Below are 45,583 nucleotides of genomic sequence, written 5' to 3'. Positions count from 1 at the left end.
AGTGCGCGAGATGCAAGGTGCCCCTCGAAGGGCCGAAGGACTCTCGCCCCGACAGCCTAGTCGCCTGCCCAAGCTGCGGCGCCGGCGACACGCGCGAGAATGTCGAGCGCGAGGTCGCCGAGTTCGCGGCGAGCCGCGTCTCGCAGGCCCTCGACGCGATGGTCGAGGGCTTCGCCCTGGGCCTTGGCAAATCGTCCACTCTCGAAGGACCGCGCCCGCAGCGAATCTACCGCTTCATCATCGACGAGGAATCCTGAAGCACCTAGGGCGAACCGGGCGGCGGCTGCCAGCGGTTCAAAGCACCGACTTGAGCGTGCTCCTGCTGATATTGGCTCCACAGATCACGATCATCGAACGACCGGCGGTCCACGCGTCGCCCGCGCCGAGAGCGCCGGCGATCGCCACTCCCCCTGCGCCCTCGAGCAACATGTGGTGGGCATCGATGAAGAGTCGCATTGCCTCGGCGATCTGTTCCTCGGAGACCTCGATCCAATGGTCGACGTAGTCGCGGCAGAGCGCGAAAGTGATCGTATCCGCCTCGATCCCCCCGGCCGTGCCATCGGACAGGGTTGGCGACGACGGCAGGTCGAGGATCCTGCCGGCCCGCACCGACTGCGCCATCACGCAGGACGCGGCAGGCGAGCAACCGACGATGCGGACATCAGGCTTCATCGACTTCAGATAGAGCGCTATGCCGCCTATGAGACCACCACCGCCGACCGGGACGAAAACGTTGTCGATGCGTCCGGCCGCCTGCCGCCATGCTTCCAGGCCAAGCGTGCCCTGGCCTGCCACGATTGCCGCGTCGTTGTAGGGCGAGACGAACGTCAAGCCGCGCTCCGCCGCCCACGTGCGGGCGTGGATCTCGGTCACAGCCATATCCTCGCCGAAGAACACCACCTCGGCGCCCAGGCTGCGGATGTTCCGGACCTTGTTCGCCGAAGCGTTGGTCGGCACGAAAACGATACCCTTGCGACCGACGTTGCGGAGCACGTAGGCGACCGCCGCGCCGTGATTGCCGGACGAGGCAGCGACAACCGGTGCATTCCGATCCTCATCGAGACCAAGGATCTTGTTGCTGGCGCCGCGCACCTTGAAAGAGCCGGTGTGCTGGAGGTTCTCGAGCTTGAGCAGGCCCTCGCTGCCGATGCGTGCCGACAACATCGCCGACCGCTCCAGCGGAGTCTCGCGCACCAGGGCGCGGATCCGGTGCTCCGCGGCGACAACATCATCGATTCCAACGACGGGCATTGCTTCAGATCGGCATTCGTGCCGGAAATCCTAGCCGTGGGCCGTGAGCGGCTTGCCATCGTGCAGGTAGGGCTCGGCGTCGATCAGCACGAAGGCGACGACGCACGGTGCGGTCGAGCGGTTCACCCAGTTGTGGATGGTGCCGCGCTGCACCAGCACGTCGCCGGCGCGCAGGGTGACGACGCGACCGTCGTCGAGCTCCATGTCGATCTCGCCCGAAAGCACCACGGCGTAGTCGATCGAATCGGTGCGATGGTTGCGCGGCGCCACACCGGGCGCGTACTCGATGACGCGGAACACCGTGCCGCCGGCGCGCGTGGTCGCCGTGATCTCCTTGGCGCCGTCGGTCGTCGTCGTGTTGTCGACCGGAAACTTCGCCGTCGACCAGATGTTGTGAATGGTGGCGCCCGGCCGGTAGGAGACGACGTCGCGCGTCACCTCGTCGATCGCCACCATGGCCTTGCCGTTGCCGTCATGCCCCGTCACCACGCGCCGAATGTTCATGTCGCCTTCCTTGGTCCCAGCATGCTCGCGGCCTTGAGTGCCGCGATCGCGGCGGCATCATAGCCGATCTCCGCCAGCACCTGGTCGTTGTGCTGGCCGACGGTCGGCGGATCGGAGACCAGCGGCGGACGCCAGCCCAGCATCTGGAAGGGCAGCAGCGGCAGCCGCGTCTTCACGCCGCCGGGCAGCGTGGTCGGCGCCAGCGAGCCGTTGGCCAGCAGGTGCGGATGGTCGAAAAGGTCCTGCGGCCGGGCCACCGGCGCAAAAGAGATGTCGGCCTCGAGCGCCAGCGCCTCGACCTGGTCCTTGGCGAGGCGCTTGAAGATCTCGGCCACCTTGGGCACCAGCCACGGCCTGGCCTCGATGCGCTGGTTGTTGGTGGCGAGCCGGGGATCGGCCGCCAGCTCGGGCTGGCGAAAAATATCGCAGAAGCGCTTCCACTGGCCGTCACTGGTGATGCCGATGAAGACCTGCTGGCCGTCCGCCGTGGCGAAGATCTCGTAGACCGCCCACGAGCTCACGCGCTCGGGCATCGGCGGCGGCGGCGCGCCGTTCATTGCCGTGATGGCGAGATGCTGGCCCATCAGGAACACCACCGATTCGAACAGTGCGCTCTCGACCAGCCCGCCCCTGCCGGTACGTTCGCGCGTCTTCAGCGCCAGCACGGTGCCGAAGGCGCCGAACAGCCCGCCCAGGATGTCGACCACGGATGTGCCGGCGCGCAACGGCCGGCCAGAGGGACCGGTCATGTAGGCGAGCCCGCCCATCATCTGCACCACCTCGTCGAGTGCCGGCCGCTTCTCGTAGGGGCCGGGCAGGAAGCCCTTGAGGGCGCAATAGACCAATCGCGGGTTGATCTTCTCGAGATGCTCGGGGCCGAGGCCGCGCTTGCGCATCGAGCCCGGGGCGAAATTCTCGATCATGACGTCGGCCGACTGCAGCAGCTTCACAAGCACTGCACGCCCCTGCGGCGCGTCGGCATCGAGCGCCAGGCTCTTCTTGTTGCGGTTGAAGTAGCCGAAGAAGCCCTCGCCGAAGCCCTTCAGCTTGCGGGTTCGATCGCCATCCACCGGCTCGACCTTGATCACCTCGGCGCCGAGGTCGGCCAGGATCATGCCGCACGAGGGCCCCAGGATGGTGTGGGTGAGCTCGACGACGCGGATGCCGGCAAGCGGCGGGGTGAAGGCTTCGGTCATGCCGGCATGCATACCTCAGCCGTCCGGCACGTCCAGCGCCAACAAGCCCATTGCCGTTTCGACGATCAGTGGCATTCTTGCCGTCGAAACATGCGTTCTTGCGCCTGAAGCAGGGCGCCGTTCGATCGGGCGTACTCTTCGATTCCTGTCGCACTCGAGAGGGGGGAAATCGGTGGCCGCAGCGTTTCTCATCGTTCGTGCCCGGCTGACCTACACGTCGGATCGGGAAAAATTCGACGAGTGGTACCGGACCGAGCATTTTCCAGATGCCGTGAAGAGCTTTGCCGCGCGGCGCGGTTGGCGCTGCTGGAGCAGGACCAATCCGCTGGTTCATATCGCGCTCTACGAATTCTCGAGCGTCGAGGAGGCGGAAGCCGCCCTCGATTCGGATGCGCTCACCCGCCTCAGCGCCGATTTCGACCGTGCCTGGGGACCGCGCCACACGCGCACCCGCGAGATCGTCGAGCTGACCGAGGAGTTGGTGCCACGGTGATTCTTTTTCCTCCCCAGCGAAGCTGGGGAGGTGTCGCCGTCATACGCGACGGAGGGGTCATGGTTCATGCGGGCCGCGGGCGTCCCGCCCCCTCATAGCTTCATGAGCGGGCGGGACGCCCGCGGTCCGGAAGAGCATGACCCTTCCGTCGCGTATGACGCGACACCTCCCTAAGCGTAGCTTGGGGAGGATTATGAGAACCAGTCCTCGATGTCCTTGACCAGGGGCAGGCCGGCGGCCTCGCCGAGTACGCGGTGGGCCATGCCGGCGCCGACCAGGAAGGCCTCCTGGCGGGGCACGGCGTTGCCCTTCAGCATGTTGCGCACGGACGGTCCGTCGTGGCCCCAGCCGATCGCCTCGACCTTGCCGTCGAAGGCCCGATTGAGGATGGCGAGAAAGTCGGCGCGCTCGCTCTCGCTCAGCGCCGGGACGGCGTCGATGTCGCCCAGCACCAGCAGGCGGCCACGGAACTTCGCTACCAGGGCGGCAACCGAATTGCGCGGCTCGACGATGATTTCGCCGCCCGGCCCGCGGCGCACCCGGGCTGCCAACGACAGCGGCAGCACGGCGGCGCCGAGATGGACGCCGCTGTCCATTATCACCGAGGCGAGTTCCTTGTAGGTGATGCCGAGCCGCTCAGCCCGCTTCAGCCGCATCATCGCCACTTCCGGCTTGGGGGTCTTCCAGGCCTTGGCGGTGGCGCGGCGCCACACCCAGGCCTCCCACGACATGTCGAAGGTCGGGCCATTGTTGTGGCCGATGCCGGGTCTGCGCAGCAGGGCCTCGACATTGGCATGCCGGACCCCTAGACGGTCGAAACGATCACCCATGATATTATTGTAACGTCGATTTATCGTAGGCGACTCAAATAAACGTATGGGTAGGCAAGAGGGGTGCCAAAGTGGACGATTTCCAGGTCGATGTACTCGTAATCGGTGCCGGCAATGCCGCGGCCTGCGCGGCGCTGGCGGCGCGCGACCAGGGGGCTGCGGTCGCCATGCTCGAGGCCGCGCCGGAGCCCGAGCGGGGCGGCAACAGCACCTACACGGCAGGCGCCATGCGGGTGGTGTTCCACGGCGTCGACGACCTCGCCCAGCTCTATGACCTCACGGACGACGAAAAGCGCGACGTCGATTTCGGCAGTTATTCCGCCGATCAGTTCCTCGACGACATGGGCCGGGTGACCAACTACCGCTGCGATCCCGAGCTGACCGACATCCTGATCGGCCGCAGCTTCGAAACCCTGAAGTGGATGCGCAGCAAGGGCGTGCGCTTCCAGCCGAGCTACGGCCGGCAGGCCTTCAAGGTGAACGGCAAGTACAAGTTCTGGGGCGGCCTGGCGGTCGAGGCCTGGGGCGGCGGGCCGGGCCTGGTCGACCTCGAGCACAAGGCCGCGGTCAAGGCCGGCATCCCGATCCACTACGAGACGCCGGCCGTCTCGCTGATCGAGGAGGATGGTGTTGTGCGCGGCGCCATCGCCCGCCACAAGGGTCGTCGCGTGCGCATCGGCGCCAAGGCGGTAGTGCTGGCGTGCGGCGGCTTCGAGAGCAATGCCGAGATGCGCACGCGCTACCTCGGCCCGACCTGGGATCTCGCCAAGGTGCGCGGCACGCGCTTCAACACCGGCGCCGGCATCAACATGGCGCTGGCGATCGGCGCCAAGCCGCACGGCAACTGGTCAGGCGGCCACGCGGTCGGCTGGGACATGAACGCGCCGGAGTTCGGCGACCTCGAGGTCGGCGACAATTTCCAGAAGCACTCCTATCCGCTCGGCATCATGGTGAACGCCAATGGGGTGCGCTTCGTCGACGAGGGTGCCGATTTCCGCAACTACACCTACGCCAAGTACGGCGCGGTTATCCTGGCCCAGCCGCAGCAGTTCGCCTGGCAGATCTTCGATTCCAAGGTGCTCGACCGGTTGCGCGACGAATATCGCATCAAGCGCATGACCAAAGTCCGGGCCGACACGATCGAGGAGCTGGCCGGCAAGCTGGAAGGCGTCGACGCCGCGCAGTTCCTCAAGACGATTCAGGAATGGAACTCGGCGGTGATGACCGAGGTGCCGTTCAATCCGGCGATTAAGGACGGCCGCGGTACGCGCGGTCTCGCCGTGCCGAAGAGCAACTGGGCCCTTACGATCGACGAGCCGCCGTTCGAGGCCTACGCCGTGACCTGCGGCCTCACCTTCACCTTCGGCGGCCTCAAGATCACCAGCCAGGGGGAAGTCGAGAGCACCGACGGCAGCGTCATTCCCGGCCTCTATGCGGCGGGCGAGCTGGTCGGCGGCCTGTTCTATCACAACTACCCCGGCGGCACCGGCCTGGTCTCGGGTGCCGTGCTGGGCAAGCTCGCCGGCGAAAGCGCCGGACGGTATGTCTCGGGCAAGAACTGAAGGTGTCGTTGCGTTGCGTGTCCTGCGGTCGTCAAGCCTGTCATTCCGAGGCCGCCGGCCGAGGGACCATTGGGCCACAGGAAAGATCCCTCGCACGTTCGGGATGACAGGATAATTCCAAAGAGGACTTCATGATCAAGATCACACGACGCGGCGCTCTGGCTCTCGGCTCCAGCACCCTCCTCCTGCCCTCCGCCGTTCGCGCGCAAGCCTGGCCGAGCGGCCCGGTCAGCTTCGTGGTCGGCTATGCCGCGGGCGGCGGTGCCGACATCATTGCACGCGAGCTGGCGCACATCATGTCGCCGGCGATCGGCCAGCAGATCGTGGTCGACAACAAGGGTGGTGCGGCAGGATCGATCGGCCTGCGCGCCGTCGCCAACGCCAAGCCGGACGGCCAGACGCTGTTCTACGCCGTCAGCACCAACGTGATCATCAATCAGTGGGTCCAGAAGGGCATGATCGACACGCTGGCCGCGCTGGCGCCGATCTGCCAGACGACCGACTACCAGTACGTGCTGGCGGTCAACCCCAAGGTCGCCGCCAAGAGCGCGGCCGAGCTGGTCGCCTTGGCGAAGAAGGAGCCCGACAAGCTCACCTTTTCCTCGTCTGGCGTCGGCGGCAACAACCATCTGGCAGGGGCGCTGTTCGCCGAGGCGGCCGGCATCAAGATCACCCACGTGCCCTACAAGGGCACCGGACCGGCGCTGGCCGACGTGATCAGCGGCGTCATCACCATGAACTTCTCGTCGTTGCCGCCCGCGGTCGGCCAGATCAAGGCCGGCAACCTCAAGGCGCTCGCCGTCACCGGCGAGAAGCGCGTCAAGTCGCTGCCCGACGTGCCTACCCTCAAAGAGCAGGGCATCGATGTCGTGGTCAACGGCTGGCATGGCCTGTTCGCGCCGGCCAAGACACCCGCCGCCATCCTCGACAAGATCGACAAGGACACCAAGCAGGCGATGAAGGATCCGAAGTGGGAGAAGGCGCTCGCCAAGGACGGCCTCGAGCCGGCACCTGACCGCACCCGTGCCCAGTTCGCCAAGTTCGTCGCCGACGAGCACGCCTTCTGGGGCAAGAAGCTCAAGGAGCTGAAGGTCGAGATGCAGTAGCGGCTGCCACGCCCGGCCGGCCTGCCGGGCCGGTCGGGCGTGCGTCGCCCGAGGCCAGGTCGGCCGCCCTCGTGACATCAAGCCGCACGCGGCGCGGCGCGATGCTGCAGCCCCGTGGGTTCGGCGATGGTGCAAGCTTCAACCACGCAGCGCGGAGCAAATTGATGCGACCGGAACAGGTGCGTGCATCGCCGTGGGCAGGCGTCCTTGTCGCGTTCTTTGAGCCCGAGATGCGCGCCTGGTACGGCACGGAGTCCCTGCGGAAGGTATTCTGGGGTTACGGAGTCGGCGTCAGCACCTTGCTCGCGCTGCTCTACGCCTCGGCCTTCTACGAGGATCGCCCGCTGTCGCAGCAGTTCATGCTGCTTTGCTTTGCCGCCTATACCGTCTGGATTCTCGTCTCCGTGTGGCGATGCGCAACGAACAGCAGCCCGTTCTGGGGGCTGCTCGCCCGATGGCTTACCGTGGCCTGGGCAGCAAATACTGCCCTGGTTCTCGTGGCGCTCCAGGCCGACCTTGTGGTGCGCTACCTGGGACGCTGACAGATGAGCGCACTGACCACCCACAAACGACGGCTTGCCACGATCCAGCAGCTGGTTCTCGGCGCTGCGGAGAGCTTGTTCCCCGGCTATTTCGCCCTGGTGATGGCGACCGGCGTGGTGTCGATCGCCTGCCGGCTCCTGGGGTATCCGAGGCTGTCGCTCGTGCTGCTTGGTCTCAATTGGGTCGCCTATACGGCGCTTTGGTTCCTGACGGCGCTGCGTCTGGCGTTCTACCGCCGCCGGATGGTGGAGGACATGTTCAACCACCAGCGCGCACCCGGGTTCTTCACCGTGGTCGCCGGAACCTGCGTCCTGGGGACCCAGAGCAGCATCGTCGCGGGCGCCCAGACGATTGCCGAAATGCTCTGGTATGTCGGCCTCGGCCTGTGGCTGGTCGTCATGTACGCCTTCTTCACCGCTGTCACGGTACGGGAGAGAAAGCCATCGCTGGCGGCCGGCATTAATGGCGCATGGCTGATCGCCGCGGTGGCGACTCAGTCGATCGTCGTGCTGCGTGGCGCCATCGACAGCCAGGGGGCGCCGGCCGTCGAGATCCAGTTCCTGTGCCTCGTGATGTTCATGGTTGGCTGCATGCTCTACCTGGCGATCATCACGCTGATCTTCTATCGCCTCACCTTCGTGCCGCTCGCCACCCGCGATTTCGGTCCGCCCTATTGGATCAACATGGGGGCCGTGGCGATAACCACCCTTGCGGGGTCGACGCTCATCCTGGCCGCCGGCCGGTGGACGCTGCTGGCCGACTACCTGCCTTTCCTGAAGGGATTCACGCTGTTCTTCTGGTCCGCCGCGACATGGTGGATTCCCTTCCTTCTCGCCCTGATGGTCTGGCGCTACCTCGTGCGGGGTGACCGGGTCGCCTACGAGCCGGCGCTGTGGGGCATGGTGTTTCCGCTCGGCATGTATGCGACCGGAACCTATCAGCTCTCCCGCGCGCTCGACCTGCCGTTCCTCGCCGCCATCCCGAAGGGGATGGTCGTCGTTGCGATCCTGGCATGGCTGGCCACCTTCGTCGGATTGCTGACCCACCTCTCGCGGATCACCTGGGCCGGCGTGCGATCCGCGGCCAAAGGCGGCTAACGGCAGGTCAGCTTCCTGGCACCGGCGACCGGTGAGAGCACTGGCGATCACGACCCACCAGTTCACGACGTTCCAGGCGATGCGGCGCAAAGCTCGTGGCCGCCGCCGAGCGCGTGCGGTCGCGGCGCTCTTCCTCTTCGTTGCGGCCATCCCATGAGCGCCATCGGAGTGGCGCGCTCCCAGCCATGACTTGACCCCTCCGTCGCCGAAGACGGCGACACCTCCCCAAGCGAGGCTTGGGGAGGAGCACGGAGCCCCCTACTTCCGCGCCGGCACCATGCAGAAGCCCTGTGCCGCGATGCCGAGCGGCGGATTGAACTTGCTGCGGAAATTCTCCATCGCGATCGCCGCGGTGAGCTCGACGATCTGGGCCTCGGTGAAGTGCCGCTTGACCTCGGCGAACAAGGCGTCGTCGACCTGCTGGTCGGTGTGGGTGATGCGTTCGGCGTACTCCAGCGCCACCCGCTCGCTGGCGCTGAACAGCTTGCTGTCGCGCCAGTTCAAGACTTCCGCGACCTTGTCCAGGCCGCCTTCGGTTTCCGTCACACGGACGGAATTGATGTCAATTCAAAACGGGCATCCGTTGATCGAGGCCACCCTGAGATAGATCAGCGGCGGCAGCGACTTGGGCAGTTGACCGGACTGCTCGATCGACTGCCCGAGCAGCTTGGCGGCGCGCAGGATCGGCGGGCAATGCGCCAGCACCTTGGTGGGATTGAGCAGGTCACCGAAGATCTCGCGCTCCTTGCTGAAGGTGGCGGCGAGCGTGGGATCGCCGCCGTCGTTCTCGATCTCACTGACACGGGGCATCGGGTCGGTCCTCTGACAGAGGGTGGGAAGGAAGAATCGCAAGGATCCCCGGCGCGCTCGGGATGTCCGGACGGTAGCGTCCCACCACAGACCGCGACCATGGACCTTTTCTCATGCGCACTATAGATCGGACAGGGACTTCGTGGCGCGTGTCGGTCTGCAAGGCTACGATCGGCCCGCGGCGATCCCCGCCGAGGGCAAGACGGCATAGACCGGCCGCAGAGGAGACGTGCATGAGTCGTTCCCACGGCCGGGTGCCCTATGGCTGGGTAATCGTCGGTGCCGGCATGCTGATCTCCTGCGTCGCCATGGGCTCGGTATTCTCGCTGGCGGTGTTCCTGCAGCCGCTGACCGCCGATACCGGCTGGTCGCGCACCGGTGTCTCCACGGCCATGACCATCGACTTCCTGGCAATGGGCGTGTCGGCTTTCGGCTGGGGCATCCTTACCGACCGCTGGGGAACGCGCGGCGTCGTGCTGGCAGGCAGCGTGATGATGGGCGCCGGGCTGATCCTGGCGAGCCGCGCGACCAGCCTGCTCGAGTTCCAGCTCCTCTACGGGCTGATCGTCGGCGCCGCCGCCGGCGCCTTCTATGCGCCGCTGATGACGGTGGTCACCTTGTGGTTCGAGAAGAACCGCAGCCTCGCGGTTGCCCTCGTGTCGGCCGGCATGGGCATGGCGCCGCTCACCGTGGCGCCGTTCGCGCGTTGGCTGATCACGACCTACGAATGGCGGCCGGCGATGATGACGGTCGGGATCGTCGCCTGGATCCTGATGATCCCGGCTGCCCTGCTGATCCGGCGGGCGCCAGTAATCATCCCCGCGCCGACGCCGTTGCGCGGCGTGGCGACGCCGATGGCCGCGCCTCGGCGCGAGCCCCTGATGACGGCCGGCCAAGCGCTGCGCACGCCGCAGTTCGCCGCACTCGCCCTCGCCCACTTCGCCTGCTGCGCGGCTCACTCCGGCCCGATCTTCCATATGGTGACCTACGCCATCGGCTGCGGCATCGCGCCGATGACAGCCGTCACCGTCTACAGCGTGGCCGGCCTGGCCGGGCTGGGTGGCCGCCTGCTGCTCGGTGTCTCGGCCGACCGGCTCGGCGCCAAGCCGGTGCTGGTCGCCGGCCTCGCGGTGCAGGCGCTCGCCGCCGGCACTTACATCTTCGTCGGCCAGCTCGACGAGTTTTATGCCCTGGCCGTGGTGTTCGGCATCGCCTACGGCGGCGTGATGCCGCTCTACGCCATCCTGGCGCGCGACTATTTTGGCGGCCACATCATGGGCACGACCTTCGGCGCAATCTCGATGGCGGCGAGCATCGGCATGGCGTTCGGCCCGTGGGCTGGCGGCTACGTGTTCGACGCCTACGCCAGTTACGCGCTGCTCTACATCGGCTCCTTCAGCGTCGGGCTCGCCGCGGTCGCCGTGGCGCTGACCTTCAAGCCGCTGCCCGCGGCCGCCAGGCTGCGGGCGGCGGCGAAGGCGTAAGGGGACGGCTCATTGCTGGGAGCGCACCACTCCGATGGCGCTCTTCTTAGTGATTGCACGTCCCATGAGCGCCATCGGAGTGGCGCGCTCCCAGCAATGAGACTTCAAAAGCTCAGCAGCCTGGCCTGCACGACGCCCTCGAGCGCGGCGATGCGGGCGAGCAGCTCGGGTGAGATCGGCTGGTCGACCTGGACCAGGGCGATCGCCGAGCCTCCGGGCGCGTCGCGGCCGAGATGGAAGGTGGCGATGTTCACCTTGCTCTCGCCCAGGATGGTGCCGAGGCGGCCGATGAAGCCCGGCTTGTCGTCGTTGGTGATGTAGAGCATGTGCGGGGCGAACTCGGCCTCGATCTCGATGCCCTTGATGTCGACGATGCGCGGGTGCCTGCCGCCGAACAGCGTGCCGCTGACGGCGCGCGTGTACTTCTCGGTGGTGACGGTGAGCCGGATCATGGCGTGATAGTCGCTGTCGCGCTCGTGCTTGACTTCAGCGACCTCGACGCCGCGCTCGCGGGCGATCACCGGCGCATTCACCATGTTGACCGTCTCGAGCTGCGGGCGCAGCACGCCCATCAGCGCGATCTGGCTCAGCGGCTTGACGTTGAGCGCCGCCACGACGCCTTCGTACTCGATCGACACGGCCTTGATGTCGGTGTCGGTGAGCTGGCCGGCGAACGATCCCAGCTTCTCGGCGAGGTCGAGATAGGGCGCGAGCTTGGGCGCGTCCTCGGCCGAGACGTTGGGCATGTTGAGCGAGTTCACCACCGCGCCGGTCAGCAGGTAATCCGACATCTGCTCGGCGACCTGCAGGGCGACGTTCTCCTGCGCCTCGACCGTCGCGGCGCCGAGATGCGGCGTACAGACGAGGTTGGGCGCGCCGAACAACACGTTCTGCTTCGCCGGCTCCTCGGTGAAGACGTCGAAGCCCGCGCCGGCGATGTGGCCCGACACCAGCAGGTCGCGCACCGCCAGCTCGTCGACCAGGCCGCCACGTGCGCAGTTGATGATGCGCACGCCTTTCCTGGTCTTCATCAGGTTGGCGCGGCTCAGGATGTTCTTCGTCTGCTCGGTGAGCGGGGTGTGCACGCTGATGAAGTCGGCGCGCGCCAGCAGCTGGTCGAGGGTCACCTTCTCGACACCGAGCTCCTGGGCGCGCGGGTCGGACAGGAATGGATCGTAGGCCATCACGCGCATCTTGAGGCCGAGGGCGCGCTCGGCGACGATTGAGCCGATATTGCCGCAGCCGATCAGGCCCAGCGTCTTGAAGCTGAGCTCGGTGCCCATGAAGCGGTTCTTCTCCCACTTGCCGAGCTGGGTGCTGGCGTTGGCGTCGGGCACCTGGCGGGCGACGGCGAACATCAGGGCAATGGCGTGCTCGGCCGTGGTGATGGCGTTGCCGAACGGCGTGTTCATCACCACGACGCCGTGCGCCGTCGCCGATTTCATGTCGACGTTGTCGACGCCGATGCCGGCGCGCCCGACGACCCGCAGCTTCTTCGCCTCGGCCAGCACCTCGGCCGTCACCTTGGTCGCCGAACGGATGGCGAGGCCTTCGTAGTTGCCGACGATGGCGCGCAGCTCGGCCGGCTTCAGGCCGGGCTTGAAATCGACGTCGCAACCGCGCTCGGCGAAGATCTCGACGGCACGGGGCGAAAGCTCATCTGAGATGAGCACCTTGGGTTTTGCCATGAACGTTGCTCCTCAATTCGCCTCCCCGGCTTCGCCGGGGGAGGTGTCGCCGTCTTCGGCGACGGAGGGGTCATGGTCTTCCGGACCGCGGGCGTGGCGCCCGCACTTCCCATGAGCGGGCGGGACGCCCGCGGTCCGGAAGAAATCTCGACCCCTCCGTCCGCGAAGACGCGGACACCTCCCCAGCAGAGCTGGGGAGGCAATGACCTAAGCCGCTGCCTTGCCGAATTCGCGCTCGATCTCGCCGTAGGCCCAGTCGAGCCAGGGCAGCAGCGCTTCGAGATCGACTGTCTCGACGGTGGCGCCGCACCAGATGCGCAGGCCCGGCGGCGCGTCGCGGTAGGAGCCGGCGTCGTAGCCGGCTTTCTCCGCCTCCAGCAGGTCGGCCATCCTCTTCGCCGCGGCAGCCTGCCTGTCGGCCGGCAGTGCCGTGAACCAGGGCGCCGAAATGACGAGACACACCGAGGTGTTGGAACGGATCGCCTTGTCGGCGGCGAGGAATGAAATCCACGGCCGCGCCGCGACAAACGCCTCGAGCACGCCGAGATTGGCTTCCGAACGGGCCTTGAGGGCAGGCAGGCCGCCGATGCTCTCACCCCAGCGCAGGCCGTCGATCGCGTCCTCGATGCAGAGCAGCGACGGCGTGTTGATGGTGTCGCCCTTGAAGATCGCCTCGGAGAACTTGCCGCCCGAGGTCAGGCGGAAGATTTTGGGCAGCGGCCACGGCGGGCTGTAACTCTCGAGCCGCTGGATGGCGCGCGGCGACAGCACCAGCATGCCGTGCGCGCCCTCCCCGCCCATCACCTTCTGCCACGACCACGTAATCACATCGAGCTTGGCCCACGGCAGGTCCATGGCGAAGACCGCCGAGGTGGCGTCGCAGATCGCCAGGCCCTCGCGGTCGGACGCGATCCAGTTTCCGTCCGGCACCTTCACGCCCGAGGTCGTGCCGTTCCAGGTGAAGACCACGTCGTGCGTCCAGTCGACCTTGGCGAGGTCGGCGATCTGGCCGTACGGCGCCTTCAGCACGCGGGCGTCCTTGAGCTTCAGCTGCTTGACCACGTCGGTGACCCAGCCCTCGCCGAAGCTTTCCCAGGTCAGCATGTCGACCGGCCGGGCGCCGAGCAGCGACCACAGCGCCATCTCGACGGCGCCGGTGTCGGAGGCGGGCACGATGGCAATCCGGTAGTCGGCCGGGATGCCCAGCAGCGCACGCGTGCGATCGACCGCCTCGACGATCTTCTTCTTGCCGAGCTTGGATCGGTGGGACCGCCCCGTGGCGGCATCTTTGAGGACTTCGGGCGTCCATCCCGGACGCTTGGCGCAAGGTCCGGACGAAAAGTCGGGACGCGCCGGACGCATGTTCGGCTTCATCAAACCTCTCCCTTACAGAAGAGCTGCACTCCGGTGGGGGAGCGTGGCCCGCCGCTCAGATGCCCCAAGCCGCCTTTGAAATCAACCGCCCGTTTGACGCAGGGAATGCCCTTCGGCTTCGATCATTGACGAGCCGTCATTTCCTGCAGGACAGTCATCGGACTGGCAGTATGGCCAAGCGACGCCCACTGCCGCCTGGTCGAGAAGGAATTGCAGACGCCGCAGACTTCTTGCCCGAGCGTCAATGCGTGGCGTTCCTGCGTGAGAGTCAGTAGTTATGGCGGGAATGCAAGAGAGGCAGCCGACGCCGTCCCGCTCCTGGCCGCGGATGATTCTGGCGACACTGGTGATCGTCGTGGCATCGGCCTTTGCGGCGGAGTTCATTGCCCGGCAATTTTTCGATCTGGAGACGCTGCAATACCGGCGACCGTACCAGCCGGTCTTCGTGTCGGGCGACTACCACTACCTGATGCCCAACGACGAACTGCCGTTCGTTCCCGGCGGGCCGGTGGCGATGGGCTATCAGCCCGGCCCCTTCGGCTTCTACTACAGCGCCGACATACCGCCGCCCCGCTCCGCCGCGACGCTTGCCGACTACCTGTTTGCGCACAAGCGCTCGCGCTACGACGTGGCCGAGATCGACCGGATCTCCTGCGCCGGCGGCGACCCCGTCCTGATTTACGTGCTGGGCAGCTCGGTCGCCCAGGGCTTCTCGTCGGAGGAGAAGGCCGACACCTGGCATGCGGCGCTCGAACGGGCACTGCGACGCCAACTGGGACGACAGGATGTCCACATCTTCAACGGAGCGATGGGCGGGTTCGTCTCCCTGCAGGATCGCCTCGCCTACCATCTCGCGGTGGCGCCGCGGCCGGCGCGTCTGGTGCTGATCGTCAACGGCTACAACGACCTCACCCTGCCAGCCAACTCGGGCGTCCGGCCTGGCGATCCGTTCCAGCTCGGCCTGCGCTACAGCCAGCTGTTCGACGACGGATTCATCTGGTGGGTGGCCCGCCACAGCGCCATCGCCAACTCAGTGCTGCAGAACGAGTTCACGGCCCGTGTAATCGAGTTCCGCCGCCGCCTGGAAGAAGACGACGCGGTGTTCGCGCGGCATGCCCGGGCGATCACCGACATCTACATGGAGAACATGGAGGACGTGCTCGATGCCTGCGTGGCGCGCGGCCAGGCGTGCCGGGTCGCCATCCAGCCCGCCCGTGCCCTCACGGCGCACTACATCGGGACCAGTGCCGGCGATGTGCTGTCGCAGAAGCGCCTGGTCGAGCTTTATCGGTCGCTCCTGAAAAAGGTGGCGGAAAGCCGGCATCACGACCTGTTCATCGACCTCACGCACGTGTTCGATCGCGGCGAGCGGATGCAGCACTATGCCGACACGGTTCATCCCAACTATGCCGGTCAGCAGGTGCTGGCGCGGGCGCTGCTGACGCCGACACTGGCGGCACTGCGCTCGGCGCAAACGGTGCCGGCGCCTGCCAACCGCTGCGCGCGGCTGTCGCGCGCTAGCGACGGGTGATCTCGTACCAGGTGCCGGCAGTTGGGTCGCGGAACACCTCGCGGGCCGTGTAGCGATCGTGCAGCAGGGCGTGGATCGCCGGGGCGCGATTGGCGGCGGAGAGGCCGCCGAGCTGCCCGGTCAGCTCGTCCACTGTCCAGGTCCACACGTCGGAGGCGACGACCCGGTAGCCCTTGTCGAGCGCGTGGTCGATGTCGCGGCGCAGGGCCTCAGCGTTCTGCTCGGGCGTCCAGTCGGGGTGCCGGATGGCGCCGGCGTCGATGGCAATCCACTTGAACTTCGGATCGGCCTGCGGTGCCGGGCCGACCGGCGCCGTGCCGTCCCAGTCCCACGTGCGGCTCCACAAGGCGTACTGCCACATCGAGATCGGCTCGAAGCCCCAGTAGACGAAGACCGTCGATTGCGGCGGGAAGCGCTTCTCGAGCGCGGCGATGGCCGACAGCGCCGCCTCGTCGCCGCCGCGGTGGCGCGCCAGCTGCCTCACGTTCCAGGCCAGCGTGGCCAGCGAGAGGACCGCGAGGCCCAGGGCGACGGCGACGGGGCGCGGTCCGGCGAGGAGCGCCCCGAGCAGCAGCCCCCAGGCCACCGTCAGCCACGGCATGACGTTGATCTGCATCTGCGGATCCTGGGGCTGCGAATAGAAGTTCAGGACCTGTCCGGCGCCCAGCGTTCCCACGAAGACCACGGCAATGGCGCGCAGGCGGGCATCGCCGCGGCGCGACCACAGGACGGCGACGCAGGCGACGAAGATCGAGAATTGCAGCAGCACCGAGAGGATGAGCGGAACGGCAGCGCGCCTGGCCGACAGCGGATCGACCCAGCCGCCGACGATGAGAAAATAGTTGCCGATGCCGGACAACATCATCCAGGCCTTGTCCCATGACAGGCCTGCCCAGCCGGTCGCCACGCCCTTCCCGGTCCACAGGATATCGTGCAGGCCAACGGCGCCGTTGTGGCCCTCCCACGAGAGTTGCACGATCCCCGACACGGCGAGGATGACGACGACGAGGCTGGCGATCAGGGCCGCCCGGCGCTTGAACGGGATGGGCGCGACGGCAACCGCGAGGACCAGCGCCGGCAGCGTCGGAAACAGCAGCCGCCATTCGATCAGCCAGCCCAGTGTGAAGATCGCGCCGACCAGCGCCACGCGCGTATGGGTCGGCCGGTCGAACCACAGGCCGGCCAGCAGCATCGCGCCCAGCACCAGCGCGTAGCCCGGCATGATGTCCTCGCTGATCACGGCCAGCAGCAGCACGAAGCCCGTGCCGGCATGGAAGCAGGCCGTCAGCGCCGCCGCCCGGACGCTCCCGGTGACACGGTGCACGAAGGCATAGACGAAGACGTTGGCGAGGCTCGCCCACAGCGCGTTGAGATAGGCGAACTGCTTCCACGGCATGCCGCGCAGGATGCCGAGCGCATCGAGCGCGGCGGCGAGAACGCCGTACAGGGGAAAGTAGAGATAGTTCGACGGATCGAGCCGGGCACGGCCGGGATCGGCGATCCAGGGCTCGGCCTGGATGCTCTTGTACATGCCGTTGCTGGTGATGATGTGCACGTTCTGCAGCCAGGCGATCAGGCCGCAGAACAGCAGCAGCGACAGGGCGAAGACCAGCAGAAGCTGCCAGGCCGGCAGGCGGTTGGTCATTCTTCCGGACCGCGGGCATCTCGCCCGCTCATAGGATTCCATGAGCGGGCTACCGGACCGCGGGCGTCCCGCCCGCTCATAGCAATCCATGAGCGGGCGGGACGCCCGCGGTCCGGAAGAGCATGAGCCATGAAATGAAAGAGTCTTCGCCTACTTCTTCCGCCCGAACAGCGTCACCGCGCCTTCCGGTCCGTAGCTTTCCGAGTGCAGGCAGCCCCGGGCCATGGTGAAGGTCTCGCCGGCGCGATAGGTCGTGGTCTTCCCTTCAGAGGTCAGCGTCAGCGCGCCGTCCAACACAAGGGCGCGAACGTCGAAGGGATGGCTGTGCTCGGGGTTCACCTTGGCGCCCACCGTGGTGTTGGTGGCGATCTCGTAGCCGTCGCGCCTGAGGTCGGCTTCGAAGGTCTGACGGTCCATGGCGGTCTCCTTTCAGGCGGTCTTGCGCGCTGCCACGACATATTGCGCGCCGAGCGGCAGCCACGCCAGCAGGCGATCGATCACGCGCAGCGCGGCAATACCGGGCGGCATGAACATCAGGTAGTCGGAATCGATCTGGTAGGGCGCCGCATCGAGCAGCCCGTGGCGCACCTCCCTCTCGTCGAGGAGGATGGCGTTGGCATCGATCGGCGTGCGGGCCACGACGTAGCGCACCAGCGGATTGCGCGGATTGTGCTCGAAGACGTAGAGCCGCCCGCCTGGCTTCAGCACGCGGGCGAGCTCGCGATAGACGGCGGCGCGTTCCGCCGGCGGCACGTGATGCAGCACGGCGCTGATGGTGACGATGTCGAACCGGCCGCCGGCGAACGGCGTCAGGGCGCCGTCCTGGGCGGCGATCTCGGGCACCGGCCCCAGTTCCCTCGGCCAGCGCTTGTCGATCTCGGCCAGCATGCCGGTCGAGACATCGCAGCCGGTGAAGGTGGCGCGCGCGCCGAGGCCGGCCAGCACGCGCAAGAGGTCGGCCGTGCCGCAGCCGTAGTCGAGCAGCTCGAGGCCGCCCTGGCTCAGCGCGGGCTCACGGCGCAGCAGCCAGCGCGCCTTGACGGCGATGAACTGATCCTGCGAGTTGCCCATCATCCGCTTGATCGGATTGTCCAGCCCGCCGTCATAGTCGGCGGCGTGACGATCGAACTCGGCCGGCGTCATCGCGGGCCGCCGACGATGTCGCGGATCATGAACAGCGGGCGTCCCTTGCTCTGGTCGTAGAGCCGGCCGAGATAGGCGCCGATGACGCCCAGCATCAGGAACTGCATGCCGCCCAGCAGGCCGACCGCGGCCATCAGCGAGGTCCAGCCGGGCATGGTGTGGCCGAACAGCCAGCCCGCGATCGAATAGACGAAGAAGGCGAAGCCGATGCCCGCCATCACCCAGCCGATGGTGAGCGAGGCCATCAGCGGCACCACCGAGAAGGCGGTGATGGCATCGACGGCGAAGCGCACCATCTTGGACACCGGATACTTGCTCTCGCCCGCCACGCGCGCCTGGCGGTCATAGAGCAGCGGCACCTGCTTGCCGCCGATCCACGCCACCATGCCGCGCACGAAGCGATGGCGCTCGGGCATGGCGAGCAGCAGGTCGAGCACGCGGCGGTTGATCAGGCGGAAGTCGCCGGTGTCGGCCGGGATCGCCACGTCGGTCAGCCGGCCGATCAGGCGGTAGAAGATGGCGGCGGTGGCGCGCTTGAACAGGCTCTCGCCGTCGCGCTGGCGGCGCTGGCCGTAGACCACGTCGGCACCCTGGTCCATCAGCGCCAGCATGTCGGGCAGGAGTTCGGGCGGATCCTGCAGGTCGGAGTCGATGATCAGGATGCGCGCGCCGCGGCAGATCGACAGGCCGGCGGTGAGCGCGAGCTGATGGCCGTGATTGCGCATCAGGCGCACCGCGACGATGCGCGGATCGCGGCCGGCGGCCTCGGTCATCAGGCTCCACGTCGCATCGCGCGAGCCGTCGTCGACCAGCACGATCTCGCTGGTGCCGCCGACGGCGTCGAGAACCGCGCCGACCCGACGCACGAACTCGGGCAGCGCCTCCTGCTCGTTGTAGCAAGGCGCCACCACGGAAAGCGCGGGACGGTCGGTCTCGGTCATCGCCGGCGAGGAATAACGGTTGTTGCGCGCGGCGGCTAGCGGCTCTGGTTCTCCTCCCCGGCGTAGCCGGGGAGGTGTCGCCGTCTTCGGCGACGTAGGGGTCATGAATCATGCGGACCGCGGGCGTCCCGCCCGCCCGGCGCATTCATATGCGCCGCTCATGATCATGAGCGGGCGGGACGCCCGCGGTCCAAAAGACCATGACCCCTCCGCCTCGCCTGCGCGGCCGAAGCCGCTTCGGCGGCGAAGGCCCGTATGGCGGGGCACCTTCCCAGCGATGACCTTGGGGACGAGGGTTGAATCGGGATTTTTCCCCGCCAATCGGCTATCAACCGGGCCCATGACCGCCAACGACAACGACCATCGCGGGCTGCTGCCGGCCGGGCTGGCCGACCTGCTGCCGCCCGACGCGGCACGCGAGACCGATGCCGTCGACATCGCCATCGAGCGCTTTGCCGCCTACGGCTACGAGCGGGTCAAGCCACCCCTCGTCGAGTTCGAGGAATCGCTGCTGGGCGGGCCCGGGGCGGCGCTGGCCTCGCAGACCTTCCGGCTGATGGACCCGGTGTCGCAGCGCATGATGGGGGTGCGCCCGGACATGACGGTGCAGGTGGCTCGCATCGCCGTGACCCGGCTGAAGCACGAGCCGCGGCCCTTGCGCCTGTCCTATGGCGGCAACGTCATCCGGGTGCGCGGCAATGCGCTGAAGCCCGAGCGCCAGTTCGCCCAGGTCGGCACCGAGCTGATCGGCGTCGATTCAGCCGAGGCCGACGCCGAGGCCGTTCTCCTGGCGGTCGACGCGCTCCGCGCCATCGGCGTCGCCCGGCTGTCGGTCGACCTCAACCTGCCGACCCTGGTAGCTGCCGTGGGCGCCGGCCTCGGCCTGCCGGCGGAAACGCTGCGCCGGGCGCGCCGGGCGCTCGACCGCAAGGACGAAGGCGGCATCGCCAAGGTGCTGGCCAGCCGGCGCGAAGTCGGCGACCTCCTGGTCGGGCTGCTGCGCGCGGCCGGCCCGGCCGAGGAAGGCATCGCCAGGCTGAAGGCGCTGGCGCTGCCGGCGGCGGGCGCCGCCGAGGCGTCCCGCCTGGCCGAGGTGGTGGCCCTGGTGCGCGCCGCCGACGAGGACCTGCCGATGACCATCGACCCGGTCGAGTATCGCGGGCTCGAATATCAGACCGGCGTGTCGTTCTCGGTGTTTGCCCTGGACGGTCGCCAGAGCCTGGCGAGCGGCGGGCGCTACTCCGCGGGTTATCCAGAGGACGGCGTCAGCGAGGCCGCGACCGGCTTCACGCTCTACATGGATGCCGTGCTGGCCGCTTCCCGGGCGACGCCGGAGCGGCCGCGCCTGTTCCTGCCGCTCGGCACGCCGTGGCGTGACGCCGCACCCTGGCAAGCCAAGGGCTACGCCGTGGTGCGCGCCGTAACGGCCGGCGCCGAGCCACGTGCCGAAGCCAGGCGCCTGCGCTGCAGCCACGCCCTGATCGACAACGAGGCGGTTCCGCTGTGACCCTTCTTGCCCTCCCCGGCGTCTTCGCGGGGGAGGTGTCGCCGTCTTACGGCGACGGAGGGGTCAAGATCTTCCGGACCGCGGGAGTCCCGCCCGCTCAGTTCACGAACATGAGCGGGCGGGACGCCCGCGGTCCAAGATTTGTAACCCCACCGTCCGCGAAGACGTGGACACCTCCCCAGCGAGGACGCTGGGGAGGAAAACGCGAGCGTTCCTGACTCGCCACTCCTGGGTGAGCGTGCTATCGAACGCCACGCCTCTCCGGGCGCGCCGATGATGGTTGCCCTGGGGAGGCGTTTTTCGTGTCTGAACACCTCCATCAGGACAGAGCAAATGGCCAACGTGGCAGTGATCGGCGCCCAGTGGGGCGACGAGGGCAAGGGCAAGATCGTCGACTGGCTGAGCGAGCGCGCCGAGGTCGTGGTGCGTTTCCAGGGCGGTCACAATGCCGGCCATACGCTCGTCATCGGCAACCAGGTTTACAAGCTTGCCCTGCTGCCCTCGGGAGTGGTTCGGCCCGGCAAGCTTTCGATCATCGGCAACGGCGTCGTGGTCGATCCCTGGCATTTCCTCGAGGAAGTGAAGAAGGTGAGCGGCCAGGGCGTCGAGGTGACGCCGGACAACCTCAAGATCGCCAACCACGCCGTGCTGATCCTGCCGCTGCATCGCGATCTCGACGGCTGGCGCGAGGACGTGCCGGGCACCATCAAGATCGGCACGACGCGCCGCGGCATCGGCCCGGCCTACGAGGACAAGGTCGGCCGCCGCGCCATCCGCGTCGGCGACCTCGCCGAGCCGGACGTTCTCGCGCGCAAGGTCGAGACCCTGCTCGCCCATCACAACGCGCTGCGCCAGGGGCTCGGCCGGCCGACGATCGATCCCAGGGCGCTGCTCGCCGACCTGCTCGACCTGGCGCCGAGACTGCTGCCCTTCGCCGAGGATGTGTGGGAGCGGCTCGATGGCTTGCGCGCCGCCGGCAAGCGCATCCTGTTCGAGGGCGCGCAGGCCACCATGCTCGACATCGATCACGGCACCTACCCTTTCGTTACCTCGTCCAACACCGTGGCGGCGCAGGCGATGATCGGCAGTGGCATGGGCAACGGCGCGGTCGGCTACGTTCTGGGCATCGCCAAGGCCTACACGACGCGCGTCGGCGACGGCCCCTTCCCGACCGAGCTCAAGGATTCGATCGGCCAGATGCTGGGCGATCGCGGCAACGAGTTCGGCACCAACACCGGCCGGCGCCGGCGCTGCGGCTGGTTCGACGCGGTGATGGTGCGCCAGGCGGTGAAGCTGAACGGCATCGACGGCATCGCGCTCACCAAGCTCGACGTGCTCGACGGCCTCGAGGAGATCAAGGTCTGCGTCGGCTATGAGCTCGACGGCAGGCGCATCGAACGCTTCCCGTTCACGATGGGCGCGCAGGCCAAGCTGCAGCCGATCTGGGAGACCTTCGAAGGCTGGGGCCAGAGCACGCGCGGCGCCCGCTCCTTCGCCGAGCTGCCGGCGACCTGCATCAAGTACGTGCGCCGCGTCGAGGAGCTGGTGGGCTGCCCCGTGGCCCTGCTCAGCACCAGCCCCGAGCGCGAGGACACGATCCTGATGACGGACCCGTTCCGGGATTGACGCCGTTCTCCTCCCGGGGCGTCGGAGTCTTGCGCCGGCAGACGGGATCTCTTTTGGACCGCGGGCGTCCCGCCCGCTCATCATCTTGCGCGGGCGGGACGCCCGCGGTCCAAATGACATGATTCAAATGCTGAGATCGAGCAGGTTGTAGTCCTTGATGTCCGCCTTGGCCGCGGCGTCCCAGCGATAGCCGAGGCCGGCCTCGGCATGCGGCTGATAGACGAACGGCGTCTCGTCGGGAAAGCGCTGGCGGCGCGCGTCGATGGCGTAGCCGATCAGACGGGCGCGCTCGCGGATGCGCGCCTCGTCGTAGACCGCGGCCTTGTTGTGCACGCCGCCGCCGTGAACGCCCAGCACCGACCGCCGGCGATGGAAGCCCATGTTCACGGTGACGCGCCAGTCGCGGCTGGTGTTGGCGAACGAACCGTGCAGCGCCTGGCGGTTGGTGATGGCGACGTCGCCCGGCCGGGCGATGATCGGCACGGCATCGGGCAGCCGCTCGCTGCCTGCCGCGTCGACCAGCGCGCGGATGTCGATCCGGCCGCGCTTGTGCGAGCCCGGCACCACCCATACGCCGTTGGCCGCCGTGCAGCCGTAGAGCTGGCCCATGAAGTTGAAGCCGTGCGAGCCCTCGTCCCACGACGGGCTGTCCCAGTGCGTGACGCCGTCCTGGTGCCAGGCCACCGAGGCGCCGCGGCCCGGCTCCTTGATGAACAGCGCCTCGTTGAACGGCGTGAAGTCCGGACCGTTGATCGCCGCGGCGACGGCGAGCAGCTGCGGATGGCCGTAGACGCGCAGCGCCGCCTCGGAGAATTGCAGCGACCCCAGGATCAGGTAGACGACCTCCCCGGGCGCATCGTCGGCCGCCTTGGGCTCGAACATCTTCACCGGATGACGGCCGTTGGCGAGCGTCGTGCCGCCGAACGGATCGCCAAGCGGCTTGGACCAGAGCAGCGTGGGCGCCGTGCAGTCGGCGGCCAGCGCGGGCCGGCCCTTGGCGTCGAGAGCCGCACCGCGCTCGGCGGGCAGGCGATCGAGGATGTCGTGCAGATCGCGCTCGAGGTCGCCGAGTTCGTCGGCCTTCAGCACGCCTTCGAAGACATAGAAGCCGCAGCGCCAGTAGGCTTCGCGAATGTCGGGATGAAGCGCGCCGTCCGGCATGAAGCGGATCGGGCCGCGGTTGCCCAGCGTCGCCGCCCGCTGCTCGCCCTCGCGCAGATAGACCCGCATGGCAGCTTCCTCACTGCCGTAGTCGACCGCAGCGGCCTGCCTCGATCCGTCCATGGCGATCCTCCCGGATGAAAGCTTTCCGGGAGGATACTCCGATGCCATGGCGATTGCCTGCGCTGCCCCGTCGCCGTTCCGGGGCGCGAACGGGAGATGCCCCCGGCGGAGGCGAGCTGTCAGTTCGCGGCGAAGCAGTAGAGCAGGCCAGCGCCGCCGCTGCTCTTCGGCGCATCGGGACGGCAGCCGCGCGACGGATGCGCGGCATTCCAGGACTTCGACGGCGCATCCTCGAGCAGGCCAGCCCGGTCATGATGGCCGACCATGGCTGCGCCTTCGCCGCTCTTGGTACAATTGCCGCAGGCCACGCGTGCTCAGCCAATATCCAGACCTGCCGTCGCCGCGTCGAAGCGGGCGAGATAGGTGCGGGCGTGCGACTGGTAGTCGACGCCCTCGGTCCGCAGGTGAACGTCGGACGTCATGGCCCATAGCGCCTCGCGCAGCGCGCTGGCGGCTTTCATGGCGGCGAAGGCGCGGCGCAGCGGCGCGTCAACGGTGCCGAAATATTTCTCGAGCAGCGCCGCATCCTCGGCTGGACCGAAATCGCCGTTGGACGAGAGGTTGGCGAGATCGAACAGGGCGGTGCCGAAGGCGCCGTACTCCCAATCGATCAGCCACAGCCGCGTGCCGTCGTCCATCAGGTTGCCGGGCAGCAGATCATGGTGACCGAACACGATCGGCAGCGGCACCTGGGCCTGCTCCAGCCGGTTGGCCCAGTCGATGTAGCGCCGGTCTGCCCCGAGCAGGTGCACGTAGTCGCGTATGACATGGAACACCCAGAAGGCGCCGGCCGGCCCGCGCACCAGCCTGCCGACCCGCGTGTGCGTTTCCTTCAGCAGGGCGGCCAGCCGGCCGACATTGGCGCGCAGGTCGGCCTCCTCGAAGGTGCGGCCGTCGATGAATCGCATCACCGTGACGCCTGCCCCGCCATGGACGATCTCCGGGGACAGGCCGGCCTCGAACGCGGCGACCGACGCGGCCCGCTCGCGCTCGCGAAAGACGTGATGCACCGGAATGTCGGCGCCAAAGCGCACGACGAATTTTTCGTCCCGGTCGGTGACGACGTAGGAAATGTTGGTCAGCCCGCCCTTCAGCGGCTCGAACGACACCGGCCCGTGCCAGCACGGCAGTGTCGTCATCTTCGATTCGAGATCTTCTTTTCGCATCGCGGTGAGCCGATCATTTCATGCCTCTTCGCGGCAGGCTACCCTGCCGCCAGGGAGGAACACATCCGATGCCTGACAGCCGAGTCACCAACACCATCACCGGCCGCGACGCCTTCATGCGCGTGCTCCAGGACGAGGGCGTAAGCAAGATGTTCGGCAACCCCGGCACGACCGAGCTGCCGATCATGCACGCGCTCTCCTCGGCGCCCGAGATGGGCTACGTGCTGGGGCTGCAGGAGGCCGTGGTCATCGCCATGGCCGACGGCTACGCCCGTGCCTCGGGCAAGCTGGTGTCGTGCAACGTCCACGTGGCGCCCGGTCTCGGCAACGCCATCGGCTCGATCTACACCGCCCTGATGTCGGGCACGCCGATGATCGTGACTGCCGGCCAGCAGGAGCAGGGCCACGGCCTCACCGAGCCCCTGCTGTACGCCCCCCTGGTGCCGATCGCCCAGCCGGTCGTGAAGTGGGCCACCGAGGTCAACCGCATCGAGGACCTGCCGCGCATCATTCGGCGCGCTGCCAAGGTCGCGACCACGGCGCCGACCGGGCCGGTGTTCATCTCCCTGCCCGGCGACATCCTGAACAACGAAGCCGCGGTCGACATGGGCGCACCGACGCGAGTCGACACGGCCGTGCGCCCGAGCGACGGCGCGCTCGAGCACCTCGCCCGGCGCCTGCTGTCGGCCAAGAAGCCCGTCATCCTGGCCGGGCACGAGATCGCCACGTCGGACGCCTTCGCCGAGGCGGAGGCGCTGGCCGAGGCGCTGGGCGCGCCGGTGCTGCAGCAGACCGTGGCCTGGGGCGCGCACTTCCGGTCCAAGCATCCGGCCTATCTCGGCGCGCTGAATCGCGACCAGAAATACGTGCGCGGCGTGCTCGGCGAGTTCGACCTCATGCTGTGCGTCGGCTCCGACGTGCTCAAGATGTCGGTGTGGAGCGCCATCGAGCCGCTGCCCGAGACCACGGCCGTGGCGATGATCGGGCTGCGCGACTGGGAGATGGGCAAGAACTTTCCGGCCGAGATCGCGCTCCGCGCCGACGTGAAGGAGACGCTGAAGGCCCTGGTGCCGCTCCTGAGGAAGCTGGGCGGCAGCGCTCTCGAAGCGCGCGCCAAGACGGCGATGGCCGAGATCGCCAAGCGCAACTGGAGCGCCCAGCGCGCCAACCGCAAGGCCAGGCTCGCCGCCCCGACCGAGAAGCCGCTGGCCGCCGAGTGGGCGATGATGCGGCTCTGCGAGAAGCTGCCCGACGACGCGGTCATCGTCGACGAGGGCATCACCGCCGCCGCGACCCTGCCGATGTACTTCCCGTTCCGCGACCGCAACAGCTTCTTCGGCAATGTCAGCGGCGGCATCGGCTGGGGCATCGCCGCGGCGGTCGGCGTCCAGATCGCGCTGCCCAGGCGGCGCGTGATTGCCGTGATCGGCGACGGCAGCGCCATGTACTCGATCACGGCGCTGTGGAGCGCGGCCAACCAGAAGCTGCCGGTGATCTTCGTGATCGCCAACAACGAGGGCTATCAGATCCTCAAGAACCGCCTGAAGCTGTTCCACGGCAACGACAAGCCGATCGGCATGGACTTCAAGGACCCGAAGATGAACGTGACGCAGATCGCCCGGGGCTTCGGCGTCAGTGCCGAGCGCGTCGACACCGTCGCGGGCTTCGATGCGGCGCTCGACACGGCGCTCGCCAGGAAGGATGGCCCGAGCCTGATCGAGGTGATGATCAGGAGCTGACGGCACGATGACGAACGAAGCCGAGCTGCGCGACCGTCTGCGCAAGATCGAAGCCTTGTTCGCCGGCGCCGGAACGGCCGGCGAGCGCATGGCTGCGGATGCCGCACGGACGCGCGTTCAGGCGCGGCTGGCAGAGCTCGAACGGCGCGATACGCCGATCGAGATGCAGTTTTCGATGCCCGATCAATGGTCGCGCCGGCTGTTCGTCGCGCTTTGCCGGCGCTACGGCCTCAAGCCCTACCGCTATCGCCGTCAGCGTCTCACGACCGTGGTGCTGCGGGTCCCACGCGGCTTCATCGACCAAGTGCTGTGGCCCGAGTTCACCGAGCTCAACCGCGCGCTGCGCGTCTTCCTCGACGAGGTCACCGAGCGGGTCATCCGCGAGGAGATCTACGCCGACGCGAGCGAGGCGATAGAAGTCGCCCAGGCCCTGCCCGCCGGTGGCGCGCCGACGGGGTGACGGGTCCGCGACGGCTGATTCCCGAACAGCGTCATGCTCTTCGGGACCGCGAGCGCTGGGGGCGCGCCACTCATAGGGCGCTAAACTTTGCCGAAAGAACGAGTCATGGGCTGGGAGCGCGCCACTCCGATGGCGCTCTTCTTGATGACTACACATCCCATGAGCGCCATCGGAGTGGCGCGCTCCCAGCGCCCGCGGTCCGGAAGACGATGAGTCAGTCTGCTACCGCCCCATCACGTCGAACACGGCGTCCCGCAGCATGGCCTCGACCTTGGCGCCTTCGCTCTTGCCGCCGGTGGCGGCCTTGGACGCCGTGGCGAACAGGTAGAACGCGCCATCGTCGAGCGGCACGATCGTGTAGTAGAATTGGTAGGCGGCGTCGCCGTCCTGGCAGCCGGTGAAGACGCGCACGACCTCGGGGTTCTTCACGTCCTTGGTCGAGCCCGAGACCGATTGCCCCTTGCAGTTCTTGGTGTCGTCGGACACGACCGCCGCCGCGATCTGCCGCGCCGAGGCATTTGCCGACGAGGCGATGATGCGCAGCGTGCCGATGACGCCTTCGCCGCGCCACACGACGTCGGAGCTCGACAGGTAGCTCGACTTCATTTCGGCGATTTCCCGCGCGGTCAGGATGCGGAAATTGCTCAGCTCGCCGTGCGACAGGATGTTGGCGACGATCTTGGTCGCCTCGAGTCGCTCCTCGGCCGTGCTGCCGCGGGCGTTCCGCTCGGGTTGCGGCGGCGGCGCGGTCTGCTGCCGGGGCATGGGCGACGTCGGCGACGACGAGGCGATTGCCTCGTAGCGTTCGGCGCAGGCCAGCGTCTCGGTGAGCGCGGCATAGGTGCCGTCCAGATTGAAGGCGTAGTTGGTGCCGCCGGCCCGGACCGTCATCCGGTTGCCGCGCCGCAACAGGTGGAAAAGGGCGGCCTTGGGCGGCAGCTCGGCCAGGGCCAGCTTCTCCGTGACCGCGTTGGCACGCAAGGAAATCGGCCCGACATTGTCGACGTAGATGTCGACCGGCACGCTCTGCCCCTTGCTGAACTGCCACGAGTCATGTGCCCAGCCGACGCGCCACGTGTAGTCGCCGGAGACGGAGAACACCATGGTGATGCCGCTGCGATAGAGCGTCGACATCGCGCAATGGGAAAACTTGTTGCCGCGCGTGTACGCACCGATATCCCAGCCGGCAATGTTGTTCTTGGAGCCGGGAATCAAATCGGCCCATGCCGCCTGGGCACCCAGAACGAGGCCCACGACGGCAGCAGCAAACGTTCGGATCATCCTATTCCCCCAATGCAAGCGCGGGTCCCGCTCCCCTCTAGAGCCGGCGGTTTCCCCGACAGGCCACAGCGCCCATCGACAGCACCACGGAGTTTGACAGGAGTGCCGACCGGAACCAAGGATCAGACGCAGCCCGCCTGAAGAAATCTTCGCGCCGACGGCCAAAAAAAAGCCGTTATACGAACTGGACCACGTTCTCCGTGCCGATCGTGACGCGGCTCAAGGTGTCCAACTGGCCGGACCCCGTTATACGAACTGGACGACGTTCTCCGTACCGATCAGATGGCGACCGACCATCTCGACCATGGGCAGCATCGCCTGGAGGTGCTGGCTGGCGCTCACCGCGTCGCGCAGGCGCCGCTCGAACGGCGCGGAATTCATGATCGCCGCCGTGCCGGCGCCGCGATAGCAGGCGATCGACACCTCCGTCGCCTCGTTCATGCCGTGCGTCGTGGCGAGCCGCAGGCGCATGCGCCGGTCGAGATCGAGGGTGCCGGCCGCCGACGCCGCATAGGCCTGGCCTGCCGCCTCGTGAAGGAAGGCGCGGACCGAGGAAAGCCGGGCCTCGAGCAGGCCGACCTCGCGCTGAACGGCATGGTTCCTGGCCATCGCCTGGACAGAGGCCCGGCTGTGGCGGCCGCGTGCCAGCTCGATGTAGGTGTCGAGCATCCGCCGGGCCACGCCGATGGTGACGCTGCAGAAGCCGCAGGCATAAAGGAGCGTCGAGCCGATCGGATAGATCGGCCCGTGCTCGCGCCGCTCTTCGGCGATGTCGCGCGCCGGGGCATGCGCATCGGGCACGAAAAGGTCGGTCACCGAATAGCTGTCGCTGCCGGTGCCGCGCAGGCCGAGCACCTGCCAGTCGTCGATGATCTTTGCCTCGGAGCGCAGGAACAGGAAGCTGCGGTCGTCCGGTCTGCCGTAGCGCATGTGCGGCGTGCCGTCGGGATTCTGCACGGCGCTGTGCGCGCCGAGCCAGGTCGTATGCCGGCCGCCGCTGGCGAAGCTCCATGTGCCGGTCAGGCGGTAGCCGCCCTCGACCCGGATCGCGGTGCTGTTGTTGTGCCGGGCGCCCCACGCCAGGCCGGCCCGCGAGCCGGCAAAGATCTTCGCCGCCGCCTCGTGGGGCATCGCCGCCGCCGAGGAGGCCGCCGAGACGTTGGACTGGTTGACGAACCAGCCGGTGCTGGCATCGGCCCAGGCAATCGCCTCGTTGGCCTTGCAGTAGTCGACCAGGTCGACTTCCTGCCCGCCCATGCTGCGCGGCAGAAGCATGCGCAGCAGATCCTGTTCGGCCAGCGCGTCCACGACCTCCGGCGTCAGCTCTCGCTGGCGGTCCATCTCGGGCCCATGCGCGTCGAGAATTGCCTGCACAGCGCGCGCCCGTTCGACGGGGCTCGCGAGCAGCGCGCCATTGCCGACACTGCTGGTGGACGGGGGCGGTACGCGGCTCGACATGGCGGTTCCTCGGTTATTCGACCGGGAACTATAGAGAGCCTGCGTCTCCTGTCTCGATTCCTCGCACCGAGGATCGGCCAAGCGAAATTTGCCTGGCCGACTTGGGAATTGGCGCTATTCCGCCGCCATCGCCTTGGGCTTGGCGAGCTCCTCGGCGATCTGGACGGCGTTCCAGGCCGCTCCCTTGAGCAGCTGGTCGCCCGCCACGAACAGAACCAGGCCGTTGGGGTTGGAGAGATCGCGCCGGATGCGCCCGACATGGACGTCGAGATCGCCGCTCGCCTCGAGCGGCATGGGGAAGTGGTTGGCGGCCGGGTCGTCGACCAGCTTGACGCCGGGTGCTCGCGCCAGGATGTCGCGCGCCTCGGCGGGCGACAGCGGCTTGTCGAGCTCGAGCGTAATGGCTTCGGAGTGCGCGCGCAGCACCGGCACGCGGATGCAGGTCGGCACGATCGGCAGATGCGGCATATGGAACATCTTCCGCATCTCCTCGATGACCTTGTTCTCTTCTTCATTGTAGCCGTTCTCGCCGATCCTGGTGTTGTGCGAGAACAGGTTGAAGGCGATCTGGTGCGGAAACACCTTGCGCCCGATCTGCCTGCCCGCCGCGTAGTCGCGCACCTGGTCCTCGAGCTCCTGCATGGCCTGGGCGCCGGCGCCCGAGGCCGATTGATAGGTCGCCACCACGATCTTGCGGATGCCGGCCGCCTGATGGATCGGCCAGACCGCCGTCGCCAGGATGGCGGCAGTGCAGTTGGGGTTGGCGATCACGCCACCATGATGGGCGAGGTCGCCCGGGTTCACCTCGGGCACGACCAACGGCACGGCGGGATCCATGCGGAAGGCCGACGAGTTGTCGACCACGACGGCGCCGGCCGCCTTGGCCGCCGGCACGAACTCGCGCGACCGGGTGGCGCCGGCGCTGAAGAAGGCGATGTCGATCCCTTTGAACGCGGCGGCCGTCAGTTCCTCGACCGGGTGGGCCTTACCCCTGAACTCGAGGGTTTTGCCGACCGAACGCGGGGATGCAAGCAGCCGGAGGGAAGCGACGGGAAAGTTCCGTCGCTCGAGGACGCGGAGGATCTCTACTCCAACCGCGCCGGTGGCGCCGACAATGGCGATGTTCTGGGCGTTCATGGTGCCGGCAAAATACCGGATCGACCAGCAGGCGTCATGAGACCTGATGCCGCCAATCGCCGAGAACTGCTCATGCCGGCCTCAAGCAGGCTTGGGGCGGGAGCTTGGCGTCATGCTCTTCCGGACCGCGAGCGTCCCGCCCGCTCATGGTTCATGAGCATGAGCGGGCGGACGCCCGCGGTCCAAGGAAGACCATGCCCCTCCGTCGGCGATTACGTCGACACCTCCCCAGCGAAGCTGGGGAGGATTTGAAAATCACTCCGCCGCCTGCTCGCGCTTCTTGATCGCCGGCATCAGGCCGGTCGGGTCGATGAGCCGGCCGTGGGCCAGCATGTTGTGCGCGTGCGCCAGATGATGGAGGGCGAACGAGGTCTGCATGGCGCTGACGCGGCCTTGGGCGTCCTGCGCGGCGTTCACCGCCTGCTTGACGAGCTTCAGCGCGAACAGCGGCTTGCTGGCGATCCGCTCGGCCATCGCCAGACCGAAGGTCTCCAGCTCGGCGCGCGGCACCACGTGGTTGACCATGCCCAGGCGATGCGCCTCCGCCGCGCTGATCCAGTCGGCAGTGAACAGGAATTCCTTGGCCTTGCGCACGCCCATCTCCCAGGGATGGGCGAAGAACTCCGCCCCGCCCACGCCCATGGCGACCGTGTGGTCGAGGAACTCGGCGTCCTCGGAAGCAACGATCAGGTCGCACGGCCATATCAGCATCAGACCGCCGGCGATCACCTTGCCCTGCACCAGCGCCATCGTCGGCTTGGGGATGTTGCGCCAGCGCTCGCAGAAGCCGATGTAGATCTCCTGCTCGCGGGCGTACTGGGCCTCCGCACCGGCCTTGCCGAAGCCCGACCACGTGCCCACCGTCTCGTGCTTGCGCATGTTGCCGTGGCCGTCGGCCTCGCGCAGGTCGTGGCCCGACGAGAAGTGCGGCCCGTTGGCCGACAGCACGATGACCTTCACCGCGTCGTCGTGCGCCGCCCGGTCGAACGCTTCGTTCAGCGCATACAGGAAGGCCGTGTCCTGCGCGTTCCTTGTTTCCGGCCGGTTGAGGATGATGCGCGCGATGCCGGCGCCCGGCACCTCGTAAAGGATGGCGTCTGCCATGGGCTCCTCCTGCTCGTTGTGAGACAGTCTAGTCATGCAGGACATCACACACACCTTCGTCGAGACTCGCGGTTTCGCGACGCACGTCGTCCAGCGCGGCGACGGACCACCCCTCCTCCTGTTGCACGGCTGGCCGGAGTTCTGGGCCACCTGGGAGCCGATGTTCGATCGTCTCGGCAATCGCTACCGCCTGATCGCGCCCGACTTCAGGGGCTTCGGCGAAAGCGGCAATCCGATGCCGGGGCGTACCGACCAGGCGGGCGCCGATGTCCTGGCCGACGACATCGCAGTCCTGATGGACAGGCTCGGCATCGCCCAGGCGGGCTTCGTCGGTCACGATGTCGGCGCCTTCGTCATGCAGCGCCTCGCCCTCGACCACCCCGATCGGGTGGCCGGGCTGTTCTTCTTCAACTGCGCCACCCACGGCGTCGGCGCTCGCTTTCGCGAGCCGCGACAGATCAACGAGATCTGGTACCAGACCTTCCACCAGATGCCGTTCGCCCCGGCCCTCGTCGGCGCGTCACGCGGCGCCTGCCGGGCCTATATCGGCCATTTCCTGAAGCACTGGGCGCACGATAAGACCGCCTTCGACGGCGTGCTGGAGCGCTGGGTCGACAATTTCATGCGGCCGGGCAACCTGCAGGGCGGCTTCAACTGGTACGTCTCGCAGAACGCCGGCCGCCTCGCCGTGATGGCTGGCACGGCCCCCAAGCCGCCGAGGATCGGGCAACCGGCCCGCGTCCTGTGGGGCCGCCACGACCCGGTGCTGCGCTGCGACTGGATCGACGTGGTCGGAGAGTACTTCGAAAACGTCGAGGCCGGCATCGCGGAGGATGCCGGCCACTTCGTTCACTACGAGACGCCGGATCGGGCGGCAGCCGAGATCGACCGCTTCTTCCGGCGGATCGGCTATCGAGCCCTGGCCCAGTCCTAGGCCGGCTGAGCGGCGGCCGCCTTGCCGAGGCGCCGCGTCGAGGACTGGGTGGCCGCCTCGACCACCATGTTCTTCATCGCCTTCTGCAGCTTGTCGAAGGCGCGCACCTCGATCTGGCGCACCCGCTCGCGGCTGATGCCGTACTTGGACGACAGGTCCTCCAGCGTCTTTGGCTCGTCGATCAGGCGGCGCTCGACGATGATGTGACGCTCGCGGTCGGTCAGCTGCTTCAGGGCGGCAGCGAGCATGTGCTTGCGCTGGCCGAGTTCCTGGCTCTCCGCCAGCCGCGCCTCTTGGTTGGGGCTGTCGTCCACCAGCCAGTCCTGCCATTCCATGTCGCCCTCGGCCTTGACCGGGGCATTGAGCGAGGAATCGGGCGCCGACAGGCGGCGATTCATGTTGACCACCTCCTCCTCGGGGACGCCGAGGCGGGTGGCGATCTTGCTGACCTGCTCGGGAGACAGGTCGCCCTCCTCGATCGCCTGCATCTGGCCCTTGAGCTTGCGCAGGTTGAAGAACAGCTTCTTCTGCGCCGCCGTAGTGCCCATCTTCACCAGCGACCAGCTATGCAGGATGTATTCCTGGATCGAGGCGCGGATCCACCACATGGCATAGGTCGCCAAGCGGAAGCCGCGGTCCGGGTCGAAGCGCTTGACCGCCTGCATCATGCCGACATTGCCCTCGGAGATCAGCTCGGCGACCGGCAGGCCGTAGCCGCGATAGCCCATGGCGATCTTGGCCACGAGGCGCAAATGGCTGGTCACCAGCTTGTGGGCGGCCTTCGAATCCCCATGTTCACGCCACGCCTTGGCGAGCATGAACTCCTCCTGCGGCTCGAGCAGAGGAAATTTGCGGATCTCCTGCAGATAGCGGCTGAGGTTGCCCTCGGGCGTCAGCGAGGACGGCAGGGCGGGAAGATTGGCGGTAGCACCCATGAGGCTCCCCCTTTCAAGGACTAAAGATGAACGAGCGTTTAGCACTCTCGCCCATCGACTGCTAAAGTTGAGTCTAATAGTCGGATGATCGGCTGGTCAAGAAAATCCGACTAATACTCTCGGATACTAAAGCTTATCACTTAACGCTGTTCAGGTCGGACACCACCCTCTGCATGTCTTGCGGCATTTCTGAGGCGAACTTCATCTCCCTCCCGGTCCGTGGGTGCCGGAATTCCAGCACCGCGGCATGCAAGGCCTGACGCTGGAATGCCGACAACGAGGGCGGCGCAGCCACGTTGCGGGATCGTCGGCCATAAACCGGGTCGCCCACGACAGGGCAGCCGAGATGGGCGAGATGGACACGCACCTGGTGGGTGCGTCCTGTCCAGAGCCTCGCCCCGACCAGGCTGGCCAGGGGCGCAAGAGCGGGGCCAAAGCGGCGCTCGACCCAGTAGTCGGTCCGGGCGGCCCGTCCCCCGGACCGGCGCACGGCCATGCGCTTGCGGTCCACCGGATGCCGTCCGATCGCAGCCTCCACGGTGCCTGCCTTTGCCGGCGGCGCGCCCCATACCACCGCTCGATAGATCCGGGTCAGGTCGTGCCGGGCGAACAGCGCGGCCAGGCCGTGATGGGTCGCATCGTTCTTGGCCACCACCATCACGCCCGACGTGTCCTTGTCGAGCCGATGGACGATCCCTGGCCGGCGAACGCCTCCGATGCCCGACAGGCTCGCCCCGCAATGAGCCAGCAGGGCATTGACCAGCGTGTTGTCCGGATTGCCTGGAGCCGGATGCACAACCAGGCCGGGCGGCTTGTTCAGGACCACCAGGTCGTCGTCCTCGAACAGGATGTCGAGATCGATCGCCTGTGGTCGCGGCTCGGCCGGCTCGGCCTCGGGCACATCGACGATAAATCGCTCGCCTGTTTTGACCTTGCGGGAGGGCTCTTCTATCGTCGGGCCATCCGCCAGCGCCACGTGGCGGCTTTCGATCAGCGCCTTCACGCGGCTGCGCGTGAGGGTCGGCAGGGCCACCGCCAGGGCGCGGTCGAGCCGTTCGCCGGCGGTGCTGTCATCGACGGTCACGAGGTGGCGGCCGGCGTCGCTCATGGAGTTTTCTTGGCGTCCCCTGCTCAGGCCTACGCACCGCTCTGGCTGAAAGTGCTGGTCATCGTGATGGGCCTGCTGATCGTGGCGGGCTTCATCGTCATTGCGGCCGAGATCGCCCGCCGGATGTCTACGCCCAACGCCGGACGATCGCCAGCCTCCGGCGTCTTCAGCGAACGCATCGCCCTGCCGTCAGGTGCGCGGGTGGTGTCGATGACGGCGGCCGGCGACCGCCTGGTGGTTCATGTCGAGACGCCAGGCGGCCCCTCCGCCGCCTACATCGTCGACCCGCGCAATGGCACGCTGCTCGGCACCGTCGACTTCCCGCCGGGCGTGGCCCGCTAACGATGATCGACCACCTGTCGATCACCAACTACTACGCCGCCTTTGTGCGCGACCCCGACGGCAACCGGATCGAGGCCCTGACGCGCCGCCCCGAGGAACAATCATGAACTTTCGCAGCGACAACGAGAGCGGCGCGCATCCCAGCATCATAGAAGCCGTGTCGACCGCCTTCTCGAGCGGCAGTGCCCATTCCTACGGGGCCGACGAATGGACCCTGCGGCTCGAGCGTCGACTGCGCGAGCTCTTCGAGAAGCCTGATCTGGTCGCCTACCCCGTGGCCACCGGCACGGCCGCCAATGTGCTCTCGCTCGCCTGCTGCACGCCGTCGTGGGGCGCCATCTACTGCCACCCGCAAGCCCACATCATGGGCGACGAGGCCAACGCAACCGAGTTCTTCACCGGCGGCGCCCAGCTCCGCCCGATCGACGGTCCCGCCGGCAAGCTCGATTCACGGCGGCTGGCGGACGCCCTGGCGCAACCGGTGTACGGCGTGGTGCGCCATCCGCAGCCGTCTGCCGTCAGCATCAGCCAGGCCACGGAGTGCGGCACGGTCTACGATCCGGTCGAGATTGCCGCGATCGCCACCTCCACGCATCGTCACGGTCTCAAGCTGCACATGGACGGCGCGAGGTTCGCAAATGCCCTGGCGTTCGTCGGCTGCTCGGCCGCCGAGCTGTCGTGGCAGGCCGGCGTCGACGTGCTGAGCTTCGGGGCGACCAAGAATGGCGCCCTCAGCGCCGAAGCGGTGGTGTTTTTCGATCCGGCCCTGGCACGCGAATTCCTGTTCCGTCGCACGCGGGGTGGACATCAATTGTCGAAGATGCGGCTGCTGTCGGCCCAGCTGGAAGCCTACCTGACGGATGGCCTGTGGCTCGCCAACGCCCAGCATGCCAACGCCACGGCCCGCCGGCTGGTCGCCGGTCTCACGCCGCTCAAGGGCACCCAGCTGCTCTATCCCGTCAATGCCAACGAAATCTTCGTCATCCTGCCGACTCGCGTGCACGACGCGCTGCAGAAGGCCGGCGCGCAATACCATCCCTGGCCTTCGGACCGTCCCGGGGAACGCGCATTCCGTCTCGTCACCGCCTTCGACACCAGCTTCGACGACGTCGACAAGTTTCTCTCCATCGCAAAGGCCGCCTCCTCTCAATGACCCATCAGCGTACCCTCACGGCCGCCCACTGGGGCGTCTACGAGGTCGAGTATGACGACGCCGGCAGGGCGGTTCGTCTCCATCCTTTCTCCAACGATCCCGACCCTTCTCCGATCGGCCTGCACATGCTGTCGGACGAGGTGACCCGCCTGCGCGTGCGCCGGCCGGCGGTGCGCCGGAGCTGGCTCGACAAGGGCCCGGGCGCCAACCCGGAGCGGCGGGGGCAGGATCCATTCGTCGAGATTCCGTGGGACGAGGCGCTCGATCTCGTTGCCGGCGAGCTGGCCCGCGTCAGGCGCATCTGGTTCAACCGGGCGATCTTCGGCGGATCGTACGGCTGGTCGAGCGCTGGCCGCTTCCATCATGCGCAGAGCCAGGTCCATCGCTTTCTCAATTCGATCGGCGGCTACGTGCGCCATCAGGATTCCTACAGCCTCGGCGCGGCGCGCGTGCTGATGCCGCACATCGTCGCGCCGATGGACGAGCTGATGTCCCTGCACACGAGCTGGGACGTGCTGGCCGAGCATTGCAGGCTGTTCGTCACGTTCGGCGGCGTGCCGCACAAGAACAGCCAGATCAACGCCGGCGGCGCCACCCGCCATCGCGTCAAGCGCGGCCTCTACGGTCTGCGCGAAAGCGGCGTGCGGTTCGTGAACGTGACGCCAACCGCCGACGACCTCGACACCGGCGGCGAGGTCGAATGGCTGGCCATCCGGCCCAACACCGACACCGCATTGATCCTGGGGCTCTGCCACACGTTGCTGGCCGAGAACCTGCACGATCGCGAGTTCCTCGATCGCTGCACGGTGGGCTTCGAGAGATTCGCGCCGTCGCTCGCCGGCAAGGACGCCGACTGGGCGGAAGGGATCACCGGCATCCCGGCAGCGCGCATCGTCCGCCTTGCCCGGGAGATGGCCGCAAACCGCACGATGGTCAGCATCAACTGGTCGCTGCAGCGCAGTCACCATGGCGAGCAGCCGTTCTGGGCGCTGGTGACGCTGGCCTGCATGCTGGGCCAGATCGGCTTGCCGGGCGGCGGATTCGGCGTCGGCTATGGTCCCTCCAACCTGATGGGCAGCGCGAATCCCCGGTACTCGGGGCCGACGCTGCCGCAAGGCACCAACGCGGTCAGTGACTTCATCCCGGTGGCGCGCTTCACCGACATGCTGCTCGAGCCCGGTGGCAAGATTCCCTACAACGGCCGGACCCTCGTCTATCCCGATATCCGGCTGGTCTACTGGGCAGGCGGAAATCCCTTCCATCATCACCAGGACCTGAATCGCCTGCGGGTTGCCTGGCGCAAGCCCGAGACCATCATCTTCCACGAACAGTTCTGGACGCCGGCGGCGCGCATGGCCGACATCGTGCTGCCGGCCACGACCAGCCTCGAGCGCGACGACATCGGATACGGCAGCCGAGAGCCGTTCCTGATCGCGATGAAGAAGGCGCGCGAGCCGGTCGGCGAAGCGCGCGACGACTACGCGATCTTCGCCGAGCTGGCGCGGCGCCTGGACGCCGGCGATGCCTTCACCGAAGGCCGCAACACCATGGCCTGGCTAAGACATCTCTACGGACTGTCGCGCGCCAGGTCAGCCGAAGTCGGCGTGACGCTCCCGTCGTTCGACTCGTTCTGGCAGGCCGGCCTCGCCGAGGCCGAGGGGGAGAACCGCGAGCCGGTGATGCTGGCGCGCTTTCGCGCCGACCCCGCGAAGCATCCCCTGCGTACGCCGTCGGGCAAGATCGAGATCTTCTCGGAGACGATCGCATCGTTCGGTTACGACGACTGTCCCGGCCACGCGGTATGGCTGGAGCCCGCCGAATGGCTCGGCTCGAGGCAGGCCGAACGCTATCCCTTGCACATGCTGTCGGACCAGCCGGCCGACAAGCTGCACAGCCAGCTCGACCACAGCCCGCATGCGCACGCCACCAAGGTCAAGGGTCGCCAGCCGGTCACCCTCCACCCTGCCGATGCCGCCGCCCGCGGCATCGCCGAGGGCGACCTCGTGCGCGTGTTCAACGATCGCGGCGCCTGCCTGTCGGCAGCAAGAGTTTCAGACCGGATCCGGCGCGGCGTCGTGCGGCTGTCGACCGGCGCTTGGTTCGACCCGTCCGATGCCGGCTCGAACGAGCCGCTGGAGAAGCACGGCAATCCCAACGCGCTCACGCTCGACATCGGCGCCTCCAAGCTCAGCCAGGGCTGCATCGCCCAGACCTGCCTGGTCGAGATCGAGCGGTTCGACGGTCCGGCGCCGCCCGTGACGGCGCACAAGCTGCCGGAGTTCGTGAAGCGCTGAGGTCATGCTCTTCCGGACCGCGGGCGTTCCGCCCGCTCATGCTCTTCGGTGGACCGCGGGCGTCCCGCCCGATGAATCATGAGCGGGCGGGACGCCCGCGGTCCGGTGGAGCATGACCTGAACAATCAAAAAGGCCCGTCCTTGCGGACGGGCCCTACACACGCCACTGCTGAAACGGGCGATCAGGCGACGGCCTTGGTGAACTTCTCGATACGCTCCTGGACCGGGCGGACGACATCGTCGGCGGCCTTGCGCATGTAGGCGCCGAGATCCTGGGCCTGGGCGATGCGGGTCTCGAGGCGGCCGCGCCAGTACCTGGCGGTGATGTCGAACGCCTCGATCGGCGTCTTGGCGGCGATCAGGTCGCGCATCGCGGCGAAGCCGGCATCGGCATCTTCCTTGGCGACCTCGAGGGCCTTCAGGCTGATCCGGGTCGCACCGTCGCGCGCCTGGGTGAATTGGGTGTTGAGCTCAGCCGACGCCGTCTGGGCGGCCTTGTTGATCTGCTCGAAGCTCTCGGTCGCCTTGCGGACGCCGATCTGGGCCAGCTCGCGGACGCGCTCGCCGGCGGCCTTGGTGGTTTCGTTGGCGTGCTCGATGACGCTGTCGATGGCGGCATTGGTCGTGGTCATGGTTGATTCCTGCTCAGGTTGAAAAACGGCTGAATGACTTACGGATGGGGCGTATATGGGATGGTCATGCTGCATTGCAACATGATTTTGTGCGGCGCGAGAAAAAATCTCGTTTATCATTGTTAATCAATAGATTAGGCTCCGATCAAGCAAGACGGGCCGGCCGACGTTGGGTCGTCCTTCGGGAGGAACGCCATGGACCAGCAGCTTTCGGGCATTGATGCGTCGTTTCTCTACCTCGAGACGCCGGAGACCCCCATGCACGTGGCGGGCCTCACCTATTTCCAGCTCCCCGAAGCCTTCGAAGGCAGCTTCTACCAGCACTTCCGGCGGTTCTTCGAAGGCCGTCTCCACACCATTCCGATCTTCTCCAAGCGCCTCGCACCGTCGCTCTACGACCTCGACCATCCGGGCTGGGTCGATGCCGACGAGATCGACCTCGACTACCACCTGCGCGAGACGACGCTGCCCGCACCGGGGACGGAGGCCCAGCTCGAGGAAGTCATCGGGCGCCTGCACGCCAACACGCTCGACCGCAGCCGGCCGCTCTGGCAGTTCTATGTCATCTCCGGACTGGAGAATGGCCAGGGCGTTCTGTACTCGAAGGTCCACCACGCCGCGATCGACGGCGGCGCCGGCATGGCGATCAACAAGGCTCTCTACGACGTGACACCGACGCCGCGCGAGGTCGCGCCGCCACCGCCCCGACCGGCCACGGCCAAGCCCGCGCCGAGCTCACCCACGGCAGTCGACCCGCTGAAGGGCGTTACCGACATCATGAGCAACATGATGCGCCAGCAGGCCCGCCTGTGGCAGGCCGCACCGGACATCGTCAACGCGATGACCAACGCCTTCCTCGCCAGGCCCGGCGAGACGCCGAAGGCGCTCAGCACGCTGCAGAGTCTGGTCAGCCAGCTGCCGACGCTGAACGCCCCCAAGACCCCGTTCAATGCCACCATCACGCGCGAGCGCAGCTACGCCGCGCGCACGATCTCGCTCAGCGACGCCAAGGCGATCGGCAAGGCAAGCGGCGCCAAGCTCAATGACGTGGTCATGGCGATCTGCGCCGGCGCGCTGCGCCGCTATTTGCAGGAGAAGAGCCAGCTCCCGGAGAAGCCGTTGATTGCCGGCGTGCCGATCAGCCTGCGCGAGCCCGGCGACACGCGACAGAACAACCAAGTCTCCGGCATGCTCTGCCAGATCGCGACCGATATCGCCGATCCGGCCGAACGGCTGCGCGCGATCGTGAAGTCCTCCTCCGAGTCCAAGCAGCTCGCCGGCACTTTTCGCGACGCCGTTCCTCAGGATTTCGCTTTCGTCGGAGCTCCGATCCTGCTGCAGCTCGTCATGCTGGTTTACGGCCGCAGCGGGCTCGCCGACCGTCTGCCGATGCCGATGAATGTCACCATCTCCAACGTGCCCGGTCCGCCCATGCCGCTCTATTGCGCCGGCGCCAAGGTGACGGCCCTTCATCCGGTGTCGATTCCGGCGCATGGCGCTGCTCTCAACATCACCGTGCAGAGCTACATGGATGCGCTGAACTTCGGCCTGACCGCAGATCGGCGGGCGGTGCCCGATGTCGCCCTGCTCGGCGACTATCTCGTCGATGCGGCAAAGGAGCTTGGGAAGTCGATGCTCCGCGACTGAGCGACCTGTCCGAGGGCGCATACACTTCTTGTCATCCTGCGCGCAGCGAAGGATCTCATCGCCGGAAGGTTCAAAGCACACTTGGGGTACATGGCGGTGAGGTCCTTCGCGGCGCTCGGGACGACAGAAAGGGAGTCCTGCGAGACGCTCCTCAGGGTGAGATCAATCTTTGGTGCTTCGACCAAGCAAGATCACGCCCCCGGGACAAAGGTCTTCATCTGGAATTCATCCGCGCCCAGCCGCTCCAGGCGGATCGACATCGGCAGGAGCGTTGTCGGGTCCGCGGTATGCACCCCGCCGCACGGCATCTCCAAGGTGCGATCCCCCAGGCTGGCCTTCCACATCCTGCGCTCGCGAAAGCTGGTTCCGACGGGCTCGACGCTGATCCGGCGAATGTCAGCGATGATCTCATTGGCTCTCCGCTCGATCGCCGCGCCAAAACCGTCGAAATCGGCCCAGAACCGCTCACTGGCAAGGCCGGCCTTTCGGGCTGACTTGCCGATGCGATAGCGATCGACGCTGCCGTACTCGACGATTCGGGACTCGTCGATCAGCTGCTGATCGGTATCCGGATTGCCCAGGGAATCGAGACGGATCGACTTGTCCCAATAGCTCGCCGTTACCGCATTGAGGGCGATGGCGGCCACGTGGCATCCCGTGTGCCCGCAAGCAATCGCCTTCCGAAACGCGTGATCCACGAACAGCTCGATCGACTGCCCGGCTTGAAGTTCTGGAACGGCCTGCCGCCCGACGACGTGCCCCACACTCCACTGCCAACCCGCATCGGCCCTCTTGATGCTCTTGTCGGCATTGAGGCGCATGGCGCCACTCGCCACGTCGACGCCAACGAGCACGGCCGTGTCGACAGGCACTCTCGCCTTCCCGGCCACGGCAAGTTCTCCCCGATCGGCGGGCTGATCCGGCCACCACGGATCCAGGGGGTGGAAGGGCGTCCGATCCGTCACGACGCACCACGCTCCCTCGACCAGGTCCGGCAGCGCCGTGATCGTGCAGGCAGCGCTCTCGTCGCCTTCTGGATACGTCACGATCGTCGGGGTCATGCCAGTCCTCGCGAGCCCTTAGGCAAAGGAAAAGGTCGTGTCGATTATTCGTTCGTTGCGATACCTCTCCTCGTCCATCGACGCAACATCGCGGCGCGCATAGATTCGTTGAAGCCACCGATCAGTTCCATCATAGCGCGGATTGAATATCGAGCGCGCATGAATGGACCGACGATTGTCGATAATGAGCATCTCTCCCGGGTTGAGCTTTACGTAATTGTACACCTGCTTCACGGTTTCCTTGACCAGCGTAAAGGCTCGCGCGGAATCGCGATCCATCGGCTGGGTCTGCTCGAGATCGAACTTCATGAAGGGATCGTAGCCACCGCCATACAGCAAGGGTACCTTCGGGCCGCCGATGGCTCTCTGGCTCTTTCCCGTTGCCCCGAACGAATAGTCGATCCCCGCTCGATAGCGCGGTTGAAACAGGATTTGCCGCAGCGATATGGGCACATGCGCCAGAACGTTGGCGACGCTGGCCACCGCCGTCATCGCACTTTGTTCGTGGTCGCTGCGCAGGCACAGGAGCACGACAAAATCGGGAAGCTCCGGATGGAACACCTGCTCCGTATGCCACTCCAGGAATATTTTCGAACTGCCGGCCGATGGCTCGCGTTCCTCCGAGGCAATCGGGCAGACGTTCTGAAATATCTCTCCGTCGTGGTGAACGCTGTAACCTATCGGGTCGCCGAGCGCCTGCCCGACCATTCCCAGCCAGGTTTCGCTCCAGAACGTCGCCTTTTGCCTTGGAGGAATCTTGTTGCCCGGCGTCGGAGGCAGCACCGGATCGAGGGGAAGCCCCATGATGTGCAGTATTCCAAAGCCGTTTCCGTTGCGCTTGAAATCAATCACCGCACGCCGGAATTTCTCGGGCAGAGTATGAAATCGAAATTCACACTCCCTCAGGAACTCCTCGCGAGCCTCGTACGGATTGGGCAATCCGCCGACTGCGCGGTCGAATGCCGGCTTGTCGATCTCCAGACCAAAGAGATGGTTGCCCGGGATCTCCCGAAGATCCCGACCTTTCGGGAAGTTCCACACACCGGAGCCACGCTGCAGGACGGCGATCTTGCCTTTGTCCACATCCCTGTTTGGCCGTTGTAACAGCCAGTTGGCGATATTGAGGAGCAGCCGAACATTGTCGCTCTGGCCGATATAGGCGAGCGAGAAGAGATCGCTATCCCCGATGGCCACGACACGGCCTTTGCCAACGGTCGACGCCGCACAGACGCATTCTCCTTCCGGCGTCGAGATTACGGTGCGCGAAACAACGCCACTGTCGATGTCCTGGGCCAGCGAGAGGGAACAGCCGCGATGGTAGGTGATCTCGAAAACGTCGTCGCATATCGCATGCTGGGAGGAAACGACGAGGGGAAAATGCCGGGTCTGAACGGACTCCAGATCGGGACGCGGACGAGCAATCGAATCGTTGTTGAATTGCAAACCCAAGGGCCGAACGACACCGTTGATGTTGCTCTCCCACATGTCGATGTTGTACTCGCCAATAACGAGCAGCCCCCCTCCATTGCGGACGTACTCGACCAGACAGGCGATCTCGACATCGGAGAAGATCGACTCTCCTCCAACGTTCGGTTCCACCGAGCCACGGGCTGGATGGGCTATTATGACGAACTTGGCGTTCTTTATTGTTTCGGCGTTCCAGTTCACCATCGCCGTGGAACCCAGGCCGAGCTCTTCGCGGAAGAGTTCCGCCAGATGCCCGTAGTAGTAGTTTTCGGGACGAGTTCCCGCGATCCTGAGAGCGAGATCCCTGCGAATAGTCCAGGTTTCTCCGTGCGATTCTTCGAAAACAATCATCCTTACGAACGCCCCCAGTAACGTTCGGAGTGTCCCCTGAAACCTTGGGCACGGCAAATGAAAAGCCGTCGAATCGCTCAGCCGTTCGCTGCACCGCTTCGTCAGAATTGAGCGACAACGCCTTGACAATGCTATAGTTTTGTCGGCAGTCCCTCTCCTACCTCCGATTGCAGACGGTTCAATTAGTCGCGCTGGTACCAGCACGTAGCCTAGGCCGCCTGGAGAACGGAATGTTCGTTCTCGCAATGCCCGGCTGCTCGCGTGCCTCGCTCTGATCTGAACTGCCCATCTTGGCAGACCGGACACTGGATCGCGGCGCGCGACGTCGTTGCCGTGCAAACTATGTCTTCGACGTGACAGCGGAACCTGGAGCAGTCACCCCCGGCAATTGAACTGCTTCCGTGGAACACCCAGATGTGAGAGTCTGATTACGACGACGAGGAGATCATATGACGGCCGCTGCCCAAGCGCTCAGTCCCCCATCGCGGACGCTCCTGCTGCTCGAGGGGCGCGCCGTCCAGGAACTCGGCGCCTTCATACTGTTGCGGCCGTGGCTCGCCGCGACGCCGCGCGGCGACGGCCATCCGGTGCTGGTCTTTCCCGGCCTGCTCGCCAGCGACCTGTCGACCCGGCCGCTGCGCAGCTTCCTGAAAAATCAGGGCTACGCGGCCCACGGTTGGGATCAGGGCCGCAATCTCGGCCTGCGCCCGGGTGTCGAGCGGTTGATGATGGAGCGCATCGAGGAGCTGTACGACCGCCACGGCGGCCGCAAGCTCAGCCTCGTCGGCTGGAGCCTTGGCGGCATCTATGCGCGACAGCTCGCCAAGCGCCTGCCCGACAAGGTACGCCTCGTGATCAGCCTCGGCAGCCCCTTCACCGGCAGCCCCAAGGCGACGAATGCCTGGCGTGTCTACGAATTCGCCTCGGGTCAACGTGTCGACGATCGCGACAACCACATCGCCGGCGCGCTGGCCGATCCACCGCCCGTGCCGACCACCTCGATCTTCAGCCGCTCCGACGGCATCTGCGCCTGGCAGACCTGCGTCAACGAGGAGCGGGACGAGGTCGAGAACATCGAGGTTTACGGCAGTCATTGCGGCCTCGGCCATCATCCCGCCGCCGTCTACGCCATCGCCGACCGCCTGGCCCAGCCGGAAGGCCGGTGGAAGAAGTTCGACCGCTCGGGCTGGAAGAGCGTAGTCTATCCGGACTGGCGAAGGGGGTAGCTCTTCCTCCCCCGTATGAAGGGGGGAGGAGAAGAATTCCTTACCTCTTCTCCACGCTGGCGCGGATCTCGTCGTAGGACTCCTTCATCCGCTCCTGGACGATCCGGAAGGCTTCGGTGCTCGACTTCTGCACGAGCTCGGCGATGTCTCGGGTGTTGGTGATGGCAGCTTCCATCGCTTTCTTGGCGAATTCGGCCTGCTTGGTCATGATCTCCTGGGGACTGCCGGCGGGCTTGTACTGCTGAACCATCGTGGTGACGTCTTTCACCGCCTCGTCGAAGATCTCGCGCTGCTTCTTGGCGACCTCGGTCGCCCCGCCAGCCACCGCCTGCCACGACTTGGTCATGGCCTCCAGGTTCTTCTGGTGATGTTCCACGATCTTCGACATGTCGAGCGACGGGACCTTGAGCTGCTCGCCCAGATTCTTGATCATGTCCATGAAGCTGTTGGGTGCGTCGGCCATACGAACCTCC

42 protein-coding genes and 1 pseudogene are annotated in these 45,583 nt (G+C 66.8%); 18 read left to right on the top strand and 25 right to left on the bottom strand.

Features of this window, described 5'->3' with window-relative positions:
• Positions 1–257: hypothetical protein (locus AB7O82_RS15185; protein ID WP_428619715.1), on the top strand; the 257-nt coding region annotated here is incomplete at its 5' end.
• Positions 258–294: 37 nt separating this feature from the next.
• Here the strand turns inward: AB7O82_RS15185 and AB7O82_RS15180 are convergent.
• The 3 genes from AB7O82_RS15180 to AB7O82_RS15170 are packed head-to-tail and all read right to left on the bottom strand — an operon-like array spanning position 295 to position 2,951.
• Positions 295–1,251, bottom strand: coding sequence for a threonine/serine dehydratase (locus AB7O82_RS15180; protein WP_428619713.1), 957 nt, complete (start codon positions 1,249–1,251; stop codon positions 295–297).
• Positions 1,252–1,281: 30 nt separating this feature from the next.
• Positions 1,282–1,755: a cupin domain-containing protein gene (locus AB7O82_RS15175; RefSeq protein ID WP_428546881.1), complete on the bottom strand. Its 474-nt coding sequence runs from the start codon at positions 1,753–1,755 to the stop codon at positions 1,282–1,284.
• Complete coding sequence (locus AB7O82_RS15170; protein ID WP_428546878.1) at positions 1,752–2,951, bottom strand: CaiB/BaiF CoA transferase family protein; 1,200 nt, start codon at positions 2,949–2,951, stop codon at positions 1,752–1,754. Before AB7O82_RS15170 ends, AB7O82_RS15175 begins: the two co-directional genes overlap by 4 nt.
• 172 nt (positions 2,952–3,123) lie before the next feature.
• On the opposite strand from AB7O82_RS15170, the gene AB7O82_RS15165 reads away from it, so the two are divergent.
• Positions 3,124–3,444 (top strand): hypothetical protein, encoded by a 321-nt coding sequence (locus AB7O82_RS15165; protein ID WP_428546875.1) that lies wholly within the window; start codon positions 3,124–3,126, stop codon positions 3,442–3,444.
• Between the two features lie 191 nt (positions 3,445–3,635).
• On the opposite strand, the gene AB7O82_RS15160 is transcribed toward AB7O82_RS15165, so the two are convergent.
• Positions 3,636–4,274, bottom strand: coding sequence for a hypothetical protein (locus tag AB7O82_RS15160; protein ID WP_428619711.1), 639 nt, complete (start codon positions 4,272–4,274; stop codon positions 3,636–3,638).
• 71 nt (positions 4,275–4,345) lie between these two features.
• On the opposite strand from AB7O82_RS15160, the gene tcuA reads away from it, so the two are divergent.
• The 4 genes from tcuA (at position 4,346) to AB7O82_RS15140 (ending at position 8,582) form a co-directional block, all read left to right on the top strand.
• A complete protein-coding gene (tcuA, locus tag AB7O82_RS15155) occupies positions 4,346–5,836 on the top strand; it encodes an FAD-dependent tricarballylate dehydrogenase TcuA (RefSeq protein ID WP_428546869.1) in 1,491 nt (496 codons plus the stop codon).
• 131 nt (positions 5,837–5,967) lie between these two features.
• Entirely contained in the window at positions 5,968–6,942 is a 975-nt protein-coding gene (locus AB7O82_RS15150) for a Bug family tripartite tricarboxylate transporter substrate binding protein (RefSeq protein WP_428546866.1), read from the top strand.
• A gap of 164 nt (positions 6,943–7,106) precedes the next feature.
• A complete protein-coding gene (locus tag AB7O82_RS15145) occupies positions 7,107–7,484 on the top strand; it encodes a hypothetical protein (protein ID WP_428546863.1) in 378 nt (125 codons plus the stop codon).
• A 3-nt stretch (positions 7,485–7,487) separates the two neighbouring features.
• Positions 7,488–8,582, top strand: coding sequence for a tellurite resistance/C4-dicarboxylate transporter family protein (locus AB7O82_RS15140; RefSeq protein WP_428546860.1), 1,095 nt, complete (start codon positions 7,488–7,490; stop codon positions 8,580–8,582).
• 258 nt (positions 8,583–8,840) lie between these two features.
• On the opposite strand, the gene AB7O82_RS15135 is transcribed toward AB7O82_RS15140, so the two are convergent.
• Together AB7O82_RS15135 and AB7O82_RS15130 are read right to left on the bottom strand one after the other, a co-directional pair.
• Positions 8,841–9,128 (bottom strand): carboxymuconolactone decarboxylase family protein, encoded by a 288-nt coding sequence (locus AB7O82_RS15135; RefSeq protein ID WP_428546857.1) that lies wholly within the window; start codon positions 9,126–9,128, stop codon positions 8,841–8,843.
• Between the two features lie 21 nt (positions 9,129–9,149).
• Positions 9,150–9,392, bottom strand: coding sequence for a hypothetical protein (locus AB7O82_RS15130; RefSeq protein WP_428546854.1), 243 nt, complete (start codon positions 9,390–9,392; stop codon positions 9,150–9,152).
• A gap of 233 nt (positions 9,393–9,625) precedes the next feature.
• On the opposite strand from AB7O82_RS15130, the gene AB7O82_RS15125 reads away from it, so the two are divergent.
• On the top strand, positions 9,626–10,876 hold the full coding sequence (locus AB7O82_RS15125; RefSeq protein WP_428619709.1) for an MFS transporter: 1,251 nt from the start codon (positions 9,626–9,628) through the stop codon (positions 10,874–10,876).
• Between the two features lie 104 nt (positions 10,877–10,980).
• On the opposite strand, the gene serA is transcribed toward AB7O82_RS15125, so the two are convergent.
• The gene (serA, locus tag AB7O82_RS15120; protein ID WP_428619707.1) at positions 10,981–12,564 is read right to left on the bottom strand and encodes a phosphoglycerate dehydrogenase; all 1,584 of its coding nucleotides are present in this window, start codon (positions 12,562–12,564) and stop codon (positions 10,981–10,983) included.
• 207 nt (positions 12,565–12,771) lie between these two features.
• The gene (locus tag AB7O82_RS15115; protein WP_428546845.1) at positions 12,772–13,938 is read right to left on the bottom strand and encodes a phosphoserine transaminase; all 1,167 of its coding nucleotides are present in this window, start codon (positions 13,936–13,938) and stop codon (positions 12,772–12,774) included.
• 328 nt (positions 13,939–14,266) lie between these two features.
• Between AB7O82_RS15115 and AB7O82_RS15110 the strand changes: the two genes are divergently transcribed.
• Positions 14,267–15,469 (top strand): SGNH/GDSL hydrolase family protein, encoded by a 1,203-nt coding sequence (locus AB7O82_RS15110; RefSeq protein ID WP_428546842.1) that lies wholly within the window; start codon positions 14,267–14,269, stop codon positions 15,467–15,469.
• On the opposite strand, the gene AB7O82_RS15105 is transcribed toward AB7O82_RS15110, so the two are convergent.
• The 4 genes from AB7O82_RS15105 to AB7O82_RS15090 form a co-directional block, all read right to left on the bottom strand.
• The gene (locus AB7O82_RS15105; protein ID WP_428546839.1) at positions 15,456–17,114 is read right to left on the bottom strand and encodes a hypothetical protein; all 1,659 of its coding nucleotides are present in this window, start codon (positions 17,112–17,114) and stop codon (positions 15,456–15,458) included. The two genes, AB7O82_RS15110 and AB7O82_RS15105, sit on opposite strands and share 14 nt — an antisense overlap.
• Positions 17,115–17,264: 150 nt before the next feature.
• On the bottom strand, positions 17,265–17,531 hold the full coding sequence (locus AB7O82_RS15100; protein ID WP_428546836.1) for a cupin domain-containing protein: 267 nt from the start codon (positions 17,529–17,531) through the stop codon (positions 17,265–17,267).
• Positions 17,532–17,543: 12 nt separating this feature from the next.
• A complete protein-coding gene (locus tag AB7O82_RS15095) occupies positions 17,544–18,257 on the bottom strand; it encodes a class I SAM-dependent methyltransferase (protein WP_428546833.1) in 714 nt (237 codons plus the stop codon).
• Entirely contained in the window at positions 18,254–19,303 is a 1,050-nt protein-coding gene (locus tag AB7O82_RS15090) for a glycosyltransferase family 2 protein (RefSeq protein WP_428619705.1), read from the bottom strand. The genes AB7O82_RS15095 and AB7O82_RS15090 overlap by 4 nt, the downstream gene beginning before the upstream one ends.
• 235 nt (positions 19,304–19,538) lie before the next feature.
• On the opposite strand from AB7O82_RS15090, the gene AB7O82_RS15085 reads away from it, so the two are divergent.
• Both AB7O82_RS15085 and AB7O82_RS15080 read left to right on the top strand, forming a co-directional pair.
• A complete protein-coding gene (locus AB7O82_RS15085; RefSeq protein ID WP_428546827.1) occupies positions 19,539–20,705 on the top strand; it encodes an ATP phosphoribosyltransferase regulatory subunit in 1,167 nt (388 codons plus the stop codon).
• A 333-nt stretch (positions 20,706–21,038) separates the two neighbouring features.
• On the top strand, positions 21,039–22,331 hold the full coding sequence (locus tag AB7O82_RS15080) for an adenylosuccinate synthase (RefSeq protein ID WP_428546824.1): 1,293 nt from the start codon (positions 21,039–21,041) through the stop codon (positions 22,329–22,331).
• A 123-nt stretch (positions 22,332–22,454) separates the two neighbouring features.
• Here the strand turns inward: AB7O82_RS15080 and AB7O82_RS15075 are convergent, their stop codons facing one another.
• From AB7O82_RS15075 to AB7O82_RS15065, 3 genes and pseudogenes are all read right to left on the bottom strand, one after another.
• Positions 22,455–23,615, bottom strand: a complete 1,161-nt coding sequence (locus AB7O82_RS15075; protein WP_428619703.1) for a phytanoyl-CoA dioxygenase family protein — start codon at positions 23,613–23,615, stop codon at positions 22,455–22,457.
• A 119-nt stretch (positions 23,616–23,734) separates the two neighbouring features.
• Positions 23,735–23,917, bottom strand: a pseudogene (locus AB7O82_RS15070) (hypothetical protein); the annotation flags it as partial.
• A 12-nt stretch (positions 23,918–23,929) separates the two neighbouring features.
• Positions 23,930–24,754 (bottom strand): phosphotransferase, encoded by an 825-nt coding sequence (locus tag AB7O82_RS15065; RefSeq protein WP_428553714.1) that lies wholly within the window; start codon positions 24,752–24,754, stop codon positions 23,930–23,932.
• A gap of 95 nt (positions 24,755–24,849) precedes the next feature.
• Here AB7O82_RS15065 and AB7O82_RS15060 point away from each other — a divergent pair, with 95 nt between their 5' ends.
• Both AB7O82_RS15060 and AB7O82_RS15055 read left to right on the top strand, forming a co-directional pair.
• Complete coding sequence (locus AB7O82_RS15060) at positions 24,850–26,520, top strand: thiamine pyrophosphate-binding protein (protein WP_428619701.1); 1,671 nt, start codon at positions 24,850–24,852, stop codon at positions 26,518–26,520.
• 7 nt (positions 26,521–26,527) lie between these two features.
• Positions 26,528–26,980: a hypothetical protein gene (locus AB7O82_RS15055; protein WP_428553710.1), complete on the top strand. Its 453-nt coding sequence runs from the start codon at positions 26,528–26,530 to the stop codon at positions 26,978–26,980.
• Between the two features lie 222 nt (positions 26,981–27,202).
• Here the strand turns inward: AB7O82_RS15055 and AB7O82_RS15050 are convergent, their stop codons facing one another.
• The 4 genes from AB7O82_RS15050 to AB7O82_RS15035 form a co-directional block, all read right to left on the bottom strand.
• Complete coding sequence (locus tag AB7O82_RS15050; RefSeq protein WP_428553708.1) at positions 27,203–28,261, bottom strand: hypothetical protein; 1,059 nt, start codon at positions 28,259–28,261, stop codon at positions 27,203–27,205.
• A 246-nt stretch (positions 28,262–28,507) separates the two neighbouring features.
• Complete coding sequence (locus tag AB7O82_RS15045) at positions 28,508–29,719, bottom strand: acyl-CoA dehydrogenase family protein (protein ID WP_428553705.1); 1,212 nt, start codon at positions 29,717–29,719, stop codon at positions 28,508–28,510.
• 114 nt (positions 29,720–29,833) lie between these two features.
• A complete protein-coding gene (locus AB7O82_RS15040) occupies positions 29,834–30,856 on the bottom strand; it encodes an aspartate-semialdehyde dehydrogenase (RefSeq protein WP_428619698.1) in 1,023 nt (340 codons plus the stop codon).
• Between the two features lie 255 nt (positions 30,857–31,111).
• Positions 31,112–31,960, bottom strand: coding sequence for an enoyl-CoA hydratase (locus AB7O82_RS15035; protein WP_428543181.1), 849 nt, complete (start codon positions 31,958–31,960; stop codon positions 31,112–31,114).
• A 34-nt stretch (positions 31,961–31,994) separates the two neighbouring features.
• On the opposite strand from AB7O82_RS15035, the gene AB7O82_RS15030 reads away from it, so the two are divergent.
• On the top strand, positions 31,995–32,894 hold the full coding sequence (locus tag AB7O82_RS15030; protein ID WP_428543183.1) for an alpha/beta fold hydrolase: 900 nt from the start codon (positions 31,995–31,997) through the stop codon (positions 32,892–32,894).
• Here the strand turns inward: AB7O82_RS15030 and rpoH are convergent.
• Together rpoH and AB7O82_RS15020 are read right to left on the bottom strand one after the other, a co-directional pair.
• Positions 32,891–33,829, bottom strand: coding sequence for an RNA polymerase sigma factor RpoH (rpoH, locus tag AB7O82_RS15025; protein WP_428543185.1), 939 nt, complete (start codon positions 33,827–33,829; stop codon positions 32,891–32,893). The two genes, AB7O82_RS15030 and rpoH, sit on opposite strands and share 4 nt — an antisense overlap.
• A gap of 136 nt (positions 33,830–33,965) precedes the next feature.
• Positions 33,966–34,937 carry an RluA family pseudouridine synthase gene (locus AB7O82_RS15020; protein WP_428543187.1) on the bottom strand — a complete coding sequence of 324 codons (972 nt, stop codon included), beginning with the start codon at positions 34,935–34,937 and terminating at the stop codon, positions 33,966–33,968.
• 9 nt (positions 34,938–34,946) lie between these two features.
• On the opposite strand from AB7O82_RS15020, the gene AB7O82_RS15015 reads away from it, so the two are divergent.
• From AB7O82_RS15015 to AB7O82_RS15005, 3 genes are all read left to right on the top strand, one after another.
• Positions 34,947–35,279: a DUF6476 family protein gene (locus AB7O82_RS15015; protein WP_428543189.1), complete on the top strand. Its 333-nt coding sequence runs from the start codon at positions 34,947–34,949 to the stop codon at positions 35,277–35,279.
• A gap of 103 nt (positions 35,280–35,382) precedes the next feature.
• Positions 35,383–36,432, top strand: coding sequence for a threonine aldolase family protein (locus AB7O82_RS15010; protein WP_428543191.1), 1,050 nt, complete (start codon positions 35,383–35,385; stop codon positions 36,430–36,432).
• Positions 36,429–38,726 carry a molybdopterin-dependent oxidoreductase gene (locus tag AB7O82_RS15005; protein ID WP_428543193.1) on the top strand — a complete coding sequence of 766 codons (2,298 nt, stop codon included), beginning with the start codon at positions 36,429–36,431 and terminating at the stop codon, positions 38,724–38,726. The genes AB7O82_RS15010 and AB7O82_RS15005 overlap by 4 nt, the downstream gene beginning before the upstream one ends.
• Before the next feature lie 182 nt (positions 38,727–38,908).
• Here AB7O82_RS15005 and AB7O82_RS15000 read toward each other — a convergent pair whose 3' ends face one another.
• Positions 38,909–39,358: a phasin family protein gene (locus AB7O82_RS15000; protein ID WP_428543195.1), complete on the bottom strand. Its 450-nt coding sequence runs from the start codon at positions 39,356–39,358 to the stop codon at positions 38,909–38,911.
• A 195-nt stretch (positions 39,359–39,553) separates the two neighbouring features.
• Here AB7O82_RS15000 and AB7O82_RS14995 point away from each other — a divergent pair, with 195 nt between their 5' ends.
• Positions 39,554–41,005 (top strand): WS/DGAT/MGAT family O-acyltransferase, encoded by a 1,452-nt coding sequence (locus AB7O82_RS14995; protein WP_428543197.1) that lies wholly within the window; start codon positions 39,554–39,556, stop codon positions 41,003–41,005.
• Positions 41,006–41,196: 191 nt separating this feature from the next.
• Here the strand turns inward: AB7O82_RS14995 and AB7O82_RS14990 are convergent, their stop codons facing one another.
• The gene (locus AB7O82_RS14990; RefSeq protein ID WP_428543199.1) at positions 41,197–42,066 is read right to left on the bottom strand and encodes a hypothetical protein; all 870 of its coding nucleotides are present in this window, start codon (positions 42,064–42,066) and stop codon (positions 41,197–41,199) included.
• A gap of 18 nt (positions 42,067–42,084) precedes the next feature.
• Positions 42,085–43,884 (bottom strand): TauD/TfdA family dioxygenase, encoded by a 1,800-nt coding sequence (locus AB7O82_RS14985; protein WP_428543201.1) that lies wholly within the window; start codon positions 43,882–43,884, stop codon positions 42,085–42,087.
• Positions 43,885–44,333: 449 nt separating this feature from the next.
• On the opposite strand from AB7O82_RS14985, the gene AB7O82_RS14980 reads away from it, so the two are divergent.
• The gene (locus AB7O82_RS14980) at positions 44,334–45,110 is read left to right on the top strand and encodes an esterase/lipase family protein (RefSeq protein ID WP_428543203.1); all 777 of its coding nucleotides are present in this window, start codon (positions 44,334–44,336) and stop codon (positions 45,108–45,110) included.
• Between the two features lie 40 nt (positions 45,111–45,150).
• On the opposite strand, the gene AB7O82_RS14975 is transcribed toward AB7O82_RS14980, so the two are convergent.
• Positions 45,151–45,583, bottom strand: a 433-nt coding sequence (locus AB7O82_RS14975; RefSeq protein ID WP_428619696.1) for a phasin family protein, incomplete at its 5' end; no start/stop codon positions are given.

It is taken from the genome of Reyranella sp., assembly GCF_050185545.1.
Classification (GTDB): domain Bacteria; phylum Pseudomonadota; class Alphaproteobacteria; order Reyranellales; family Reyranellaceae; genus Reyranella.
Note: the sequence above shows the minus strand (reverse complement) of the source record. Positions and strands in the feature narration are given on the sequence as shown.

Excerpts from the sequence above, each read along its gene's own strand:
- AB7O82_RS15180 (WP_428619713.1), bottom strand. The coding sequence starts at position 1,251 with ATGCCCGTCGTTGGAATCGATGATGTTGTCGCCGCGGAGCACCGGATC.
- AB7O82_RS15175 (WP_428546881.1), bottom strand. The coding sequence starts at position 1,755 with ATGAACATTCGGCGCGTGGTGACGGGGCATGACGGCAACGGCAAGGCC.
- AB7O82_RS15170 (WP_428546878.1), bottom strand. The coding sequence starts at position 2,951 with ATGACCGAAGCCTTCACCCCGCCGCTTGCCGGCATCCGCGTCGTCGAG.
- AB7O82_RS15160 (WP_428619711.1), bottom strand. The coding sequence starts at position 4,274 with ATGGGTGATCGTTTCGACCGTCTAGGGGTCCGGCATGCCAATGTCGAG.
- AB7O82_RS15150 (WP_428546866.1), top strand. The coding sequence starts at position 5,968 with ATGATCAAGATCACACGACGCGGCGCTCTGGCTCTCGGCTCCAGCACC.
- AB7O82_RS15145 (WP_428546863.1), top strand. The coding sequence starts at position 7,107 with ATGCGACCGGAACAGGTGCGTGCATCGCCGTGGGCAGGCGTCCTTGTC.
- AB7O82_RS15140 (WP_428546860.1), top strand. The coding sequence starts at position 7,488 with ATGAGCGCACTGACCACCCACAAACGACGGCTTGCCACGATCCAGCAG.
- AB7O82_RS15130 (WP_428546854.1), bottom strand. The coding sequence starts at position 9,392 with ATGCCCCGTGTCAGTGAGATCGAGAACGACGGCGGCGATCCCACGCTC.
- AB7O82_RS15125 (WP_428619709.1), top strand. The coding sequence starts at position 9,626 with ATGAGTCGTTCCCACGGCCGGGTGCCCTATGGCTGGGTAATCGTCGGT.
- serA (WP_428619707.1), bottom strand. The coding sequence starts at position 12,564 with ATGGCAAAACCCAAGGTGCTCATCTCAGATGAGCTTTCGCCCCGTGCC.
- AB7O82_RS15115 (WP_428546845.1), bottom strand. The coding sequence starts at position 13,938 with ATGAAGCCGAACATGCGTCCGGCGCGTCCCGACTTTTCGTCCGGACCT.
- AB7O82_RS15110 (WP_428546842.1), top strand. The coding sequence starts at position 14,267 with ATGATTCTGGCGACACTGGTGATCGTCGTGGCATCGGCCTTTGCGGCG.
- AB7O82_RS15105 (WP_428546839.1), bottom strand. The coding sequence starts at position 17,114 with ATGACCAACCGCCTGCCGGCCTGGCAGCTTCTGCTGGTCTTCGCCCTG.
- AB7O82_RS15100 (WP_428546836.1), bottom strand. The coding sequence starts at position 17,531 with ATGGACCGTCAGACCTTCGAAGCCGACCTCAGGCGCGACGGCTACGAG.
- AB7O82_RS15095 (WP_428546833.1), bottom strand. The coding sequence starts at position 18,257 with ATGACGCCGGCCGAGTTCGATCGTCACGCCGCCGACTATGACGGCGGG.
- AB7O82_RS15090 (WP_428619705.1), bottom strand. The coding sequence starts at position 19,303 with ATGACCCCTACGTCGCCGAAGACGGCGACACCTCCCCGGCTACGCCGG.
- AB7O82_RS15085 (WP_428546827.1), top strand. The coding sequence starts at position 19,539 with ATGACCGCCAACGACAACGACCATCGCGGGCTGCTGCCGGCCGGGCTG.
- AB7O82_RS15080 (WP_428546824.1), top strand. The coding sequence starts at position 21,039 with ATGGCCAACGTGGCAGTGATCGGCGCCCAGTGGGGCGACGAGGGCAAG.
- AB7O82_RS15075 (WP_428619703.1), bottom strand. The coding sequence starts at position 23,615 with ATGGACGGATCGAGGCAGGCCGCTGCGGTCGACTACGGCAGTGAGGAA.
- AB7O82_RS15065 (WP_428553714.1), bottom strand. The coding sequence starts at position 24,754 with ATGACGACACTGCCGTGCTGGCACGGGCCGGTGTCGTTCGAGCCGCTG.
- AB7O82_RS15060 (WP_428619701.1), top strand. The coding sequence starts at position 24,850 with ATGCCTGACAGCCGAGTCACCAACACCATCACCGGCCGCGACGCCTTC.
- AB7O82_RS15055 (WP_428553710.1), top strand. The coding sequence starts at position 26,528 with ATGACGAACGAAGCCGAGCTGCGCGACCGTCTGCGCAAGATCGAAGCC.
- AB7O82_RS15050 (WP_428553708.1), bottom strand. The coding sequence starts at position 28,261 with ATGATCCGAACGTTTGCTGCTGCCGTCGTGGGCCTCGTTCTGGGTGCC.
- AB7O82_RS15045 (WP_428553705.1), bottom strand. The coding sequence starts at position 29,719 with ATGTCGAGCCGCGTACCGCCCCCGTCCACCAGCAGTGTCGGCAATGGC.
- AB7O82_RS15040 (WP_428619698.1), bottom strand. The coding sequence starts at position 30,856 with ATGAACGCCCAGAACATCGCCATTGTCGGCGCCACCGGCGCGGTTGGA.
- AB7O82_RS15035 (WP_428543181.1), bottom strand. The coding sequence starts at position 31,960 with ATGGCAGACGCCATCCTTTACGAGGTGCCGGGCGCCGGCATCGCGCGC.
- AB7O82_RS15030 (WP_428543183.1), top strand. The coding sequence starts at position 31,995 with ATGCAGGACATCACACACACCTTCGTCGAGACTCGCGGTTTCGCGACG.
- rpoH (WP_428543185.1), bottom strand. The coding sequence starts at position 33,829 with ATGGGTGCTACCGCCAATCTTCCCGCCCTGCCGTCCTCGCTGACGCCC.
- AB7O82_RS15020 (WP_428543187.1), bottom strand. The coding sequence starts at position 34,937 with ATGAGCGACGCCGGCCGCCACCTCGTGACCGTCGATGACAGCACCGCC.
- AB7O82_RS15010 (WP_428543191.1), top strand. The coding sequence starts at position 35,383 with ATGAACTTTCGCAGCGACAACGAGAGCGGCGCGCATCCCAGCATCATA.
- AB7O82_RS15005 (WP_428543193.1), top strand. The coding sequence starts at position 36,429 with ATGACCCATCAGCGTACCCTCACGGCCGCCCACTGGGGCGTCTACGAG.
- AB7O82_RS15000 (WP_428543195.1), bottom strand. The coding sequence starts at position 39,358 with ATGACCACGACCAATGCCGCCATCGACAGCGTCATCGAGCACGCCAAC.
- AB7O82_RS14995 (WP_428543197.1), top strand. The coding sequence starts at position 39,554 with ATGGACCAGCAGCTTTCGGGCATTGATGCGTCGTTTCTCTACCTCGAG.
- AB7O82_RS14990 (WP_428543199.1), bottom strand. The coding sequence starts at position 42,066 with ATGACCCCGACGATCGTGACGTATCCAGAAGGCGACGAGAGCGCTGCC.
- AB7O82_RS14985 (WP_428543201.1), bottom strand. The coding sequence starts at position 43,884 with ATGATTGTTTTCGAAGAATCGCACGGAGAAACCTGGACTATTCGCAGG.
- AB7O82_RS14980 (WP_428543203.1), top strand. The coding sequence starts at position 44,334 with ATGACGGCCGCTGCCCAAGCGCTCAGTCCCCCATCGCGGACGCTCCTG.